The organism is Thermodesulfobacteriota bacterium (genome assembly GCA_040758155.1).
GTDB lineage: Bacteria > Desulfobacterota > Deferrimicrobia > Deferrimicrobiales > Deferrimicrobiaceae > UBA2219.
This window is the reverse complement of record JBFLWB010000101.1, coordinates 1-55,620: the sequence shown is the minus strand read 5'-3', so window position 1 is coordinate 55,620 and position 55,620 is coordinate 1. Positions and strand designations below refer to the sequence as shown.

Here is a 55,620-nt window from a genome sequence, read left to right as displayed (position 1 = left end):
GATGTACGCGAAGAGGCCGAAGAACCCCGTCCGGAACAGCTCCTGGAAAGCCACCATGATGAATGCGCCGACGGTCGGCCCGTAGATCGTGCCCACCCCTCCGACGATGGCGACCAGGATCGCCATGACGGAGTAGTCGTGGAGGGAGAAGACGACGTGCGGGTCGATGAATCCCATGTAGTTCATGTAGAGCGCCCCCGCCATCCCGGTCCAGAAGGCGGAGACCGCCAGGGAGATGTTCTTGTACAGCGTCGTGTCGATTCCGAGGCTCGCGGCGGCGTCCTGGTCCTCCCGGATGGACACGAAGTAGTATCCGGGCTTGGACCGCATGATGGCCTGGATGCTCAGAACGGTCAGGAACGCCAGTCCGAGCGTGATGTAGTAGTAGGGAACCTTGGAGACGAACGTGGGCATGATCATGATCCCCACCATGCCGCCGGTGAACGCCTCCGCGATCGTCGCGATGTGCCGGATCCCCTCCCCCAGGGCCAGCGACGCCAGGGCGAAGTACGCGCCTCTCAGCGGGAAGCAAATGGCGCCAAACGGGAGGCCGATCAGGAACGCAAGGATCCCCCCGAACGCCATCCCCCACCACGGAGAGACCTGAAGGTGATGGAAGAGCAGCCCCGCGGTGTAGGCCCCCACCCCGAAGAATGCGGCGTGGCCGAAGGAGACCTGCCCGGTGAAGCCCGCCAGGAGGTTCCACGCGGAGCCGATGACGACCCACAGCAGGAACAGGATCATCAGGTGAAGGAAGTAGTTGCTCTGAAGGACAAGCGGAAGCGCGGCCAGGACCGCCAGAAGGAGCAGGGGGACGAGGTGCTTTTTCATCGGGCGCTCCCGGTCATCAGACTTTCGTCAGCCGCTTGAAGCCGCCGGGCAGGAACAGCAGCACGAGGATGAAGATGGTGAGGCCGACGATGTCCTCGAACTCCATCCCGAAATAGGTCGCCCCGAGGCTCTCCGCCAGCCCGAGCGTCACGCCGCCGAAGATGGCGCCCACGGTCGATCCCAGCCCCCCCAGGATCGTGATGATGAACGCCTTCGCGGTGAAAGGCCCGCCGATGTCCGGAAAGATGTAGTAGACCGGCGCGAGCAGGCAGCCTGCGGCCGCGACCAGAGCTGCGCCGATCCCGAAGGTGATCACCGTGATCCGCGCGGTGTTCACCCCCATCAGGGTCGCCGCGTCCTTGTCCTGGGCCGTCGCGCGGATCGACCGCCCCAGGTCGGTCTTGAGGAGGAACCAGAACATGGCGGCGGTGAAGACGAGGGCGATCCCGAAGGCGATCGTCAGCGCCACGCTGAAGGAGACGTTCCCGAGGGAGAAGGTCCGGTTGGCGTACTCCGTCGTGACGTACTTGTAGTCCGAGGTGAAGGTGAACCTGGCGATCTCGGTCATCGCCATCCCGATCCCCACCGTCATGAGGACCTGGTTCTCCGGGAGGATCGTCTCGACCTTGATGAGCGGGTTCAGCAGGAACTTCTGGATCGTCACGCCCAGGAGGAACAGGAGCGGCATGGCGACCAGGAGCGAGACGTACGGATCGACCCCCATCGTGTTCAGGACGAAGGTGATATACATCGCCAGCATCATCAGCTGCCCGTGGGCGAGGTTGATGATCCCCATGACTCCCATGATGAGGGTCATCCCGATGCCGATCAGCGCGTACAGCCCGCCCTTCAGGAGGCCCGCCACGAGGGTCTGAAGGAAAACATCCATACGATCTCCCGTTTCGACGGCCGCCGGGGCCGATGAATGGATCCGCCGGGCGGCGGGGAATCACCGCCCGGCGGTCGCGTCAGGTACGCTCTACGGACGGCTTTACTTGCGGCTGCTCCAGGGCGGAGTCGGGTAGATGTACTTCTTCGTGGCCACCTTCGTGGGCCACACCGCCTCCAGCTCCCCTTTCTGCCACTGCACGAGATAGGTGTCGAGCTTGTTCTGCTGCGTCTTCTTCCCGTAGGAGACGAACTTGACCGGGCCGAAGGCGGTCATCATGTCGGTGGTCGTCAGGGCGTCCCGCACGGCCTGGGGCGTCACGTTCGGGGAGCCCTTGGCGCGCTTCAGCGCGTCGGCGACGACGTACATCGTCGCGTACGCTTCCGCGCCGTGGTACTCGGTCTCGGAGCCGTACTTCTTCATGAACTTGTTGAAATATTCCTTCGCGCCCGGGAACGGCAGCGTCTCCACCCACAACGTGGCGGAGTAGACGTAATCCGCCGCGCTCCCCGCGCTCTTGGCGAATTCGGGAAGGGTGAATCCCGCCCCGCCGCCGACGAACATCTTCGGGTTGATCCCCAGCTCCTTCGACTGGCGCATCAGCAGGGAGGCGTCCATGACATAGGAGACCATGTAGATCATGTCGGGGTTCGCCGCCTTGACCTTCGTGAGGATCGGCTTGAAGTCGATCGCGCCCGCCTGGTACCCCTCCTTCACCAGGATGTTCAGGCCCGCGGCCTTGGCGTCGGCCTCGAACGACTTCGAGCTGGACTGCCCGAAGGCGCTGTTTTCATACAGGAGCGCCACGGATTTCACGTCCTTGGCCACTTCCTTCAGGAAGGACTCCACCGCCGCGGGATATTCGCTGGCCGGCGGGTTGACGCGGAACACGTATTCGTAGCCCTTCTCCGTGATGTCGTCGGCCGAGCCCGTGCAGATGACGAAGGGGACCTTGAACTGCTGCGCGACCGGCGTGGCCGCCGCCGTGACGGAGCTGGAATACCCTCCGGTGAGGACGGGGACCTTGTCGCGGGAGATCAGCTTCTCGACCCCGGACCGCCCGACGTCGGGCTTGCCGGTATCGTCCTCGAAGATCAGCTCGATCATCGCGCCGTTGACGCCGCCCTTGCCGTTGATCTCCTCGACGGCCATCTCGTACGAGCGCTTTTCGATCTCGCCGAACTTCGCCTGCGATCCGGTAAGGGGGAGAAGGACGCCCACCTTTATCTTCTCCGCGGCGGAAGCGCCGCCCGCGACGATCAGGGACAGCGCCGCGGCCAATACCAGGCATTTTCCGATTTTCATGGTCGTGGTCCTCCTGAGTCTGAATTGTTGATGAACACGAGGCGGCGAAACGCCGTTTCATCCGTTGCGCGTGTCGTTGAAGTTTATCATGAATCCGCAGGGGAGTTTACAAACTTTCCCCCCCGCGCGTTGACTTCTCGCTCCCGGTATATTACCGTCAATTCCCATGCCGAGATCGCTTCGCGCTTCGATTCCCCGGACGGTCCTGCTCCTCTTCCTGTTCCTGTTCTCCGCCGGATGCTCCGAGAAGCTGTCCCGCCAGGCCGGCCTCACGGACGCCGGCCTGTATGCCCGGGGACAGCAGAGGGCGGACCGGGGGAAGCACGAGGAAGCCGCCGAAGCGTTCCAGCTTCTCATCGAGAGATTTCCCACCTCCCCCCTGGCGCCGCGGGCGCAGTTCGGCCTGGCGTCGAGCCGCATGGCGAACAAGGAGAAGATCGAGGCGGAGGTGGCGTTCGACGATTACCTGCGCCTGTACCCCGGCGACTCCCGGGTCCCCGACGCGCTCTTCCTGAAGGGGGACCTGCTGTTCGGCCAGATCCTGGCGCCGGGCCGTTCCCAGGACCGGACGCGAGAGGCCATCGAAAGCTACCGGAAGTTCCTCGAGAAGGAACCGGGCACGGAGCGGTCCGCGACGGCCGCCGCCCGGATCCGGGAGCTTCGCGGCCGGCTGGCCCTCCACGAGAAGCTGGTGGTCGTGCACTACCTCAAGCGGAAGCTGTACCTCAGCGCCGAGCTGCGGGCGCAACGGGCGGTCGCCGAATATCCCGACACGGCCGCCGCGCCCGGGCTGTATTCCCTGCTCGCCGAAGCGATGGAAAAGCAGGGGAAGAAGGAGGAGGCGTCCCGGGTCCTCAGGACCCTCGAGGAAAAATACCCGCAGCACGGGGGCGGAAAACGGTGAGCCGCAAGCTGGCAGGGCTGATCCGGCTGGGGAAGGACGCCTTCATGAAGATGGATTACGCGAGGGCGGAGAGGCACTTTCGGGAGGCTCTCGAGGGAGGCGCGGAATATCCCGACATCCACTACACGCTCGGCCTGATCGATCACCAGAAGGGCAACTACCGCCAGGCCGCGGACCGGTTCGAGAAGGCGATCTCCCTCCATCCCGAGTACACGGAGGCGCTGCTCTCGCTGTCGATCACCCTGAACGACATGGGCCTTTACGAGGACGCGCGGAGAGCGTACGACCGGGCGTCGATCGTCCTTTCGCGGCACGGCGTCCCGCCGGAGAGGAACATGGTCCGCGGGCGCGTCGCGAACCTGCACAAGGAGCTCGGGGAGCTGTACCTCGCCCTGGGGCAGTTCGACGAGGCCATCTTCGAGTTCCGGAAGGCGCTCGCGGCGGCGCCGCGGTATCCCGATCTGCGGGTGCGGCTCGTGACGGCGCTCCGGGAGGCGGGCCGGGCGGAACAGGCGATGGCCGAGGTGGACGCCTTCCTGTCAGAGGCGCCGGGCAACCCCGCGGCGCTGGTGCAGAAGGGGATCCTCCTGTACACGGCAGGCAACCGCGCGAAAGCGCGGGCCGCCTGGGAAGAGGCGCTTTACCGGGACCCGCTCAACAAGGTCGTGCAGCTCTACCTGAATACGCTCAACCGCGAGCAGTCCGAGGGATAGCCCCTCACCACCCCGAAAGGGTGGCCAGCGCGTCGGGCAGCTTCTCGACGGCCGGGCCGCCCGCCTGGGCCATGTCCTTGCGCCCTCCCCCGCCGCCGCCCACCGCCGCGGCCGCCTTCTTCACGATCTCGGACGCGGAGTATTTCGACGTCAGGTCGGAAGTGACGCCCGCGACGAGGTGGCACCGTTCCCCTTCCCTGGCGCCCAGCAGCAGCAGCCCGCTCCCGAGCTTCCCCTTGACGCTGTCGGCCAGCTCCCGCAGCGCCGCGGGATCCATCGGCTCCACTTCGGCCGCGACCCTCCGGACGCCCCCGCGCTCTTCCGCCTTGGCCAGGATCTCTCCCACGAGGTCGCGCGCCGAGCGCCGGCGCGCCTCCTGGAGCGCCTTTTCCAGCGTCTTGATCTGCGCGGCGAGCTTGCGGACGCGCTCCGGGACCTCGGCGCCCCCGACCTTCAGCTCGCGCGCGACGCCGTGGAGCGTCTCTGCCTCCTGCCGCAGCTGCCGCCAGGCGGGCAGCCCGGTCACCGCCTCGATCCGGCGGACCCCCGCGGCAAGCGCCCCTTCCGACAGCAGGCGGAACAGGCCGATCTCCGCTGTGTTCCGGACGTGGGTCCCGCCGCACAGCTCCTTGCTCACTCCCTCGACCGTCACCATGCGGACGACGTCGGCGTATTTCTCGCCGAAAAACGCCATCGCTCCCGCGGCGACCGCTTCCTCGTACGGAAGCTGCTCCCACCGGACGGGGCGCGCCGCGAAGACCGCCTCGTTGACCGCTTCCTCTACGGAGGCCAGCGCCTCCGGGGAGAGCCCCTCGAAGTGGCTGAAGTCGAACCGGAGCTTGTCGGGTCCCACGTAGGACCCCGCCTGCTTGACGTGCGTCCCCAGGACCTTGCGCAGCGCCGCCTGCAGCAGGTGCGTCGCCGTGTGGTTCCCCTGCGTGACCCTTCTTTTCCCGCCGTCCACCGACAGATGCGCGATCCGGCCTTCCCGCACCGCGCCTTCGACGACCTTCGCGCGGTGAATGACGATCTCCGGGGAGGGGCGGCGGGTGTCCGTGACCTGGAGGGAGAACCCGTCGCCGGAGATCGTCCCCGTGTCGCCCACCTGGCCGCCGGACTCGCCGTAGAACGGCGTCTGGTCCGTGACGACGTCCACCTCTTCCCCCCGGTCCGCGGAGGCGACCCGCACGCCGGCCAGGAAGAGCGCCTCGATGCGCGCGTCCGCCTCCTGCCGCTCGTAGCCGACGAAGACCGATCCGGCGCCGGACCGCGCGAGCTCGGACGCCACGGGATCGTGGGCGCCGATCTCGCCGCCCTTCCACGAGACCCTCGACTGGGCCCGCTGCTTCTCCATCTCCGCCTCGAAGCCGGCCGCGTCGAGGGTCACCCCCCGCTCCCGGCACAGGTCGGCGGTCAGGTCGACGGGGAAGCCGTAAGTATCGTAGAGCTTGAACGCCGCGCCTCCCGGAAACACGCCGGCGCCCGCCCCTTTCATCCGCGCGAACTCGTCCTCGACCATCCGCAGCCCCGCGTCCAGCGTCTCGAGGAAGCGGCGCTCCTCCTGGAACGCCACCGTGTCGATGAAGGAGGCGCTGTTCGTCAGCTCGGGGTAGGCCGGCGAGAATTCACGGACCACGGAACCGGCCACCTTGTGGAGGAACGGCCCCTCGAATCCCAGCTTCTTCCCGTGCCGCAGGGCGCGGCGCATGACGCGGCGAAGGACATAACCCCGCCCCTCGTTGGAGGGCATGACGCCGTCCGCGATGAGGAAAGCGACGGCGCGCGCGTGGTCGGCGATAACGCGCATCGGCGCGTCGAGCTCGGGCCCGCTCCCGTAGCGCTTCCCGCAGAGGCGGGAGATCTCCGACAGGATCGGCCGGAACAGGTCGGTGTCGTAGTTGCTCGGGACCCCCTGGACCACCGCCGCGAGCCGCTCGAGCCCCATGCCGGTGTCGATGCTGGGCCGGGGCAGCGGCGCCTTCGTCCCGCTCTCGTCCTGGTTGAACTGCATGAACACCAGGTTCCAGATCTCGAGGAAGCGGTCGCAGTCGCAACCGACGGCGCACCCGGGCCGCCCGCAGCCGGTCCCCTCCCCCTGGTCGTAGATGATCTCGGAGCACGGCCCGCAGGGGCCCGTCGGCCCCATCGCCCAGAAGTTGTCCTTCTCGTCGAACCGGACGATCTGCGACGCCGGAAGCCCCATCGTCTTGTGCCAGATATCGTACGCCTCGTCGTCCTCCCGGAACACGGAGGCGGTCATCCGCTTCCCGTCGAGGCCGATCTCCCGCGTGAGGAACTCCCACGCAAAATGGATCGCATCCTTCTTGAAGTAGTCGCCGAAGGAGAAGTTCCCCAGCATCTCGAACAGGGTGTGGTGGCGGGCCGTGTAGCCGACGTTCTCCAGGTCGTTGTGCTTGCCGCTCACGCGCAGGCACCGCTGGGCCGTCGTCGCCCGCTTCCACTGGGTCGCGGCGAGGTCGAGGAACACCTCCTTGAACTGGACCATCCCCGCGTTGGTGAACAGCAGCGTCGGGTCGTTCCCGGGGACGAGCGAGGCGCTCGGCAGGATCTTGTGCCCGTTCCGCTCGAAATACGAAAGGAAAGCGGAGCGAAGCTCCGCGCCCGTCTTCGACATCTATCCGTCTCCTTCCTCGTTCACGGCGATTCGCCGGCCGACGGCCTTCCGGCAGGCGTCCGGGGGGAAGCCGCGCCCGGCGAGGAACCGGTACGCCTTCGCGGCGCCCTCCCTCCCGGCGGGGATACCCCCGCGAAACTTTTTCTTGAGCGCCCGCGCGGCCGCCTCCTCGACGTCCGCCGCGGGGCACTCCTCCCGGAGCGCCTCCTCGATGATGTGCCGCGGGAAGAGGCGCACGGAAAGCTTCCCGGCGATCTTCGCGGGGCCGTACATGCGCCCCTCCCGCCAGGAGCGGACGAGCTGCCGGCAAAGGGCCGCGTCGTCGAGCAGCCGCAGCTCGCGCAACCGGGCGAGGACCGGCGGGACGTCGGATTCCGCGTGCCCCTTCCGCGCCAGCCGGAACGCCACCTCCCCCTCGCTCAAGGGGCGGCGCGCCAGCATTCCCATGGCAAGCTCCAGGGGATTTCCCGGGGCGGGGGAGCCGCCGTCCTTACGTTCCCTTCTTTTCGGGGCCATCCTTGTCGAAGTCGTCCCAGGTCAGGTCCGACGTAGAGGAGACGCCCCGGACCCGCAGCGAGAAGTCGTCGGGATTGCTGGCCTGCCGCAGCGCCTCGTCGAGCGTGATGAGGTTCTCCTTGAGCAGCCCCATCAGCGACTGGTCGAACGTCTGCATCCCGTAGCTCACGAACCCCTGCTGGATCGCTTCCCGGATCTTGCGGGTCTTGTCCTTGTCCTCGATGTACTCCCGGACGCGGGCGGTGTTCAGAAGAACCTCCACCGCCGGGACGCGCCCCTGCCCGTCCGCGCGGGGCACGAGCCGCTGGGAGATGACGGCCTTGAGGACCGAGGCGAGCTGCAGCCGTATCTGCTTCTGCTGGAAAGGGGGGAAGGACGCGACGACCCGGTTGATCGTCTCCCCGGCGTCGAGGGTGTGCAGCGTGGAAAAGACCAGGTGCCCCGTCTCCGCGGCGGTGATCGCGGTCTCGATCGTCTCGAGGTCGCGCATCTCGCCGACGAGGATCACGTCGGGGTCCTGGCGCAGGGCGCTCTTGAGGGCGTCGGCGAACGAGGAGGTGTCCACGCCGAGCTCCCGCTGGTTGATGATGCTCTTGTTGTCCCGCAGGAGGAACTCGATGGGGTCCTCGATCGTCATGATGTGGCAGCTTCGGTTCGTGTTGATGAACTGCACCATGGAGGCCAGCGTGGTGGACTTGCCGCACCCGGTGGTCCCCGTGCACAGGACCAGGCCGCGCTCCTCGAGCGCGATCTTCTCCATCACCTTGGGGAGGTGCAGCTCCTCGAAGGGCTTCACTCCGACCGGGACGAGCCGCAGGACGATGCCCATCGTCCCGCGCTGCTGGAAGATGTTCACGCGGAACCGCCCCAGCCCCTGGACGCTGTAGGCGCAGTCGAGCTCGTGGTGCTTCTCGAACCGGCTCTTCTGGTCCTCGCGGAAGATCATGCCGCTCATCGCGACGAGGTCGTCCGCCTTCAGCGGCTCGGGCGCCTTGAGGGGGATGAGCTTCCCGTTGATCCTCAGGACGGGCGGAAGCCCTACCTTGAGGTGGACGTCCGATGCGCCGTGCTTCGCCGCCGCGCGGAGGATGTCGTTCAGATCCAAGGCGTCACGCTCCTTCCGCCGAAGATTTCGCGCCCTCCCCGATCCCATGGTGGGCCAGGATCTTCTTCGACAGCTCACCGGCCATCTCCGGGTGCTCCCTCAGGAAGATCCGGGCGTTCTCCCGCCCCTGGCCGATCCGCTCCCCGCCGACGGAGTACCACGCCCCGCTCTTCTCCACGATGTCGAGATCCGAACCCAGGTCGAGGATGTCCCCCTCCCGGGAGATGCCTTCGCCGTACAGGATGTCGAACTCCGCCTCGCGGAACGGCGGGGCGAGCTTGTTCTTCACCACCTTGACGCGCGTCCGGCCGCCGATGACGTCATCCTCCCGCTTGATCTGGGAGATCCGGCGGATGTCCATCCGCACGGAGGCGTAGAACTTGAGGGCGTTCCCGCCGGTGGTCGTCTCGGGGTTGCCGAACATGACGCCGATCTTCTGGCGGATCTGGTTGATGAAGATCACCGAGGTCTGCGACTTGCTGATCGTCCCCGTGAGCTTGCGCAGCGCCTGGGACATCAGGCGCGCCTGGAGCCCCATGTGGGCGTCGCCCATCTCCCCCTCGATCTCGGCCTTGGGGACCAGCGCCGCCACGGAGTCGACCACCAGCACGTCGAGGGCGCCGCTGCGGACGAGCAGCTCGGCGATCTCCAGCGCCTGCTCCCCCGTGTCGGGCTGGGAGATGAGCAGGTCCTCCGTGGAGATGCCCAGCTTCCTCGCGTAGGAGAGGTCGAGGGCGTGCTCCGCGTCGATGAAGCCCGCGACGCCGCCGCCCTTCTGCGCCTCGGCGATGATGTGCAGCGCGAGCGTGGTCTTCCCCGAGGATTCCGGCCCGAAGATCTCCGTCACCCGGCCGCGGGGGATCCCGCCGATGCCCAGCGCCACGTCGAGCGAGATCGCTCCGGTGGAGATGACGGGGATGTCCTTCGCCGGAACGTCGGCGCCCAGCCGCATGATGGCGCCCTTGCCGTAATTCTTCTCGATGGCGGCGACCGCCATGTCGAGCGCCTTGCGGCGGTTCGGATCCTGACTCATCTTGCGTTCTCCTTCCCCAGGGGGAATTCCCGGACCACGGAATAGATCGCGCCTCCCGGAGCGAGGCGGCTTTCATACAGCACGATCGACGATACGGGCACGATTCCGAAGTCCCGGCCGGACAGCCCCTGGACGAACCGTTCGCCCCATGCGGCAGGAAGGGCCCCGCGGACACGCCCGACGGTGATGTGCGGGTGGAACGGACGATCCTCGCGGGGAAACCCGGCCCCCGAAAGCGCGTTTTCAATATTCTGTTGCAACTTCCCGACCAATTCAAGCGGTTCCCGGAGACCGGCCCAGAGAACCCTCGGGTTCCTCGCGGAAGGGAACGTTCCTCCGCCGGACGCCTCGAGGGAGAACGGCGATGCCTCTCCCGCGGCCCCGGAGACCGCCTCCCCTACGTCGGGAATCCGCTCCGGGCGGATTTCGCCGAGGAACTTCAAGGTGATATGCAGGTTCCCCTTCGCGACCCAGGACACGTCGCCCCGGGTCCCGCGGAACGGCAGGATCGCCGCCTCGACGGCGTCCCGGACGGACGGCGGCAGGGCGATGCCGAGAAAGCACCTCATGCGGACGATCCTTGCTTTCCGGTCAGCAGCCCCGACGCGGCGGCGATCGCGGCGCGGACCGTATCCCGGCGGACCTTTCCGCGGTCCCCGCGGAACCGGAACCGGTGCGAGTACCGTACACCGCCGCGGAGGGCGACGGCCACCCAGACCGTCCCGACCGGCTTCCCCCGGCTCCCTCCGCCCGGCCCCGCGACACCCGTCGTGGCGATCGATACGTCCGCGGGAAACCGGTCGAGAACCCCCTCCGCCATCGCCGAAGCGACCTCCGCGCTGACCGCCCCGCGGGAATCGATCAGCCCGGGCGGGACCCCGAGGGCGGCGGTCTTCACGCCGTTGTGATACGCGACCACCCCGCCCAGGAAATAATCGGAGCTGCCGGGCACGGCGGTGATCGCCCCCGCCAGCAGCCCCCCGGTGCACGATTCCGCCACGGCGAGCTTCTTTCCCGACTCCCGGAGGAGCTTCCCCAGGCGCGCGGAGGCGGCGTCGGTCACCCGATAAGCCATGCGATCCCCCGGTATGCGACGGCCGCGTAGACCCCCGCGGCCAGGTCGTCCGCCACCACGTACAGCGCACCTTCCCTCGCGTCGAGCCAGGCGGCGGGACCGAACTTGAACACATCGAACGCCCGGAACAGAAGGAAGAGCAGGAGGGCGTTCCGCCACCCCCAGGGAATCCCCGTCGACGCAAGGAGCATCCCGGCGATCTCGTCGATCACCACCCGCGGCGGATCCTTTTCCCGGGCGGCCGCCAGCCCCTCCCGGGCGGCGGGAACGGAGACCAGCAGGACCGCTCCCAGCAACAGGTAATGGCCGACGCCCGTCCCGCCCGTCAGATACCAAAGGGGAAGGCAGGCGAGCGTCCCCGCGGTCCCGGGCGCCACGGGGGCAAACCCGGCCCCGAACCCCGAGGCGACGGCGCGCAACCCCCCGCGCACCCACGGGTTTCCCCGAAAACGATTGACTTGGGCGGTCTCCATGGCGGATATTTACTACTGTATGTCAACCATTCCCCTTTTTCCATGACCGGAATGACGGAACCGCCGGAAATTTCCGCCGAATTGTACCTGCACCGCGTTACGCAAGCCGTCTCCGAGCTCGCCAAGGGGATGAAGAGCGTAAGTTTCTACCCCGACGATCATCCCCTCCTGATCCAGGCGGTCACGAAGATCCTCGCGCGGTTCGAGGAGATCCCGCTGCCGGAAGAAGGGCTGGAGATCGGGATCACAAAGAACGCCCTGCTTTACAAGGACATTCGGCTCCCCGGCAGCGGGAGCGGCAAGGCGCTGGTCGACCTCAACCGGGAGCTGTACCTCCGGAGGGCCGCCCGCATCATCTTCCTGCCGAACCTGAGGGCGGACGAGATCGTCTCGTTCCTGAAAGTGGTCGTCCGCGACGCCGAGCAGGTCGCGGACGCCGGAGGGCTGGAACAGGCGCTGTTGGGCGAGAAGGTGTCCCACATCTGGGCGAACAAGGTCGATTACGACCGGCTCACGGAGCTGCTCAAGGAGGATGCCGGACTGCCCGAGGTCGAGCCCGAGGAGCTGCCGCCCGACATGATCGGCGACATGCTCCCGGGAACGGAGATCGTCGCGGCTCCCGACGGGACGGGAGAGGTCGTCACGATCGAGACGCTTCTCGCCCGGATCGAAAAGGAGAACGATCCCCCGGCATACCGGGGGCACATCGTCGAATTCTCCCGTTTCCTCCTGTCGGAGCTGCCCGAAAGGAAGCTCGGGTACGCCACCCGCGCCATGACGATCTTCGCCCGGCACATCGAGTTCCCGCCGGGAGGGAGCCGGGAGATCGCCGGGCTCGCCGCGGTCGGGATCAAGGAGCTGGCGAGCGACGAGCTGATCGACCACTACATCGCGCTGCTGAAGAAGCCGGGGCTGCGCGGGCGGCGGGAGACCGAGACCGTCCTCGCGGCGCTCGGAGAGAAAGCCGTCAACCCGCTGCTGCAGACGCTCGCGGAGGAGAAGGACCTGCTGGTCCGGAAGACGATCGTCTCGATCGTCGTGCGGATCGGCCGCATCGCCGTCCCCGTCCTCCTCGAAAACCTCGATGACCCTCGCTGGTACATGGTCCGCAACATGGTGACGATCCTGGGCAGCCTCGACATGCCCGACCTCGCCCCGAGCATCGCGGCCACGCTGTCCCACAAGGACCTCCGGGTGAAGAAGGAAGCGATCAAGGCGCTCGCCCGCATCGAGCATCCCATCGCCGTGACCACTCTCTGCGACCTCTGCTTCTTCCCGGAGGAGACGGTGGCGCTTTCGGCGACGGCGGCCCTGTCGCTGAAGAAGGACGCACAGTCTGTGGTGGCCCTTTTCCGGCGCGCGACGGCCCGGAAGTACATCTACCCGAACTACCGGCTCGCCCACGAAGCGATCGACTCCCTGCGCTCGATCGGGACCGACGACGCGGTCACCGCGCTGGAGGAGATCCTTTCCATGGATACCTTCTGGAAAACGGAAAGGTTCCGGTCGATGAAATCGCACGCGCTGCGGAGCATCTCAATGATCAAGGGGGAGCGGGCCGCCGGCGTCCTGCAGAAAGCGATCCGGTCGGGCGACCGGTTCATGCGCATGGAGGCCGAGCGGATCCTGAAAAGAAGACCGCTGCAGGGAGGCGCGCCATAGACAGAAGGCAGACGGAAACCACGATCGCGGGAATCGTGCGGCTCCTGGGCACGTCGCTGAAGAACCGGGGACTGTACCCCGCCTCCCACCCCCTGGTGCGGACACCCATCGAGAAGTGCCGCGCCGAGATCGAGCCGCTGTTCGCCGACCGGGAGGAGCTCGCGCTGACGGTGGCCGACGGCACCCTCGTGTTCGAAGGCGTCCCCATCTTCCACCTCACCTCCTCGCTCGAGCTGTTCCTCGCGCGCCTCGGCAGCATCGGAGTGCCGGCCGTCATCATCGAGCGGGGGGTCGCCACGGAGGACATCGAGCGGTTCGTCCTGTTCCTGCACGAGACGAAGGAGCAGGACCTGAGCGTCCGCGCCATCCAGGAGCGGCTCCGCCGGGCCGGCGTGCGGCACATCCGGGTGACCTCCTCCGACGATGACCGGGAGGACTTCTCCATCGCCAGGGAGATCTACGGCAACGCCATCGACGTGGTGGTACAGGCGCTGAAGGACGTCCGCAGCGGGAAGACCCCCGACGGCCAGAGCTGCGAGAACACCGTGCGCGAGATGAACGGGATGATCTCGCGGAACCGGGACGCCATGCTCGCCCTCACGCTGATCAAGAACTTCGACGAATACACGTACAACCACTCCGTGAACGTCTCCATCCTCTGCCTGGCCGTCGCCGACAGCCTCGCCCTCGCCGAGCAGCCCCGGATCAACGTGGGCGTCGCGGGACTGCTCCACGACGTCGGCAAGACGCAGCTCGCCCTCGACCTGATCCGGAAGCCGGGCACCCTGACGGTGAACGAGTACGAGGAGATCAAGAAGCATCCGCTGGAGGGTTTCGCCATCCTGGGCAAGATGACGAACATCCAGGAGGAGACCCGGAACATGGTACGGGAGCACCACATGCGGTACGACCGGGCGGGCTACCCGCGGCCCGAGCCGGAGCTGAAGATCCATCCCCATTCCCAGGTCATCGCGGTCGCGGACTGCTACGACGCGCTGACCAGCATGCGCTCCTACCAGAAGGCGCGCACGCCGCAGGGGGCGATGGAGATCATGCGGAAGTTGTCGGGGAAATCGCTCGATCCGGCACTCGTCCTGCTGCTCGAGCGCTCCCTGGGGGCGTACCCCGTCGGGACGCTGCTGCGCCTGAACACAATGGAGGTCGGGATCGTCACCAGCGTCCCCGAGGAAGGGAAGGGGCTGCCGGGCATGGCGATCCTCTACGACCGGGCGGGGAACCCCCTCGGCGCGCCGGAGGCGGTGAACCTGGCGGAAGTCGACCCGGTCACGGGGAAGCCGCGCCGGACCGTCCTCGGCACGGTGAACCCGCTGCTGCTGCCGCCCGTTTCGCTGGACGCCGTCCTGGCGCAGGCGTCCGTCTGAAGGGAGACGCCGCTACCCGCGGGAGGAGGTCCAGTTCCCAAGCCCTTCCGCGACCGCGGCGCGCACCTGCTCGTCCGGGTCGCCCCGCATCGCCAGGATCTTCTCCCAGCCCGATCCCTCGGTGAGCCGGGAGGTCGCGACGACCGCCTTGGCGCGGACTTCCGGGTCCGGATGCGCGAGGTACTTCTCCACGTGGGGGCCGAGCTCCTTCCTCCCGGAGGCGCCCAGCGCCTCGACGAGGTTCGCGAGCACCACTCCCTTCGACTTCGGAAGCATTTCCCAGAGCGCCTTGAGCACGGCCGGCGTCGGGAAGCGGGAAAGCGCCGTCGCGGCCGCTCCCTTCACCTCGTCGCTGCCGTCGGAAAGCGCGTCGAGGAGGAGCGAGACCCCTTCCGCCCCGCCGATCTCCTCGGCGGTGTAGATCGTCCGGATCTTCTCTTCCGGACTCCCCTCCCGGAGCCGCCGCCGGAACGTTTCGAGCGAGCGCTTCGCCCGCGTCCGGTCCAGCGCCCCGGAAGCCGCTTCCCGCACCCCCTGCGCGGGGTCCGACATCAGCGACGTCAACGCCTCCTCGATCCGATCGATCATGGCCTCTCCTCCCGGCTCCCCTTCCGTTCCGCGGCGGCGGGCACTTCCGCCGTCCCCGTTGCGCTCCGCACACCGTCCAGGATCGACGCCTCGAGGGCGCGCGTCCCGAGCGCCGCTACCTGGAGGACGTTTCCGCGCCGCCCCGACGTCCCCGTGGAGACGGCCACGACGACATCCCCGTCCACGGGCGTGTGGACCGGCCGGATCGTCCGGCAGAAGGCCGCGTGGGCCATCCGCGCCACGGTCCAGAGCTCCTCCCGCGACAGCAGGTCCGCCGTGGCGACGACCCCCAGGGTGGTGTTCCCTTCGACGAACGGTTCCCGGCGGAACCCCGACCGGAAGAGCGACTCGGTGTCCGCCGCATCGTCCGAATCCGCCGCGCGGGCTCCGGCGATCCACTCCCCGGTCGCGGGATCCACGACGTCACCGAAAGCGTTCACCACGGCGCACGCTCCCGCGACCGTCCCCCCCCCGGATTCGGACGCCGTGCCGAACCCCCCCTTCATCGCCCGCTCCATCCCCAGCGCCTTTCCGACCGTGGCTCCCGTCCCGGCGCCCGCCGATCCCCGTGCCGGAGGACGGGAAGCCGCCGCGGCCGCGGCGCGGTAACCCATCTCCGCATCCGGGCGGCGCCTTCCGCGCGCGTACGCGAGATCGTACAGGATCGCGGTCGGGACGATGGGGACGGTCCCGCCGGAAGTCGGAAATCCGACTCCCCGTTCCTCGAGGTATCGCACCACCCCCGTGGCCGCGTCGAGCCCGAATGCGCTCCCTCCGGCGAAGACGAGGGCGTCCAGCCGCCGCGCAGGGTGGCGCCGGACCAGGGAGTCCATCTGCCGGGTGCCGGCCGCCTCTCCGCGGATGTCGGCCCCCGCCGTCGCGCCGTGGGGAAAGAGGAGGACCGTTACGCCGGTTACACGCGCCTCGTCCTGCGCGTGCCCCACGAGGATCCCGTCGATATCTGTGATCGCGCCCGCCATTCCCGCTCTCCCCGGTCTATAGTCATACCGAAGCCGGAAAGGTTCGTCAATCCGACCGGTTGACGATGGCGCCGGGCTGAAAGTACACTCGTAATGATGACAGACGTTCCTGAAGGACGGATCCTGGGGCTCGATTACGGGAGCCGGCGCATCGGGGCGGCGGTATCCGATCCTCTCGGCATGACGGCGCAGCCGCTTCCGCCCATCGAGAGGGAGGGGGACCGGAAGGATCTCGCCCGCATCGGCCGGCTGGCCGCGGAGCTGGGGGCGAGCTCGGTGGTCCTGGGCCTCCCGCTGCTGCTGAACGGCGACGAGGGCCCCGCGGCGGCCCGCGCGCGGGAGTTCGGCGCGAAGATCGAGGGGGAGCTTTCCCTGCCCGTGACGATGTGGGACGAGCGGATGACCACGATCCAGTCGGAACGCCACCTCATCGACTCCGGGGTGCGACGGGAGCGGCGGAAGGAGCTTCGGGACAGCCTCTCCGCCATGTTCCTCCTCCAGAGCGCGCTGGACCTGCGGAACCGGAAATGATCCCCCCCCGCATCGAGAAGCGCACGGGGCGGATCTTCCGGGCGGCCGCCCTGGCCCTTGTGTCCATCCTGCTCGTTTCGACGTTTCTCCTGTTCGACTCGTATCCCGGCAGGGAGTGGCAGGGGAAGAAGGTCTCCATCCCCAAGGGGAGCTCCCTTTCGGAGATCGCCGCCATCTTCGCCGACGAGAAGGCGCTGCCGCACCCCGCCGCGTTCCGCGGCCTCGTCCTGCTCACCCGGACCGGCCGGCAGCTCCATTACGGCGAATACACCTTCCCGACCCCCCCGTCGGCCTACGCGGCATGGAAAAAACTGGTCGAGGGGGACGTCGTCAAGTATCCCGTGATCGTCCGGCCGGGCGCGAACCTCCATGACGTGGCGGCGGTGCTGGGGGCCTACCTGCTCGCGGACCCGCAGGAGTTCCTCAGTGCGGCGGTCTCGGCTCCGCTCCTCGCCCGGATGGGGATCGCGGGGGACAGCGCGGAAGGGTACCTGGTCCCCGACACCTACAACCTCGTCAAGGGGATGGACCCCGAGGTGATCCTGGAGATCATGATCCGGCCGTTCCGGGCGAAGTTCACGCCCGAGATGGAGAAGCAGGCCGCGGCGGCGGGGCTGTCGGTGCACGAGGTCGTGACGATCGCCTCGATCATCGAAAAGGAGACGGGCGTCGCCGAGGAGAAGCCGCTGGTCTCGTCGGTCATCCGCAGGAGGCTGGCGCTGGGGATGCCTCTCCAGATGGACCCGACCGTGATCTACGGGGTGAAGCGGTTCGACGGGACGGTGACGCGGAAGGACCTGCAGGCGCCCGGGCCCTACAACACCTACCTGAACCGCGGGCTCCCCCCGGGGCCGATCGCCAACCCGGGAACCGCCGCGATCCGGGCGGCTCTGAATCCCGCGAAATCGGAATACCTGTATTTCGTTTCGAACAACGACGGGACCCACACTTTTTCCAGGACGTTGCCCGAACACGCGCGGGCGGTGGAAAACCTCCGGAAGGCGCAGCGGAAAACGGAGGAAGGGAAAACCCCGTTGGCGGGACCGGCCTCCCCTACTCCTCCACCTCTCCCATCGGGACCTTCCTGATCCCCTCTTCCGGCTCCTCGCGGGTATACTTCTCCTCGCGCTCGTTCTTCTCCTGGCATTCGACGCAGAACTTCGCGAAAGGCAGGACCTTGAGGCGCGCCTTGGGAATCTTCGCCCCGCATTCCTCGCACTGGCCGTAGGTGTTGTCGTCGATCCGGTCCAGCGCGTCGTCGATCTGAAGCAGTTTCCGCTTTTCCCGGTCCGTGAGGATCATGTCGAGCTCGCGGGTCCTCTCCTCGGAAACGGAATCGAGGATGTCGCCTATATCCTGTGCGCCCGGCTCCGTCGTTGCCTTCGAGCGGCGCGCGATCTCGTGGACCAGGTCTTCCCTCATCTTGAGAAGCATGTCCTTGATCGGTTTCATCATTACCGCCCTTTGGAAAGTGAAAATTATGTAAGTATACCCGCGGATCCCCGGCTGTCAATCGGTTTCGGCCCGAAGATCCCACTCCTTCGCCCCGGTCACCCGGACGCGTAAGATGTCGCCCGGCCTCCCCCGGTAGCGCGCCAGCCGCACGGAGCCGTCCACCTCCGGCGCCTGACCCCGGTGGCGGCCGACGGCGCCCCCCCGGGGGGCCGCCCTTTCCACGAGGACCTCGACCGCGCTGCCGACCAGCGATGCGTTTCGCGCGGCGAGGATGTCGGCCTGGACGTCCCGGAGCAGCCGCGCGCGCTCCTCCCGCACCCGCTCCGGCAGCTGCCGGGCCATCGCTCCCGCGGGGGTCCCCTCCTCCCGGGAATACGGGAAGACGCCCAGGTAGTCCCACCGCGTTTCGTGAACGAACCGCAGCAGCGTCTCGAACGCCTGCCGCGTCTCCCCGGGGAAGCCGGCGATCAGGGAGGTCCGCAGGAAGATCCCCGGGACGGCCGCGCGCAGCCGCTCCAGCATGCGGTAGACATCGGAAGGGTCGTATTTCCGTCCCATCGCCCGGAGGATCCCCGCGTCGATGTGCTGCACCGGGATGTCGAGGTAGCGGCAGACCTTCTCCTCGGAGCGGAGCAGCTCCACGATCCCCTCGTCGACGCGCCCCGGGTACAGGTACAGGAGGCGGATCCACCGGACGCCGCGCACCCTGCACAGCGCGCGCACGAGGGAGACGAGTCCGCCGCGCTCCCCTCGGTCGGAACCGTACGCGGTGATGTCCTGGCCGATGAGGTTGATCTCCTTCGCCCCGCGGCGGACGAGCATCCGCGCCTCCGCCAGGAGCGACTCCCGGCCGCGGCTGCGCAGCGGCCCCCTGATCGCCGGGATCGCGCAATAGGAGCAGCGGTTGTCGCAACCTTCGAGGATCTTGAGGAAGGCGGAGCCGCCGGCGGCGGAAGGAATCCGGTGTCCGTACGCTTCGTCGGAAAGGGCGCCCTCCCCGATGAGGGCGCGCGGCGCCCCGCCGCCCCCCTCTCCCCGAAGCATCTTCCCCAGGAGATCCGGGAGCGCGGGGATGTCGCCCGGCCCGAGGAACAGGTCCACCTCGGGAAGCAGCCCCGGAAGCTCGTCCCGGTACCTGCGCGGCAGGCACCCCGCGACGACGAGGATCCGGATCCGCCCCCGCCGCTTCTCCCGGGCGAGCGAGAGGATCTCCTCGATCGACTCTTCCTTGGCCGCCTTCACGAAGCCGCACGTATTGAGCACCGCGACGTCCGCCCGCCCGCCGGGAACGAGCGCGAATCCGCGCTCCGAGAGCAGCCCCCCCATCACCTCGGCGTCGACCGCGTTCTTGCCGCAGCCGAGCGTATGGATCCGGATCTTCGCCGTCAACCGTCCACCACGTTGACGCCCTGGGGCTTGCGGAAGCGGAAATGATCCGAAGGCAGCGGGGGGTCGATCTCGATGTCGGTCAGGTACAGGTGGTTCGCCCCCCCGAGGCGGTCGAAAAGGTGGATCTCCCGCACGATCGCGTCCTTCGTCCCGGCCACGAGGTCGATCCTCCGGACGTCCGGGGCGCCGTCGCCCTTCGGGACGAGCCGGAGAACCGTGGTTTTCCCGCCTTCCAGCGCGGTCGCCTCCTCCACGCGGAACATGTCGGAAATGGCCCCGTTCCCGAACAGCAGCAGGAGCGGGATCTTCCCTCCCAGGCTGTCCCGGTCGATCTTCCTGCGGATCACCTCGGGAGATCCCGCCGGGCGGAAATAGAAGTGCTCGCCGTCCGCCAGGAAAAGCTGCTCCTCGGGCGCCCGGTAGTCCCACCGCATCTTCAGGGGGCGGCCGAAGTAGACCTTCCCCGACGCCTTCCGGACGACCCCCACGTTCTGGAGAGGGATCTCCTGCCGGAATGTGGCCGACAGGGCGCGTGCTGCGGCGTACCGCTCGCCGACCTTTTTCAGGAGGGCGTCCCCTCCGGCGGGCGGCCCTTCGGCGCCTGCCCCCGCCGGGACGATCAGCGCGGCGGCGAACACGAGCGCGAGCAACACGGGAAGGGACGGAATCCCCGGCGTCCGGCGCATACTCTTCATTCCTCCCTCCTCGGCATGAACACCTCGCGCTGCTTCCCCCCCTCGGCGGGGCCGACGATCCCCTGCTTCTCCATCTCCTCGACGATCCGGGCCGCCCGGTTGAAGCCGATCTTCAGGCGCCGCTGAAGGAAGGAAACGGAGGCGCGCCCCGCCCGGCTGACTTCCTCGACCGCCGCGTCGAACATCTCGTCCCGCGAGGGATCGGGCTCCTCCGAAGTCGGCGGCGCGGTGATCGCGGAGTCGTAGACCGGCGCCCCCTGCGACTTCAGGTGCTCCGCGACGCGCTGGATCTCCCCTTCGGTAACGTACGGGCCGTGCACCCGGAGGATTCCCACCACGCCCGGCTGGAGGAACAGCATGTCGCCGAACCCGAGCAGCGTTTCCGCCCCGCCCTGGTCCAGGATGGTCCGGGAGTCGACCTGCGACGTCACCTTGAAGGAGACCCTCGACGGGAAGTTCGCCTTGATGACGCCCGTCAGGACGTCGACGGACGGCCGCTGCGTCGCGAACACGAGGTGGATCCCCGCCGCCCGCGCCATCTGCGTGAGCTGCGTTATGCTGTCCTCGACCTCGCGCCGGGAAGCGCTGGTCATCATCAGGTCCGCGAGCTCGTCGATGACGATGACGATGTAGGGGATCTTCGACAGGTCTTCCCCCTCCGCAGCGCCCCTCGTCCGTCCGGCGGCGCGCTGCCGCTTCTCGACGAACTGGTTGAAGGCGTCGATGTGGCGAACGCCGTTCTCCATCATGAGCTGGTACCGCCCCCGCATCTCGCCGACCGCCCACTTCAGGACGTGCGCGGCCTCGCGCGGCTGCGTGACGACGGGGTGATAGAGATGGGGTATCCCCTCGTACAGGGAAAGCTCCAGCATCTTCGGATCGACGAGGATCAGCCGCACCTCCTCGGGAGTGGCGCGGAAGAGGATCGACAGGATCATGGTGTGCAGCGCGACGCTTTTCCCCGAGCCGGTGGCGCCGGCGATCAGCAGGTGGGGCATCTTCCCGAGGTCCCGGACGACCGGCTCGCCGAAGATGTCCTTCCCCACCGCGAGCGTCAACACGGAAGGGGCGGAGGAGTAGGCCGGGCATCCGAGCATCTCCCTCAGGACGATGGGGGAGCGCCGGGCGTTGGGGATCTCGAACCCCATGACCCCCTTTCCCGGGATGTTGGGGATCACGCGGACCGATCCGCAGCGCATGGCGAGCGCCAGATCGCCGGCCATCGCCGACACCCGGTTCGCCTTGATGCCCGGGGCGGGCCGGAACTCGTACATCGTGACCAGCGGGCCGGGGTGGACCTCGGTGATCGCGCCGTCGATGTCGTGCTCCTTCAGCTTCGAGAGGAGCGACTGCGCGTTCTCCTGCAGCGCCGCCGCGTCGATGCCGGCCTCCTGTCCCTTTCCCGGCTCGAGCAGGTCGAGCGGCGGGAGGACGAACGCCTTCCCGGAGGGCCTCGGCGGCGACGACTCGGCGTCCGCGGGGCGCGGGGGGACGACCCGCGGCGCGGCGGCCTCCCGCGGCGGCTCCCTCCGCGGGGCTGCGTCGTCATCTTCGTCCCATGCCTCCTTCGGCGCGAGCTTCTCCTTCACCATCGCCCGGACCTTTTCGGACGGCTTCTCGCGGCGCCATAGCGTCGGAAGGCCGCTCAACGGGAGTCCCGTGACCAGCATCAGGGAAAACAGCAGCAGGGCGCCCAGGAAGAGCACGCCCCCGCCGGTGCTGAGCAGCTTTCCGAGGAAATGCTTCCCGAGGAGGTCGCCGGCGATCCCCGGAAGGAAGACGTCCTGCCCGAGGATCGAGACGTGCCCGGTGAAGAAGCTGAGGATCCCGAGGGTGGAGCAGACGGCGAGCAGCCCCCCCGCGGCCCGCCCCCACTTTTCGAGGATCCCCTCCCCGCGGTAGGTCCAGTACGCGAGCAGCAGGCAGAGCAGGGGGAACCCGACGGCGCCGATCCCGAAAAGCTGGAGCATAAGATCGGAGACGATCGCTCCGATCCACCCGCCCCAGTTGCGGGCCGGCGCTTCCGGTACGCTCGCGGCGGAGAGCGACGGATCGTGCTGGTGGAACGATACGAGCGCGAGGGCGAGGTAAAGGCCCGCCGTGAGGAAGGCGATCGCCAGGGCGTCCCGCCGGATCTGCAGCGGATCTCTCAACGCCTAAAGCTCCATGAGGACGGGGACGACCATCGGTTTCCGCTCCAGCCGCCTGTTGAAGTACCTTCTGAGCACGCGCCGGATCTCCGTCTGCATCTCCGAGAAGTCGGTCCGGGCATCCGTCCCGGATTCCTCGAGGACCCGCAGCACCTCGGCCCGGGCGCCATCGAGCAGCTCCTCCTCGCCGTATTCCGTCAGGACGCCCCGCGTGACGATATCGGGTCCGTACAGGATCTCGCCGGTGGCCGAGGAGAGAGCGAGGGCGACCATCACCAGACCGACCTGGGAAAGGTGGTACCGATCCTTGAGCACCAGACTCTCGACGGCCCCGATCCCCTTTCCGTCCACGAACAGGTGCCCCACCTCCGCCTTTCCGGCCCGGGACATCCGCCCGTCCGAGAACTCCAGGACCTCCCCGTTCAACGCCATCTCCGCGGTCGGCACCCCCATGTCCATCGCCAGCTTCCGGTGCCGGACGAGCAGCCGGGGCTCGCCGTGGACGGGGATGAAATTCGCCGGCCGCACCGCATCGATCATCGCCTCCAGCTCCGCCCGGCTCCCGTGCCCGGACACGTGGACCTCGGATATTTTCTCATACAGGACGTCCGCCCCCGCGAGGAAAAGGCGGTTGATCATGCTGGCGATCGCCCGCTCGTTGCCCGGGATGAACTTGGAGGATAGCACCGCGGTGTCCCCCGGGCGGACCTTGAGGTGCTTGTGGTCTCCCAGCGCCATGAGCATCAGGGCGGACCGGGGCTCGCCCTGGGTCCCCGTGGTCACCACCGCGACCTCCCGGTCCGGGAGGGCGGATACGTCCTCCAGCGGGATCAGGATGTCGGGCCTCGGAAGCGTGAGGTACCCGAGGTCGATCGCCGTTTCCACGTTGCGCAGCATGCTCTTTCCGGAAAGCGCCACCCTGCGGCCGCACCGCCCCGCCGCCCGGATCGCCTCCTGGATCCGGTGCAGGTTCGAGGAGAACATGGCCACGATGACCCGGCCGGGCGCCTCCCAGAAAATCTCCGAGAGCGCCTCCCCGACGAAACGCTCGGGGAGGCTGTTTCCGTCGCGCTCGACGTTCGTGGAGTCCGAGAACAGAGCCGTCACGCCTTCCTTGCGGGAGATCTCCCGGAGCCGCGCGATGGCGGTCGGCACGCCGTCGAGCGGGTCGGGGTCGATCTTGAAGTCGCCCGTGTGGACGAAGACCCCGTCGGCGCAACGCAGGACGTACCCCACGGCGTCGGGGATGCTGTGGCACACGGGGAACGCCTCCACGTCGAACCCGCCGATGCGGAACCGGGCGTCCCTGTCGATCGGGATGAGCCGCGCCCCCTCCAGCCCGTGCTCCGCCAGGCGGTGGCGGAGCAGCCCGAGCGTCAGCCGCGTACCGTACACGGGCAGCTCCGTCTCCCGGAGCAGAAACGGGATCGCCCCGATGTGGTCCTCGTGCCCGTGCGTCAACAGCAGCGCGGAAAGGCGGGGTGCCGCTTCCTTCAGGGCGGAGAAGTCGGGGACCACGTAGTCGATCCCTAACATCGTGTCGTCGGGGAACATCAGGCCGGCGTCGAGGAGGATCGCCGTGCCGCCCTCGTCGAACAGCATGGAGTTCATCCCGATCTCCCCCAGCCCTCCCATCGACACCACCCGCAGCGTCATCCGCGTCCCTCCCCCGCCTCCGCGGAAGCCGCGGCGACGATCCGCTCCCGCGCGATCCGCGCGACCCGCTCCTTCACGTCCCCCGTCATCTCCCCGTCGGAAAGCGGCGGCAGGACGCGGACGAGGAGCCGCGCCGGGCGGAACCGCAACGCCCCTTTCGGCATCGCCCGGTAGCCGCCGTCGATGTATGCCGGGACGACCTGCGCGCCCGCCTCCCGGGCGAGCCGGAACGCGCCGGTCTTGAACGGGCCGATCGAGCCGTCGCGGGTGCGCCTCCCCTCGGGGAAGACGCTGATGAGCTGCCCGTCCGCGATCCGCACGGCGGCCTCCCGGAACATCCGGGAGGCATCGCGCGGGTCCTTCCGGTCGACGAACAGGTTCCCCGACATCGCCATCGCCTTCCCGAAAAGGGGGATCCTCCCCAGCTCGCTCTTGGCGACGAACCGGACGGGGCGGGGAAACGCGGTGAGCAGGAGCGGAATGTCCACGAGGCTCTGGTGGTTGGACACCAGGACGGCCCCCCCGGCGGGGAGATTCTCCATCCCTTCCACGCGCACGTCCCACCCTCCCATCCGGACGAAGGCCCTCCCCCACCAGCACATGATGCGCGAGGCCGCCGCCTCGCCCGATACAAGGCGTCCCGCGATATACGCCGCCGCGGAGCTCGCGATCGTCAGGAGCAGGATGGCCAAGGTCCGCAGAATGCCGGAGATCACCAGTCGCCCTCCTCCCGAAAGCTGAAGAACGCGCCGTCCCCCAGGATCACGTGATCGACCACCGGGATCCCCAGGATCCCGCCGGCGGACCGGAGCCGCCGGGTCACCTCCCGGTCCTGTTCGCTCGGCGCGGGATCGCCGCTCGGGTGGTTGTGGACCAGGATGACTCCCGCGGCCCGCTCCCGGACCGCCGCGACGAACACCTCCCGCGGGTGGACGAGGCTCCCGTCGAGGATCCCCGCGGAGACCCGCGCCTCCCCCAAGGGGCGATGCTTCACGTCGAGGAGCACGGCCAGGAACATCTCCACCGGCGCGTCCGCGAGCAGGTACCGGTACCTGGCGAAGACGTCCGCGCCGGACCGGAACGGCTCAGGCCGCGGCAACGGGGCGGAAAGCGCCCTGCGGGCCAGCTCCACTGCGGCCTCCCAGCGCAAGGCCAGTTCGGGTTCGACAGGCGGATCTCCGCGGGCCGCCCGCCGCATCCCTTCCCCGTCCCCCGGAAACGCCAGCCGGAACAGCTCCCCTTCCCCCGCGCCTTCCAGGCGCCGTCCGTCCCTGCCGGGCATGGTCCGCATGCCGCCTCCCGCAGCGAAATGCGGAAAATCCATTCAAATACCATTCCCGCAATTTTGTCAAAGATCCGCCCCTTGGGAGATAATGAGCTGATGGGCGGAACGTTGTCATCGGACTCCCTTTCGCGGTTTCGGGCCAACGTCGAGTCGGTCCTCCTGGGGAAACGGGAAGCGGTCGACCTGGCGATGGCCTCTTTCCTGGCGGGAGGGCATATCCTCCTGGAAGACGTTCCCGGCACGGGGAAGACCACGCTGGCGCGGGCGCTCTCGGCGGGGATCTCCGGAACGTTCCGGCGCGTCCAGTTCACGGGCGACCTCCTCCCGCAGGACGTCATCGGCGTGCATATCCTCGGGGAGGATCGGAAATCGTTCGTCTTTTCCCCCGGCCCCCTGTTCGCGAACATCGTCCTCGCGGACGAGATCAACCGGGGGAACCCCCGGGCCCAGAGCGCCCTGCTCGAAGCGATGAGCGAGCGCCAGGTCACGGTCGACAACCGGACATACCGGCTCCCGGACCCGTTCCTGGTGATCGCGACGCAGAACCCGTTCGAGCAGCACGGGACGTATCCGCTGCCCGAATCGCAGCTTGACCGGTTCAACCTCCGGCTGCGGCTCGACTACCCGGATCGGGATTCGGAGACCCGGCTCATCCGGGAGAACAGCCTCCTGACGATGCGCAACGGCATCCCTTCCGCCCTGCTGCCGGAGCAGGTGCGCTCGCTCCGCGCCGAGGTGGACCGCGTGGCGGTCCACGACTCCGTGATCGACTATATCCAGCGGATCGTCGCGGCGACGCGGGTCCACCCCGCCGTCCGGCTGGGCGCCTCCCCCCGGGGCGCGATCGGGCTGAAGAGCACCGCCCAGGCGCTGGCCCGTCTCGAGGAAAGGGACCACGTCACGCCGGGCGATATCCGGCGCGCGGCCCCGGCGGTCCTGGCCCACCGCGTGTTCCCGAAGGGCGGCTCGCCGGGAACGGAGCCCGCCCTGGCCATCCTCGAGGAGATCCTGTCGACCGTTCCCGCGCCGCTGTGAGACCGGGAGCCGGCGGTCTCCGCCGCAGGTTCCGCCTCCCCCGCCGGCTGCGGGCCACCTTCGAGGGGAAGGCATTCCTGCTGATCACCCTCGGCGTCGGAATCGCCGCGATCAACACGGGGAACAACCTCCTCTACCTCGCGCTGAGCATGAACCTTGCGCTGGTCGTCGTCTCCGGCTTCCTGTCGGAATGGGCGCTGCGGCGGGTCTCCCTCTCGGCGCGCGGCGCCTCGGAGGCCTTCGCGGGGCAGGAGGCGTTCCTCGCGGTGGCGTGCTCCGCCTTCGGGAAACGGTTCCCCTCCGTCTCCCTCACCGCCCGGTTCCGGATCGGGGACGAGACCTTGACGGTACGGTTCCCGGACATCGCCCCGCGCGGGACCGCCACCCGCGTCGTCCCGTACCTTCCCGCCCGGCGAGGCCGGCTGTCGCCGGCGGCGGGGACGCTCTCCACGCGCTTTCCCTTCTCGCTCTTCGAAAAGACGATGGACGTGCCGATCCCCGCGGACCTCCTGGTGTACCCCCGGCCGGCGGCCCCGGACTCGAGGGACATCGGGAAACCGAAGGCCGGCCTCTCCGAGAATCCCATGCACGCGGGGCGGTCCGGGGCGTTCCCTCGCGGCGCGAGGGAACTGCTCCCGATGGATCCCGTCCGGAACATCCACTGGAAGGCGACCGCCCGGATGGGCCGGTGGATGGTGAAGGAGCGGGAGGCGGAGATCGCCCCCGCCGTCGAGCTCCGCGTCCCGGTCCCCTGCCCGCCCGGGGAATTCGAGGCGCGGCTGTCCGCGGCGTGCGGGGCGGTGCTCGACCTGGATCGCCGCGGCATCCCGTACCGCCTGTGGATCGGCGACCGGCTGTGCGCCGACGCCCGGGACACGGGGGGGCGCTCTTCGGCGCTCGCGGCGCTGGCGACGGCGCAGCCATGAACCCCCGCGCCGCCGGACGGTTCCTGTGGTGGGTCCTTCGCGCCCACTGGCTCCTCGGCATCCTCGCCCTCGCGGTCTATACGGAGACATCGCCGGGACTCCTTGCGGTTGTCGCCGTCGCGTGGGCGGCGGGCGCCCGGATGGACCGCGCCGGCGCTCCGAGGGAGACGCTTTCCCGCCTCGACACGCCGCTCGTCGGGCTGTTTCTCGCCGCGGCGACGGCGGACCTGCTGCTCCTGCGGAAGGACCTCCTCGCCTCCGCCTCGCTGCTCGTGGTCGGGATCCAGTCGATCAAGCTCGTGCTGCCGAAGCGCACCCGCGACGGGTGGCAGCTCTGCGCCTTCTCCCTCCTCGAATTTCTCGTGGGAGCGGCGGTCGCCGACGGATTGTCCTTCGCCGTCTTCTTCTTCCTGTTCCTGGCCGCATCGGCGGGCGCGATGTGGGCGCTGCACGACCGGGAGGCGGAGGAGCTGGGCCGCCCGCCGGGAGGGTTCCGCCCCTCCCCCCGGCATGCCGCCTGGGCGCTCCTCCTCGTGGGAGCCGCGGGTTTCCTGTCGGCCGCGCTGCTCTTCGCGGTCGTCCCCCGGCTGGAGTTCCGCCGGGGGTTCCAGCGTCTGGCCCGCGGTCAGGGCGTGGCGGGATTCTCGGAATCGATCACGCTCCGCGAAGTCACCGGGATCAAGTCGGACGGCCGCATCGTGGCGCGGGTGGAATTCCCGTTCCTCGGCAGGACGCCCGACTTCGGCGGGCTCTACCTGCGGGGCGCCGTGTATCCCCGATACGAGGACGGCGGGTGGCGGATCGCGAAAAGCCCGGTTTCGACGGTCCCCCGGTCGGGATTCCACTACATCGTCTCCGAGGCGCCGTCCGGCCCCGTCTCCGTCGCCGACATCCTCCTCGAGCCGGCGGACCATCCACGGCTGTTCACGTACGGAAGCCCGGTGCTGATCGAGGGGTCGTTCCAGCCGCTGCTCGCCGACGCGGAGGGAAACCTGTTCCTGCAGCAGCCGGCGCACGGCACGATGCAGTACCGCCTCCGGTTCGCGGAGGATCCGTCGGGGCGCTCCGGGCGGACGGCGGGCCCCGGCGACATGTACCTCGAGTTTCCCGAGGGATACGACGACGTGCGCGCGTTGGGGATCGAGGCGGCGGGAAGCGGCGGGACCGACGCGGAACGGGCCGCGCGCATCCTCGGCTTCTTCCGCGAGGGATTCCGCTACACGCTCGAGGACCCCGCTCCCGACCTCCGCAGCTTCCTCTTCTGGAAGAAGGCCGGATATTGCGAGCACTACGCCACGGGGCTCGCGCTCCTGCTGCGCGCCGCGGAAATTCCCTCCCGGGTGGCCGCGGGGTACCTGGGAGGAGAGTGGAACGGGCTGGGACAGTACGTGATCGTGCGCCAATCGGACGCCCACGCCTGGGTCGAGGCATGGATCGGCGGGCGCTGGGTGACGATGGACGCGACCCCGCCGCAGGGGGAGGCGTCGCCCTTCTTCCGGAAGACGGGGCTCCTGGGCCTTTCGGTGGACTGGCTGAGCCAGCGGTGGGACAAGTACGTGGTGAACTACTCCCAGCGGATGCAGGCCGAGGCCTTTTTCGCCGGATGGAGAGGCGTGCGGCGGACGGGGGCGTACTTCGGGCTCGGACGGGGGCTCCCGGGCGCGCCGCCGAAGTCGCGCGCCGCGGCCGTAGCCGTCCTGATCGCCTGCGCGGCGCTTTTCCTTCTTTACCGGTGGCGGCGCGACGTCCGCAGGCGGGCGGGACAGCCGGAGGCGCCGCGGCTTCCGGCACCGTACGAACGGCTGCTGCGCCGCATCGAGCGGTCGGGCTTCCGGCGATCCCCGGGCGTTCCCATGGAGGAGATGGTGGCGGCCGCCGTCCGTTCGCGCCCGGAGCTGGCGGGGGAAGCCGCCCGATTCCTCGCCCTGTATCACCGGGACCGGTTCGGCGCCACACCGCTTTCCCCCGCGCAGCGGTCGGAGGCTTACCGCAGGGCGGACGGCCTGAAGAAACGCCTCTCCGCATAAAGGAGCTCCACGCGCCCCGGCACGGGGGTTGCTCCGGCACGGGCCAGGCGTTTTCCGAAACCATCCCGCTCCGGAGGCCCGCCCGCCATGCTCGTTCGCGCCCTTTCCTTCGCCGTGCTGGGGATCGACGCCGTACCCGTGGAAGTGGAGGCGGACATCGCGCAGGGTCTCCCGGCGTACACCGTGGTCGGTCTCCCCGGGATCGCGGTCCGGGAAAGCGACGACCGGATCCGCGCGGCCATAAGGAATTCCGGACTGCCGTTCCCGGGCCGCAAAGTCACCGTCAACCTGGCGCCCGCGGACCTCCGCAAGGACGGCTCGCTGCTGGATCTGCCCATCGCCTTGTCGGTGCTTTGCGCCGAGGGGATCCTGCCGGGCGAATCCCTCAAGGATTGGATCGTCGCGGGGGAACTCTCCCTCGACGGATGCGTGCGACCGATCCGCGGTGCCCTCTCGCAGTCGCTGCTTGCGCGGGATCTCGGGGTGCCCGGCGTCATCACGCCCGCCGACAACGCGGAGGAGGCGCGGCTCGTGCCGGGGGTTCGCGTCGCCGCCGTCCGCTCCCTCGGAGAAGCCGCGCGAATCCTATCGGGAGAGGTCCTCCCCTCTTCCGAAGAGCTCGGCGTCACCGTTGCGGGGAGCCGCCTTGGTGACGGTTCCGGCGGGCGCGACGCCGCCCGGCCGCCGGACCTTTCCGACATCGTCGGCCAGCCGGTGGGTCGCCGGGCGCTGGAGATCGCCGCGGCGGGGTGCCACGCAATGCTGATGGTGGGCCCGCCCGGCGCCGGGAAAACGATGCTGGCGGAGCGGGTGCCGGGGATCCTGCCTCCCCTCTCTTCTCCGGAAGCGCTGGAGACCACCCGGATCTACGGCGCGGCGGGCGAGCCGCCGTGGCCGCGCCCCGTCCTCCTCCGCCCGTTCCGCGCCCCGCACTCCTCGATTCCGCCGGCGGCGCTCCTCGGCGGAGGGAACCCGCCGCGTCCTGGAGAAGTGTCGTTCGCCAACGGCGGCGTCCTGTTCCTCGACGAGTTCGCCGAGTTCCGCCCCGAATCGAGGGAAGCGCTCCGCGCGCCGATCGAGGCGGGCGAGATCCTTCTCTCCCGGGCGGGACGCCGGTACCGCTTCCCATGCCGCTTCCTGCTGCTGGCGGCGTCCAATCCGTGCCCTTGCGGGTATCGCGGGCACCCCCGGGGGATCTGCCGCTGCCCGCCTTCCGCCATCGAGCGGTTCTCCAGGAGGTTCTCCGGCCCGCTCCTCGACCGGTTCGACCTGTGGGTTTCCGTACACCCGCCCTCGCCCGGCGCATGGGCCGGCGGGACCCCGGGAGAATCCTCCGCGGAAGTCCGGAACCGGGTCGCGGCGTGCCGGGCCCGGCAGGAGGAGCGCTACGCGGGACGCCTCCAACGGGCGAACGGCACCGTACGGGCCTCGACGGCGGAGCTGCTGCGGGAGCTGGCCCCCGGGGGGCGCGGACTCCTCCTTCGGGCCGCGGAGCGGCTCTCCCTGTCGGGACGGGCCATCGGGCGGACCTGCCGCGTGGCGCGGACGATCGCGGACCTGGCGGAGGAGGCGCGCGTCGGGCAACCCCACGTCGCGGAGGCGCTCCAGTACCGGAAACCGCTGTTCGGGCCGGACGGGAACGGAGGAACGGTGTAGAATGAGGCTTTCCGGAGGGAGCGCCCGGCGGCTTTTCGTTGTTGACACGGGAAACCTCTTTCCTTATAGTTATTTGTTCTTATTGAACGGGATGGAGGAACATGCCATGTATGCCGTGGTCCGCACGGGCGGGAAACAGCTCCGCGTTTCCCCGGGCGACGTGATCCAGGTGGAGAAGCTGGGCGTGGAGCCGGGCGACTCCGTGGAGCTCAACGAGGTCCTGATGGTCTCCAACGACCAGGGGACGACCGTTGGCACCCCCACCGTCGGCGGGGCCGCCGTGGTCTGCAAGGCGGTGCGCCAGGGGAAAGGCAAGAAGATTGTGATATACAAGTACAAGCGGCGCAAGGGGTTCGCCCGCAAGCAGGGGCACCGCCAGCCGTTCACCATGCTTTCCGTAACCGATATCCGGCTCGGGTGACCCGGGGACAAGGAGCAAGAGGCCATGGCCCATAAAAAAGGCGTCGGCAGTTCGAGAAACGGGCGGGACAGCCAGAGCAAGCGGCTCGGCGTGAAGACGTTCGGCGGCCAGACCGTCAGCGCCGGCGCGATCATCGTCCGCCAGCGGGGGACCGCGATCCACCCCGGGGACAACGTGGGGATGGGGAGGGACCACACCCTGTTCGCGCTGATCGACGGCGTGGTCACCTTCAACCGCGTGGGGAAAGACCGCAAGAGGGTTTCCGTCCTCGCCGCTTCGTAGCCCCTCCGCTCCACGATGCAATTCATCGACGAGGCCACGATCACCGTCCGTTCCGGGGACGGTGGTCGGGGTTGCGTCAGCTTCCGGCGCGAGAAGTTCGTCCCCCGGGGAGGACCCGACGGGGGAGCCGGAGGCGACGGAGGCAGCGTCCTTCTCGTGGTGAGCCCCCACCTGTCCACCCTCCTCGACTTCCGGTACCGCAACCTCCACAAGGCGAAGCGCGGGCAGCACGGCAAGGGAAAGAACATGAACGGGAAGAACGGCCCCGACCTCCTGATCTCCGTTCCTCCCGGGACGATCGTCCACGACGACGACACCGGGGAGATGCTGGCAGATCTCGTCCGCTCGGGGGAAAGCTGCCTCGTCGCCGCGGGTGGCCGGGGGGGGCGCGGCAACTGGTCGTTCGCGACCTCCGTGAACCAGGCGCCCGACTCCGCGGAGCCGGGCGAGCCGGGGAGGGAGCGGCGGCTGCGGCTCGAGCTCAAGGTCCTCGCCAACTTCGGCCTCATCGGGCTCCCGAACGCCGGGAAGTCCACGCTGCTCTCCCGGATCTCGCGGGCCCGCCCCAAGGTCGCGGACTACCCTTTCACCACTCTCTCTCCCGTCCTCGGCGTGGTGTCGCACCGCGACGAGGAGTTCGTGGTGGCGGACCTCCCGGGGCTGATCGAGGGGGCGCATCGTGGGGCGGGGCTGGGGCACCGGTTCCTGAAGCACGTCGAGCGGACGGAGGGGCTCGTCCACGTGGTCGACGCGGGGCGGGAGCCGGGGGAGATCGCCGAGGCGTACCGGACCATTTGCGACGAGATGGAGCGGTTCCGGCCGGGGCTCCTTTCCCGGCCCGCGATCCTCGTCTTCAACAAGATGGACCTGACCGGGGCGCGGGAGAACGCGGCGCGGGCGCTGCCGGAGACGGGGCATCCCCCCGGGGACTCCTGCTTCGTGTCCGCCGCGACCGGCGAGGGGCTCGGCTCCCTCCTCGACATGCTTCTTGCCATCAGAAGGAGGCAAAGGGATGATTCCTGAGGATTCCGCCGGGAAGCGCCGGAGGGCGGGGCTCTCCTTCCCCGGCATCCGGCGGATCGTGATCAAGCTGGGCAGCGGCACGGTCGCCGACCCGCAGGAGGGGCTTCGGGATTCGACGATCCGGGCGCTGGCCGCGCAGGTCTCCGCGTGCTGGACGGAAGGCGGGGTCGAGTCGATCGTCGTCACGTCCGGCGCCGTCGCCGCGGGAAGGAAGAAGCTGGGGATGACGAAGCGCCCGCGGACGGTGGCGCTGAAGCAGGCGGCGGCGGCGGTGGGGCAGACCACCCTCATGCGCGCCTACGAAAGGGCCTTCGAGAAGCACGGGCGGCACGTCGCGCAGCTCCTGCTCACGCACGAGGACTTCGAGAAGCGGGAGCGCTACGTCAACGCACAGACCACGCTGGCGACGCTCCTTTCCCGGGGGATCGTCCCGATCGTCAACGAGAACGACACGGTGGCCACCGAGGAGATCCGCCTGGAGGGCGACGAGCGGGGGGCCAACGACCACCTCGCCGCGCTGGTCACGCAGATGATCGGCGCCGACCTCCTGATCCTGCTCACCGACAGCGACGGGCTTTTCACGAAGGACCCGCACCGGTATCCCGACGCGCAGCGCATCCCCCTCGTGGAGAATCCCTTCGACGAGGCGATCCGGGACGCCATCGGGCTGGGGACATCCGCTTCGGGCACCGGCGGGATGAGCTCCAAGATCCATGCGGCGCGGGTGCTCTCCGCCTCGGGGATCCCGGTGGTCATCGCCTCCGGCCTCGCGCGGAGGCCGATCCTGGACACGCTCGAGGGAAAGGACGCGGGGACGCTGATCCTCCCCCGGAACACGGGAAAGCTGTCGACCCGCAAGATGTGGATCGCCTACGCGCAGCATCCGCGCGGGACGGTCCTGGTGGACGACGGCGCGAAGAAGGTGCTGCAGGAAGGGGGAAAGAGTCTGCTGCCCGCCGGGGTGACCGGCGCGCAGGGCGACTTCGCCCGGGGCGAGGCGGTGGCCATCGCCGACCAGCGCGGGCGCGTGTTCGCCCGGGGAATCGCGCGGTGGAGCCGGGAGCAGGTGGAGCGCGGCATGGGGAAGCGCAGCGAGGAGGTCCGGCGCATCCTCGGCCCGGACACCCCGGCCGAGGTCGTGCACCGCGACGACCTGACGATCCTCCCCTCCCCGAAACCGCCGGAACCGAGGAAAGGGACCCCATGAAGACGAACGAGAGCGGATCGACCGCAACGCTGGTGGCGAACGTCTGCCGCGCCGCGAAGGAGGCGGCGCCCGCGCTGGCGCGCGCCGGGACGCTGGCGAAGAACGCCGCGCTCAAGGCGATGTCCGAGGGGCTGCTCGCCCGGGCGGCGTTCCTCAAGGAGGAGAATGCCGACGACCTGGAGGCCGGGAAGGCGCGGGGGCTCTCCGCGGCGATGCTGGACCGGCTGCTGCTGAACGACGCCCGGATCCGCCAGATGTCCGACGGCATCCTTGAGGTGGCCGCCCTCCCCGATCCCGTCGGCGGGATCGGGAGGATGGAGCGCCGCCCCAACGGGCTGCTCGTCGGGCGGATGCGGATCCCGCTCGGCGTGATCGGGATCATCTACGAGTCGCGCCCCAACGTGACCGCGGACGCCGCGGCGCTGTGCGTGAAGTCCGGCAACGCCGTTGTCCTGCGGGGCGGCTCCGAGGCGATCCGGTCGAACGCCGCCATCGTGGAGATCCTGCGCGAGGCCATGTCCCGGGCGGGGCTTCCCGTGGACGCCGTCTCCTTCATCCCCGTGACGGACCGCACGGCGATCGACGTGATGCTGGAGCAGGAGGACAGCATCGACCTCATCATTCCCCGGGGCGGCGAGGGGCTCATCCGCAGCGTCGCGGAGAAGTCGCGCATCCCCGTGATCAAGCACTACAAGGGGGTCTGCCACATCTTCGTGGACGAGAGCGCGGACATCGAGCCGTCCGTGAAGGTGTGCGTCAACGCCAAGGCGCAGCGCCCCGGCGTCTGCAACGCGATGGAGACGCTCCTCGTGCACGAGGCGATCGCGCCGGAGTTCCTGCCGACGCTGGCGAAGGCGATGGCCGGCGCGGGGGTCGAGCTGCGCGGCTGCCCCGAGACGGTGCGGCTGCTCCCCGGGACCCGCCCCGCGGCGGAGTCCGACTGGGGGACGGAGTACCTCGACCTGATCCTTGCGGTCCGCGTGGTCCCCTCGATGGAAGCGGCGATGGAGCACATCCGCCGCCACGGGTCGCTCCACACCGAGGCCATCCTGACCCGCGACCACGGCCGCGCGATGCGCTTCCTGCGCGAGGTGGACTCCTCCCTGGTGCTGGTGAACGCGTCGACCCGCTTCAACGACGGCTTCCAGCTCGGCCTCGGCGCGGAGATCGGGATCAGCACCACGAAGATCCACGCCTTCGGCCCGATGGGGCTGGAGGAGCTGACGACCTCCAAGTTCGTCGCGTTCGGGGACGGGCAGGTCCGGCAGTGACGCCGCCGGCGCGCGGGGACATCGCCGTCTACGGCGGCACGTTCGACCCCTTCCACAACGGCCACCTGCGGATGGCGGTCGAGGTGATGGAGGCGTTCGGCCTCCCGCGCGTCCTCCTGGTCCCCTCGGCCCGCCCGCCGCACAAGCCGGGACGCCCCGTGGCGTCCGCGGAGGACCGCCTCGCGATGGCGCGCGCCGCCGTCGCAGCCGTCGAGGGGCTCGAGGTGCTCGACCTCGAGCTGCGGAGGGAGGGCCCCTCCTACTCCCTGCGGACGGTCCTCGACCTGCGGGAGGCCCATTCGGGCGCAGGGGTCCTGTTCCTCATCGGGGCCGACGCGTTCTCCGAGATCACGACATGGCACCGGCACGAGGAGCTGCTCGATGCGTGCGACTTCCTGCTCCTCCCCCGGCCCGGCACGCCTCCGGAAGCCGCGTTCCCGCCGGGGCTGCGCCTTGAACGGGAGGAGAACCGTTGTTATAGTTTACCGGGGCGCACCTTCCTCCTTCCCGGCGGACGGAGGGTGCTGTGCCCCGCTCTCCCGGTCCTGGACATCTCGTCGCGCTCCATCCGGGAAAAAGTCCGGCAAGGCCGGTCCGTCCGCGGCCTCGTTCCGCCGGAGGTGGAACGGTACATCGCGGAGCGCGGGCTCTACCGGGGGGAATAGGAGGATTGCCGGCCATCACCACGATCGAAACGCTGATCCGCAGCGCCCTGCTGGCCCGGGACAAGAAGGGGCTGGACATCCGCGCGCTGGACGTTCGGGAGATCGCGGGCTACGCCGACTACTTCCTGCTCTGCTCCGGAAGCTCCGACCGGCACGTCGCGGCGCTCGCGCAGCACATCGAGGAAACGCTGAAGAAGGAGCTCGGGGTCCGGCCGCTCGGGGTCGAAGGGCTCCGGGAAGGGCGCTGGGCGCTGATCGACTACGGCGACATCGTGGTCCACGTGTTCCTGGAGAGCGTCCGCGAGTTCTACAATTTCGACCGGCTGTGGGGAGCGGCGCCCGAGGTGCCCCTCCCGGAGGAATAGCATGGCGGTCCGGCTCCTCTTCCTGATGTTCGTCGTCGTCCTGATCGCGTTCTACTACATCTCCGTCCTGAACGACCTGCGCGTGCCCTTCTTCTATTCCCCCACCCTGAAGGTCGAGCTGGCGGTCTACCAGATGATCATCCTCTCCTTCATCGTGGGAGCGGCCATGGTCGTCCTCGGGACGATGGCCAACGACGTCACTTCCGCCCAGCGGAACTGGCGGGAGCGCCGGGAGCGGCAACGCCGCAAGACCGCGCGGGAGCGGGCGGAGAAGGCGTCGGAGCTGGTCCAGCGGGGGATGCTCAAGGAAGCCGTCGAGGAGCTCACCCGCAGCCTCTCGGTGAATCCGGAGGACCGCGAGGCGCTTTTGCTCCTTGCGTCCGCGCAGGAGGAGGTGGGGAATCCTCTCGAGGCCGTGAAGGCGCTCGCGCGGGTGAAGCAGATCGATCCATCCGATCTCTCCGTCTACTTCCGGCTCGCGGCCCTGTACCGGCGGATGAACGACTCCGAGGCGGCGCTCTCGGCCCTCAAGGCCGTCGAGGCGACGGAAGGCGATCATCCCCGCGCGTGGGAAGGGATCCGGGACATCCACATCTCGCGGGGGGAGATGGTCCCCGCCTACGCCGAGCAGAAGAAGCTCATGCGCCACAAGGGGAAGGACGCCTCCCCCGCGGACCACGCCCTGTTCACCGCGCTCCGGTACGAGAAGGCCATGGTCCGGCTGTCGCAGGGGAAGGCCGACGACGCGGAGCGGCGGCTGCGCGACCTCGTCAAGGAGGAGCCCGCCTTCTGCGCCTCCTACGTCGCCCTCTCCGACTATTTGCGCCCCCGCAGCCTCGCGGATGCCACGGAGATCCTCCTCGACGGCTTCCGCGCCACGCGGAACCCCGTCTTCCTCATCAAGCTGGAGGACCTGAACATCGAGACGGAGCGGCCCCAGGCGATGATCCGGATCTATTCCCGGCTCCAGCAGGAGTTCCCGTCCGACTTCGACGTGAACCTGTTCATGGGGAAATTCTTCCTGCGGCTCGAGATGATCGACGAGGGGCTGGAACAGTTGTTGAAGGCCGAAACGCTGGAGCCCGAGCGGGAATCGCTGCACATCCTGCTCGCCGAGGCGCTCCGGCGGAGGAACCGCTTTGAGTCGGCCTGCCAGCACTACCAGCGCGCCTATGGATACAAGCGGCGCTACCTCATCCCGTTCCGTTGCGCCTCGTGCGATTCCTCCACCATCAAGTGGACCCCGCGATGCCCGGACTGCGGCGCCTGGAACGGGTACGCCATCGACCACGGAAGCCGGGAGTACGCGGTCGGCGCGACCGCGCGCTGAACCCGCCCGGCGCCTCCTCCGCGCTGTGCGGGAGCGCGCCTTATCCCTGCACCGGGCGATCTCCCGGGAAGTCCCGTCCCTTGGGGACTTCCTCCCCTCCGCCGCGCCGGAAAGCTCCCCCGGGGCGGTCGCACTCTGGCCCAAGGCCGGGATCCCGGTCGTCCCCTGCCGCGCCTGCGCCGGCGCGACGCCCCCCTTCGACGCCGCGCGCTCCCTCTTCGCGTACGCCGGCGGGGCGCGCGCGGCCATCGTTGCGGCGAAATATTCCGGACGACCGTTCCCGGTGGACGCGGCGGCGGAACGGCTTCGGGACGCGCTGGTCGGGGAGTGGAGCGACCTGTTTCCGGACGGCGCGCCCCCCGCGATCGTACCGGTTCCCGCACACCCCTGGAAATATTTCCGGCGGGGGTTCAACCTTCCCGCGCTGATCGGCGTTTCTCTCGGCCGCCGGCTCGGCTGGCCGTTCGACCCGCTGCTCCTCGCCCGCGGCCGGGAAGGGATCCCGCAGGCGGGGCTCCGGCTCGCGGAGCGGCTGCGGAACGCGGAGGGCGCCTTTCGCGTCCCGCGGGGAAAGGCCGTCCCCCCCCGCGTCCTTCTGCTGGACGACGTGCTCACCTCCGGCGCCACCGCGCGCGCGGCGGCGGCCGCCTTGAAAACCGCCGGCGCGGACCATATAGTGGTCGTTACGCTGGCGCGCGCCGCCTCCTGAATCCCGAAACCGCAACGGAGCCCCGATGCCCGTCTCCCCGTTCGATGCAGCGGCAATTCAGTTCCGGATCGACGTCGGCGACGTCCCCGCGAACCGGAACCGCGCCGCCGCCTGGATTGTCGAGGCCGCCCGGCGGGGGGCGCGGCTGTGCGTCCTGCCGGAGATGTGGAGCACGGGCTTCGCGGAAGAGCGGCTGCCCGGCCTCTGCCGGACGACGCCCGGCATCCTCCACGAGCTGCGGACGCTGGCCTCCGACCATCGGCTCGTGATCGCCGGCTCCCTTCCCGAGCGGGTCGGCCGGGGCGTCTTCAACACGATGTACGTGATCAACGCCACGGGGGTCGTCACCGGCGAATACCGCAAGGCGCACCTGTTCACCCCTTCGGGCGAGGACAAGTGGTTCCGACGCGGGATGGCGGCCGGCACGATCCCGACGGACGCGGGCCCCGTGGGGCCGCTGATCTGCTATGACCTGAGGTTCCCTGAGCTTGCGCGGAAATATTTCCTCGAGGGAGCGTCGCTGCTCTGCGTGTCGGCCCAGTGGCCTTCGGTCCGCTCCCGCCATTGGGACGTCCTGACGGTCGCCCGCGCGGTGGAGGGGCAGTCCTGGCTCGTCGCCGCGAACGCGGTCGGGCCGTCGGGCCCGTTCCGTTATTCCGGGGGTTCGGTCATCGTGTCGCCCGAGGGGGAACGGCCGGCGGCCCTGGGCGAGGAGGAAGGGATCGCGCTGGCGACGATCGATCCGGCCGCCGCCGAAGACATCCGAAGGAGGATCCCGTGCCTGCAGGACAGGAACCCAAGGGCGTACCGGGCGACCCGGCGGTCCGGGTGATCCCGCGCCGGAAGGTGAAGGCGCTCTTCTCCCGGCTCCGGCGGCTGGGGAAGCGGATCGTCTTCACCAACGGCTGCTTCGACATCCTCCACGCCGGCCACGCGCAATACCTGCGGCGCGCCGCCTCCCTGGGCGACGTGCTGGTGGTGGGGTTGAACGGCGACGCCTCCGTCCGGCGCCTGAAGGGGGAGGGAAGGCCGGTCCAGAAGGCGGCCGACCGGGCCTACCTGCTCGCCTCGCTCTCCTGCGTGTCGTATGTGGCGGTCTTCACGGAGGACACGCCGCTGAAGCTCATCCGCGACGTCCTGCCCCACGTGCTGGTCAAGGGAGGAGACTGGAAAGGGAAGGAGATCGTGGGGGCCGACGTCGTGCGGGCGAACGGGGGGACGGTGAAGACGATCCGCTTCCTCCCGGGCCGGTCGACCACTTCGATCCTTGCCCGGGCGAAAGGCGTTTAGCTGTCTCCCCGGTGCGCCTTGTTGCGCACGACCTTCGCGCGCGCCTTCGGCGCCTGCGCGGCGCCTTCCGGCAGGACCAGCCGTTTCCCCGCCTGTACCCGGGCGTCCGCCTGCAAACCGTTCTCCGCGGCCAGCGCTTCCACGGAGACGCCGTGCTCCTTCGCGATCAGGAAGAGGGTGTCCCCCTTGCGCACGCGAACCGTCTTCTTCGCTTCGGCGACGACGACCTTCCTCGTTGTGCCGGCCTTCGCCTTGCGCCGCCCTTCCTCCACCCGCATGTGCGCCATGGTGAGCTGCTCGGGAGCGATCTCCTTCCCGGGAGCGGTCTCCTCGGCGGCGAGGCCGGTCACCGGGATGATGAGCCGGGAGACGCGCCGCAACGATTCGCCCTTCAGGCCGTTCAGCTCCCGGAGGATCGCGGTGGAGGTCCCGTACTTCGCCGCGAGGCCGTCCAGCGTCTCCTTCTTCCGGACGTTGTGCTGCAGGAAGGTGACCTTCGCCTGCGTGCGGATCGCTTCCATCCGCTCCTCTGCCCGGGAAGCCGCTTCGGCGGACAGCCGCAGCTCGTAGTCGGCCTGGGTGGGCGGAGTGCAGAAGCGGCGAAGCTCGGGGTTCCAGTCGCGGAGGTCCTCGTGGTCGACTTCGAGGATCCGCGCCGTCTCCATGAGGTCCGTCCCGCCCGGAACGACCACCTTCTTCAGGTCCAGCGGCGCCTCGTACACCACGTCGGAGAAGCCGTACTTCTCGGGCTCCTTCGCGATGGCCAGGGCGGCGAGCATCTTCGGGACGTAGTCCTTCGTCTCCTGCTTGAGGTACCTGTACCGGATGAGCTCCGCGAAGTCGTCGGACTTGTACCGATTGACCGCCTTGATGATCTTCCCCTCGCCGGCGTTGTACGCCGCGGCCGCCAGCGGCCACGATTCGAACATCCCGTAGAGGTCCTTCAGGTAGGAGGCCGCCGCGTGGGTCGATTTCTCGGCGTCGCGGCGCTCGTCGGTCCACCAGTCGATCCGCAGCCCGTATCTCCTGCCCGTCGCGGAGATGAACTGCCAGGGGCCGGCCGCCTTCGCGGAGGAGTACGCCTTCGGGGAGAAGCCGCTCTCGATGAGGGCCAGGTAGATCAGGTCCTCCGGCAATCCGTACTTCGACAGGATCCCCCGCATCATGTCGCCGTACTTGCCGGAGCGGGCCAGGTACGTCTCGAACCGCTTCCTTCCCCTGTTGGTGAAGTAGCGGATGAACTTCTCGATCGGGTTCGTCAGCCGCGCGAAGTCGCCTTCCCGCCCCTTCTCCACCTCTTCGGAAGCGGTGTCGAAGAAACCGTCCCGCACCCCTTCCTCCGGCCCATCCAGCCCGGAGGCGCTCAGGCGGCGGTCCACTTCCTCGGCCGAGACGACCGTGTCGGAGACCTTCCCGGCGGGCGGTGCGACCAGCGAGGCCGTTTTGACGGGCGCAAGGGGGTAGAGAACCGGCTGCTGCGAGGCGGCAGCCTGGGTGGACGAAGCAGCCGGGGAAAAAATGAGCCACTGGGAGAAAACCGGGCTTTTCAGGGAGGGATCCCCGGAAGCGGAGCGGGCGGCCTGCGCGCCGGCGAGGCTCGTCCCGGCCGGACAGGCGGCCAGGAGCGCCAGCAGAAACGCGCAGATCCGGACGAATCCAGCCCCTGCTTCCAATCCTCTCCTCCGTCGAATAATGAATGCAAACTGTTCTATTTTATACTGAAACTTCCGTTGTCAACGATCGAATCCCGCCCCGTGGGAAAAATTTTTCCCTTGCACGGAGCGCCTCCGGCAATCTGTTGTCTTATCGGCGGGAACGAGGGAAAACTTGATCCGAAAATACGGCCTCGGCGTCTCCTCCGCCTGAGGATTTACTATACTGGAGACCATGATCCGGAAAGGTCCCGTTCCCCTCTCGGCCGACCTGGAACGCGCCCTCGCGTCGCTGGATATCCCCCAGGTGACGCTCCTCGTCACCCTGCTCCGTTCCTGGCCGGACATCGCGGGCCCTCTCGTTTCGGCCAAGGCGGTCCCGTCGAAGCTCCGCAACGGCGTCCTGACGATTGCCGCCCGCAACCATGCCTGGGCGCAGGAGCTCCAGATGTGCAAGCCGGCACTGCTCTCGAAGATCGTCGCGGCGACCGGGCCGAAGAGCCCCGTTACCGACCTCCGGTTCATGGTGGGGCCCGTCCCTTCGCCGGAAAGCGCGCCGGAGGAACCGCAGGACGACGCCCCCTCCCCCCCCGGCCCTGAGCCGGAAGGGCTTTCGGCGGTCGCCGACCCGGAGATGAGGGAGTCCCTCCGGGCGATCTCGAAACATCTCCGTCCCCGATAGAGGGGGATATACTTCGCTTCATACGCGGGATGAAGGGGAAGTGTGTCCCCCGCCAGCTACCAGGCTGGCTGCCTCCCGGCCCGGAAGAGGCGGCAGATGCGCTCGATCTCGGGGCAGTACTTCTCTTCCTCCCCGTGGAGGTACAGCGGGGGCAGATCCTCGGGAGAGCCGCACGATTCGAGGGAGAAAGCGCACAGGACCCGGGAAGGCGGCATCCCCTCGCGGGGATGAACGAGCCGGAAGGCCCTGCCGGACATCCGCTCCCGCCGGGCGCATTCCGCGATCTCCGGCATCCGCTCCGCCGGGAGGATCAGCGCGAACCGCCCCCGGGGCGCCATGAACCGGCGGGCGGCGGCGAAAAGCTCCGGGAGGGAGCAGGCCACCTCGTGCCGGGCCGCCTCCTTCCCCGGGTCCGGATTGCGGCGCCCCTTCCCGACCCGCCCGTACGGAGGATTGGAAACCACCAGGCCGAACGACGCCGGGACGACGCCGGGGAGCTCCCCCCGGAAATCGCCCGTTTCGACGCGCAGCTTGCCGTCGAGCCCGTTGGCCCGGAAATTCTCCCGGGCGCACTCCAGCAGCTCCTCCTGGAGCTCCACGCCGACGCCGGACGCCATCTCCGTCGAAAGCCGCGACAAAAGCAGCAGCAGGATCCCCGAGCCCGTTCCCAGGTCGAGGGCGGCGCCGCGGCAGAAGGGAGCGGCGAAACCGGCCAGCACGACGGAGTCGATCGAGAAGCGGTATCCGCGCTCCGGCTGCCGGATCGACAGCATGGCGCGCCTACCCCGGCACCCGGTCCTGCGGACCCACGGGGAAGATGAGCAGCCCCGTACCGATCTTCGGGTAGAAGAACGTCGTCTTCTGCGGAAGGACATGACCCGAGAGCGACACGTCGCGGAACTCCGGGATCGTCACCGCATTCATGAAGAAGGCCGCCTGGATCGCCCCGGAGGAAAGTTCCTTCGCCGCCTTCGAGGGATCCTTGTAGTACCTGACGAACTGCCCGTGGGTGACCGCCTCGGGGGAGATGCCGAGCAGCCGCTCGAACAGGAAGCCGTGGAGCAGCACCACGTCGAGCGATCGAAGCTGCGGCGGATGATTCGCCATGTGCGCCTCGCAGAACCGCTCCGGTTCCGGAAAAGTGACCAGGTGGTACCGCCCGTCGCCGGCGGACCAGCCGATGACCTTGCCGTTCCGGCCGGTCTCCTCCACCGCCCGCATCGCGTCCTCGGGCGATCCCTGCCGGCTCTCCACCGGCAGGAACTCCCGGACCCGGGAGAGGAACCGCTCCTCCGAGAAATCCGGCAGGGAGTGCAGCCCCCGGTGGGTCGGAAGGATGACGATCCCCTCGTCGTCCATGTTGCACAGGAACATCAGCACGTGCTCGTAGGCGGCGTCGGGGTTCGCGCCGTGCTTCGCGCGCATCTCGTCGCGAAACGCCAGCGCCGTCTCGTACCGATGGTGGCCGTCCGCGATGAAGACGCCCTTGCCGGACATCCACGCGACGACGCGCCGGATCTTTTTCGGGTCGGAGACCCTCCACACGCGGTGCATCACGCCGAGATCGTCGGTCGCGGCCAGCTCCGGGGCGGGGGGCATCCCGTCGCGCAGGATCGACGCGACCTCGTTGCCGGGGTCGGAGAACAGCCCGAAGATGGGGCTCATGTGCGCGTCCGTCGCCCGCATCAGGAGGAGGCGGTCCACTTTCGGCCCGGAGTGCGTCCGCTCGTGGGGGAACACCACGCCCTCGCCGAAGGGCGACAGCTTCAGCGCCCCCAGGAACCCCTTCCGCACGAACGTCCCCTTGCCGGGGATCGTGAACTCCTGCTCGTAGTAATAGAGGGAGGGATCGGGATCGCGGACCAGCGTCCCGTCGGCCAGCCACTCGCGGAACCAGCCGGCCGCGCGGCTGTACTTGTCCGAGCCGGGACGGTCGCCTTCCATCTCCCTGCCGAAATCGATCCGGACGATGTTGCGCTCGTGGCGCCGGTGCAGCGCCTCCTGCTCCTCCGGCGAGATGACGTCGTAGGGCGGCGTCACCACGAGGGTCAGGTCGCCCACGCGGCCCGAATCGTAATGGATCCCGCGGAACGGCTTCACGTCGGCCATCGGGCGTTCATCCTTTCTCCAGGTATTCAAGGACGACGCGGAAGGGGATGGCCCCCTCCCGCAGCAGCGACGGGCGCTCGTCCGTCGCCCGGACGACGGTCGATCCCGGCCCCGGGCCCGAAGCGCCGGACCACAGGATCCAGTCCGCCTCCCCCGAGAACTCCCGGACCAGCTCCTCGGGAGACTTCCAGTCGCCGGGCTCGCCTCCCCGGTTCGCGGAGGTCCCGGTCACGGCCCCCCCGATGCCCCGCGCCAGCTCCCTTGGGACGGGATGGTCGGGGACGCGAAGCCCCACCGTGTCGCCGCCGCCGGTTACCGCCGGGTGGATGCCGGGAGCCGCGGGGAGCACCAGCGTGAGCGCACCCGGCCAGAAGCGCCGCATGAGGCGGGTGGCCGCGTTCGGAACTTCGCGCGCCCAGCGCGCGGCCTCCTCCGGGCCGGAGAGCAGCAGCGGGATCGGCTTCCCCCGGTCGCGGCTCTTGGCGGCGACCAGCCGGGCGACGGCCGCCGCGCTGCGCGGGTCCACCGCGATGCCGTACAGGGTGTCCGTCGGGCAGATCACCATCCCGCCCTCCCGGAGGGAGGCGATCACCTCCGGCGGGAGGCCCGTCCGCGGGCCCTCGTCCAGCCGGAGCAGCCCGGTCATTCCGCGTGCCCGCCGAGCGCGTCGAGGAGGAGGTATTCCCCTTCCGGCCGCCCCACGGCCCGGGAAACGACCGGGCACTTGCACCGGAGGAGGTAATACGCGTTCGGAACCTGTCCCACCAGCGTCTCGAAGTTCCCCTGCCCCTTGGAAAGGATCATCCCGGAGGCGGCGATCCGCTCCCGGAACGGCTCCGCGCAGAGTTCGAGGATGGTGCCCACGCCGCGGTTCCCGTTCGACACGACCTCGCCGAAGGCGGACAGCCCCAGCCGCCCCGCGTCTTCCCACGTCAGGTCGTCGTAGACCGGGCCGCCCTTCACTCCGATCCAGACCTTCCTCCCGTTGGAGGAAAGGAGCGAGAGGAGCGGCAGGTCGAAGGCGGCCTCCCCCGCATTATCGAGAAGCACCCCGACGCTTTCCGCGGACAGCAGCCGCTCCCGGAAGCGGGGGGGGAGGCGGTACTCCCGGACCTCCGGGGAGATCGAGGCCAATTCCTGCTCCATCGCCCCCGGCTCGACGATGCCGGAATCGAGGATGTTGCCGAACGCGGACAGGCGGACGGCCGCGGCCCACGGGTCCGGCGCCCCCTTCACGAGCCGCGCGGCCCGCTCCGACATCTCCCCAAAGCGGGACAGGATCCGCTCCTTCATCGGGCCGAACGGATCGTCCGTTCCCAACCGGTCGCGGAGAAGTTCCTGCACCCGCGTGGCGGTCACGGCGGGGATCTCGTTCCGGGAAGGCAGGTCCCGCATCATCGCGCAGATCGCCGCGGCGATCGCGATCCGCGTTTCCCCGGTCGCCTGCCGGGCGCGCGCCGCGACGTCGGCCTGGCGCAGCAGGCAGGGGAAACATTCGGGCGAAAGGAAGATCATGAAAGGCCCTTCGCGGCCTCCTCGAGGGCATCCGCCAGCGCCTTCCGGTGGGCGCGGATCTTCTCGCGGATCTCCGGGGAGGCCACGGAGAGGATCTGCGCCGCGAGGTGGCCGGCGTTCTGCGCCCCGGCCTTGCCGATGGCCACAGTCGCCACCGGTACGCCCGCGGGCATCTGCACCGTCGAAAGGAGCGCGTCGAAGCCGTACAAGGCCGAGCCGGACAGCGGCACGCCGATCACGGGGAGGACCGATTCCGCGGCCACGACCCCCGCAAGGTGCGCCGCGGCTCCCGCCCCCGCGATGATCACGCTGTACCCTTCGTTCTCCGCGTTGCGCACCAGGTTCCGCGTCCGCTCCGGGGTGCGGTGCGCCGATGCGACCGTCATGCGATAGGGGATGCCGTACTTGTCGAGGACATCCGCCGCTCCCCGCATCGTGTCGACGTCGGAAGCGCTCCCCATCAGGATCAGCACTTTTCCCTGCATCACGCACCCCTCTTGAGCAGCGCCTTCTTCCCGATGTCGCTGCGGTAATAGGCCCCTTCCCATTGGATCCGGTCGACGGCCCGGTAAGCGCGGTCGATCGCATCCTTCAGGGTGCCGCCGATCGCCGTGACGCCGAGCACCCGGCCGCCGCTGTTCACCAGGCGCCCGTCGGAAAGCGACGTCCCCGCGTGGAACACGACCACGCCGTCCTCCCTCTCCGCCTCCTCGATGCCGTCGATCCGGTGCCCCTTCGTGTAATTCCCGGGGTAGCCGCCCGAAGCCATCACGACGCACACCGCAGGGCGCGGATCGATCTCCATCTTCGCGTCGGCGATCTCCCCCCGGGCGCACTGGAGCAGCAGCGGGACGAGGTCGCTCGACAGCCGCAGGAACAGCGGCTGCGCTTCCGGGTCTCCGAATCGGACGTTGAACTCGAGGACGCGCGGCGCCCCGTTCTCGATCATCAGCCCCGCGTAGAGGATGCCGCGGTACACGATCCCCTCCGCGCGAAGCCCCGCCAGCAGCGGCTCGAAGACCTCCTTGAGGACCCGCTCCTCGACCTGCGGCGTGACCACGGGGGCCGGGGAGTACGCCCCCATCCCGCCAGTGTTGGGGCCCTGGTCGTTGTCGCCGATCCGCTTGTGGTCCTGGGAGGAGGGCAGCGGCACCACCCGGCGGCCGTCGGTGAATACGATGTACGAAGCCTCCTCGCCCGCGAGGCACTCCTCGATCACCACCCGGTCGCCGGCCTCGCCGAAGGCGCGCTTCTCCATCACCTCGCGGAGGAACGACAGCGCCTCCTCGTAGGTTTGCACCACGGCGACGCCCTTCCCCGCCGCCAGGCCGTCCGCCTTGATCACCAGGGGAAGCCGCCGGGACAGGACGTACCCCGCGGCCTCGTCGTGATCGTCGAACACCCGGAAAGCGGCGGTGGGGATCCCGTACTTCTGCAGGATGGTCTTCATGAAGACCTTCGACCCTTCCAGCCGGGCGCCCGAACGGCCCGGGCCGCAAACCGGAAGGCCCTCCTCCGCCAGCAGGTCGGCGAGCCCCGCCGCCAGCGGCGCCTCCGGCCCCACCACGGTCAGGTCGATCTTCTTCGAGACCGCGAAGTCGCGCAGCCCCTTCACGTCGTCGGCGGCCAGCGGGACGCACTCCGCGTACCGAGCGATGCCGGGGTTCCCCGGAGCGGCATAGATCTTCGAGACGAGCGGGCTCTGCGCGATCTTCCAGGCCAGGGCATGCTCCCTGCCGCCTCCCCCCACCACCAGGACCGAGATTCCCATATCGCCCCCCGAACGCTTCCGGATCCTAATGCCGGAAGTGGCGCACGCCCGTGAACACCATCGCGATCCCGTGTTCGTCCGCCGCCTGGATAACCTCGGTGTCCCGCACCGAGCCGCCCGGCTGGATCACCGCCGTGGCGCCCGCCTTCGCGGCGACGTCGAGCCCGTCCCGGAAGGGGAAGAAGGCGTCCGAGGCGGCCACCGTCCCCTGCGTGGGGTGCTGCGCCTTCATCACGGCGATCTTCGCGGAGTCGACGCGGCTCATCTGCCCTGCGCCCACGCCCACCGTCCGGTCCTTCATGGCGTACACGATGGCGTTGGACTTGACGTGCTTGCAGACCTTCCAGGCGAACTGGAGCGCCTCGAGCTCGCCCGCGGTGGGCTTGCGCTTCGTCACCGCCTTGAGCTCCTTCGGGTCGAGCACGTGCCGGTCGCTCGACTGCACGAGCAGGCCGCCGCTCACTTTTTTAAGGTCCCAGACGCGCTCCTCCGTCCGCCGGAACGCCGCGCCCGTCTCCAGCAGGCGGAGGTTCGCCTTGGCGGAGAGGACCTTCCGCGCCTCCTTGTCGAAGGACGGGGCGACGATCGCCTCGAAGAAGGTCTTGGCGATCTCCTGCGCCGTCTCCTTGTTCACCGTGCGGTTGAAGCCGAGCACGCCGCCGAAGGCGGACACGGGGTCGCATTCCCGCGCCTTATTGAAGGCGTCCACAAGGCGCCGCTTCGAGGTGCCCACCCCGGAGGGATTGGTGTGCTTGATGATGACCGCGACCGGCTCGGAGAACTCGAGGGCGAGCTGAAGCGCCGCGTCGATGTCGACGATGTTGTTGTAGGAGAGCTCCTTCCCCTGGAGCTGGACCGCGCCCCCCAGCGTGGGCTCGTCGGGCAGCGCGGAGTCGGCATAGAAGGCCGCGGACTGGTGCGGATTCTCCCCGTAGCGGAGGGACTGCAGCCGCCGCCACTGCCGGGTGAGGGTGGCCGGGAACGGGTCCTTGCCGCCTTCCCCGGCGCCCAGGTAGTCGGAGATCGCGGCGTCGTACCGGGCGGTGAGCGCGAAGGCCTTCCGCCCGAGCTCCGCGAGCGTCTCCCCGTCGAGGTTCCCCGCGCCCTTCTTCATCTTCGCAAGAATGTCGCCGTAGTCCGCGGGGTCGCACACGACCGCGACCGACTGGCAGTTCTTCGCCGCCGAGCGCAGCATCGACGGCCCGCCGATGTCGATGTTCTCGATCGCCTCCTCCCGGCTGCAGCCCGGGCGCGCCACCGTCGCCTCGAAGGGATAGAGGTTGACCACCACCATGTCGAACGGGACGATCCCGTGCGCCGAGATGGTCTTCATGTGCGCGGGATTCCCGCGCAGCGCGAGGAGCCCTCCGTGGATCTTCGGGTTGAGCGTCTTCACCCGCCCGTCGAGCATCTCGGGGAAGCCCGTGTACTCCTCGATGAGGCGCACCGGGACCTTCTTCTCACGGAGCAGCTTCGCCGTCCCGCCGGAGGCGTACAGCTCGACCCCAAGCCGGGAGAGCGCCCTGCAGAACTCCGCGACGCCGGTCTTGTCGGAAACGCTTACGATCGCGCGGTGGATCCTCGCCATGGCCTGACCCTTCTTTTATGGTTTGATCGGGACGGCCCCGATGACGGTCTTGATGTCCTCGTCCGCGAACTTGATGCCGAAACCGAGGAACAGCGTCCGGAGCTCCCGCTCGTTCGCGAGGACGTCGTCGACGCCGCCCGTGACGAAGAGGTTCTTGACGATATCGTAGTTGCCGTACACCTTCAAGTGGGGCGGCAGGTCCTTCCGGGAGAAGTCGAAGATCTCCGCCCCCACCGTGGCGCGGTCCTTGACCAGGTCGTAATCCAGCCCGAAGCCTCCGCTGGACTCGATCACGCCGCCCTTCACCGTCAGGCCGTAGAACCGCTTCGCGATCAGGGCGGAGAACTTCAGCTTGTCGTCGAAGCTTTCGTCCTCGGTCGTGATCGTGCTGCCGGGGGGAGTCGTCGTGATGGTCGAGGAGACGGTCTTGCGCCTCCCACGCGGGTCGTCGACCAGCCCGATCTGGTAGTACTTGTCCGAGGTCGGCTGCAGCCGGAGGTTGACATAATGCTTGTAGTCCGAGGGGCGCGCCAGCCACTCGAGCCGGTAGTCGATGAAGGCCTTGAGCTGCTCGGTCTTGCGGACGAAGCGGTTGATCCCGTCGAGCGTGTCCGTGAGGGAGTTGTGGGCGGTGTTGTCGTTGACGAGCTTGCCGAGCGATCCCTCTCCCCGGTCGATCTTCGCCATGACCTTCCCGGCGGCTTCCAGCGTGTTGTCGAGCCGGGCGGAGGCCGCCTTCAGGTTGGCGATGCTCTCCTTGAGGTTCTCCCGGTTCTCCCCCACCACGCCGGAAACGCCGTCGCTCATCTTTTCCAGCTTGGCGATCAGCGCGGGCGCCTCTTCCTTGAGCGTCGCGGAGAAGGCGCGCAGATTGGCGATGGTGGCGCGGACGTCCTCCTTGCTCCCGGACGACATGTCGGCGAGGTCGTTGGACAGCCGGTCGATATTGGCGAGGATCCGCTTGAGCTGCTGCTTCCCCTCCTCCGTCCCGAACGATTCGGAGATGCTCGTGGTGACCTTCTTGATGTCGTCCCCGATCGAGTCCAGCTTCTTCACGAGGGCGTCCATGTCCGTCGGCGTCTCGGTGCGGGTCACCTGCCCTCCGTCGGCGAGGAACCGCGAGGTGTCCTGCCCGGGGATCAGCTCCACGTAGCGCTCCCCGAGGAAACCCTGCGACTGGATCGACCCGACGGAATCGATGGGGACCTGGACGTCGGGGCGGATCCTCAGCACCAGGCGCGCGCGGTTCCCGACGAGCTTGATCTCCTCGACCTTCCCGATCGAGACCCCCGCCATCTTCACGTCGGACTTGGGATCGAGCCCCGCCGCCGAGGGGAAATCGACGGTGACCCGGTACCCCTGCTCCGTGATCAGCCCCCACTTGCTCACGCGGAACGTGAAATACGTGAGGATCAACAGGCCGAGCAGGACGAAGATCCCGACCCGGGCTTCCCTTGACATCGACGGCACCTCCCTGTGTCCTTCGGACCGTCCGGCCGGAAGGCCGGAAATACTATAACACCCCGCCCCGCGTCATTCCGACCCGGCCGCCCCGCCCTGCCCGCGGACGAAGCGTCGGAACTCCTCGCTCTCGTCGGTGATGGGGCCGCGGGCGCGCCCCTCCACGAACTGGGCGACCACCGGGTTCGAGGTGTTCCGGATCTCCTCCGGCGTCCCCACCTCGACGATCCTCCCCTTGTAAAGCATGGCGATCTGGTCCGCGATCTTGTAGGCGGAGGCCATGTCGTGCGTGATGGTGATCGAGGTCACCCCCAGCCGCTCCCGCAGCGAGACGATCAGGTCGTTGATGACGTCGGCCATTATGGGGTCCAGCCCCGTCGTGGGCTCGTCGTAAAGCAGGATGTCCGGCTCGTAGGCGATCGCGCGGGCGAGCCCCACCCGCTTCTTCATCCCGCCGGAGAGCTCGGCCGGCATCAGCCGCTGGATCTCCCTCAAGCCCACCATCGACAGCTTCTCCTCCACCGCGTCGCCGATCCGCTCCTCGGGGATCTTCTCCATGCGGCGCAGCGCGAAGGCCACGTTGTCCCCAACGTCCAGGGAGTCGAACAGCGCCGCGCCCTGGAAGAGCATCCCGAACTTCTTCCGCACGCGGACGAGCTCCTTCTCCTCCATCCGCGTGATGTCCTCGCCGTCGATGAGGATCTCCCCCGCGTCCGGCCGCAGCAGCCCCACCACGCACTTGATCAGCACCGACTTTCCTGTCCCGCTGCCGCCGATGACGACGGTGTTCTTCCCGCGCGGCACCGTGAGGTCGACGCCGTCGAGGACCACCTTCTTCCCGAACCGCTTGGAGAGGCCGCGGATCTCGATCACTTGGGATCCCTGTTCCCTTCCCGTCAGAACAGCAGCGAGGTCATGAAATAGTCCGAGATCAGCACCATCATCGAGGAGGTCACCACCGCCCGGGTCGTCGCGCGCCCGACCCCTTCCGCGCCGCCCTCCGCGATGAACCCGTGGTGGCACGAGATGAGGGAGATCAGCATGCCGAAGACGCCGGCCTTGAGCAGCCCCGAGTAGATGTCCTTGAACTCGAGGAACTGGTACGTCTTCGAGATGTAGACGTACGGGTTCGCCCCCATCAGGTAGACCGATACGAAGTAACCGCCCAAAATCCCGACGAGATCCGCGAACACCACCAGGATGGGCAGGACGATCGTGGCGGCCACGACGCGCGGGACGACCAGGTACTTCACCGGGTTGGTGGCCAGCGTGACGAGGGCGTCGATCTGCTCGGTGACCTTCATCGTCCCGAGCTCCGCCGCCATCGATGCGCCCACGCGCCCGGAGACCATCAATCCCGCGAAGACCGGCCCCAGCTCCCGGGTGAGGGAGAGCGCCACCACCGTCCCGACGAGGCTGGTGGCTCCGAACCGCTCGAAGCCCGAATAGCTTTGGAGGGCGAGCACCATGCCCGTGAAGGTGGCGGTCACGAGGACGACCGGCATCGACCGGACGCCCACCTCTTCCATCTGCTTGACGATGCTCCGGATCTCGTACGGGGGGCGAACCGCCCAGGACAGCGTCTGCAGAAAGAGGGTGAAGGTGGCCCCGAGGTCCTGGACCATCCCGTAGACGCGCTCCCCGACCGCCTCCGCGCCGACCCGGACGCCGCTCAAGATGCGCTCAGTCAACGAACTTCCTCGGGACCCGTGAGCCGACGCCCGTGAGGATCTCGTAGGGGATCGTGCCGCAGAGGCGCGCGATCTCCCCCGCGGTCATCGACGCCTCCCCCATCACCTCGACCTCCGATCCGACCTGCGCCCCGGGGAGGTCCGTGACGTCGATCATCGTGAGGTCCATGCAGACCGTCCCCGCGACCCCGGCGACTCCGCCCGCCACCGCCATCCGACCCCGGTTCGTCAGCTCCCGGCGGTAGCCGTCCGCGTAGCCGATCGGCACCACGGCGATCCGCCGCGTCCCCCGGCATCGGAACCTCCGGTTGTAGCTGATCGGGTGGCCGTCGGGGAACTCCTTCAGGGATACGATCCGCGACACGATGCGCATCACGGGCTTCAGGGATACCGGCGTCGCCTCGGGCGGCAGCGGGGAGTACCCGTAGAGCGCGATCCCCGGGCGGACGGCGTCGAACGTCTCCTCCAGGCGGGAAAGGATCCCGGAGCTGTTCAGCGCGTGCACGGTCACGGATCCGAACGCCTTGCGCATCCACGTCACGCCCTGGGAAAAGAAGGACAGCTGCGACGCCGTGAACGCCCGGTCCTCCTCCGAGAGGCCGTCCGCGGAAGACAGGTGCGTCATGCACCCCTCGAGCCTGAGATCCGGCATCGTCCTGAGCTCGCCGAGGAACTCCATCGCCGCCCCCGAGAGGAAGCCCAGCCGCCCCATGCCGGTGTCCACCTTGAGGTGCACCGGGAAGGGACGCCCCGCCGCGCGCGCCACGCGGGCGAACGTCTCCGCCTGCCTGCGTTCGAACAGGACGGCGGAGAGGGTGTTCGCGTGCGCCTCCTCCGCCTGCTCCGCGTCCACGTCGCCGAACACGAGGACGGGCACACGGGCCCCGCCCCGGCGCAGCTCGATCCCCTCCTCGACCGTCGCCACCGCCAGCATCTTCGCCCCTTCCGCCTCGAGGGCAAGCGCCGCGGGTACCGCCCCGTGGCCGTACGCGTTCGCCTTCACGACGGCGACGATCCCCGTCCGCACGGGGAGGAGGGAGCGCAGTGCGTGGAAATTGCGGCGGAGGGCCGAAAGGGAAACCTCCGCCACCGTGGGTCGGGCCAAGGTGAAAACCTCATGGAAAAAACAGGTTTTTGACTCCGGAAAGTCTACCTCACCCCCCCTTCCGAGTAAAGGCGGCGCCCCCTTTCCGAGGGGATTTTCCGCGGGTTGACAAGGGGTTGCCCCGTACTGTATCCTTTCAGGTAACGCTAGGGGTGCTTTCGCTGAGAGCCCGCTTACCAGAAGCGGGCAACCCATCGAACCTGATCCGGGTAATACCGGCGCAGGGAGCGTGGAACTCTTCGAACCGTGCCATTCCCGGCACGGTTTTTTTGTTTTTTACCCTTGGACCGAAGGACGGGACGCGGAACATGGAAGACACCCCGATCAAGATCGTCGTGAACGGGCGCACCAGGGACATCGCGCCGGGGACGACCGTGTCGAAGCTTCTTCAGGCGCTTTCCGTGCCGGCGACCCGCGTGGCCGTCGAGCACAACAACGAGATCATCCGGAGGCCGGCGTTCGAGACCGTCGAGCTCGCGGCGGGCGACCGCCTCGAGATCGTCACGCTGGTGGGCGGGGGCTGAGGCGTTGGTCGATTTCCGCCTGTACCTGATCACGGACCGGCGCCTTGCGTCCGGCGGGGAGCTGTCGTCGGCCGTGGAACGGGCGCTCCGCGGGGGAGTGCGCGCGGTGCAGCTCCGGGAGAAGGACCTCGGCGGCCGGGAGCTGCTGGAGCTGGCGCGGACGCTGCGGGAGATCACGTCCCGGCACGGCGCGAAGCTCCTGGTCAATGACCGGATCGACGTCGCCCTGGCGGCAGGAGCCGACGGGGTGCACCTGGGAGCGGAGTCGATCCCGCCGCAGGAGGCGAGACGCCTGCTGGGACCCGGCAGGCTGATCGGCTGCTCGGTCCACGGTGCGGAGCAGCTCGCGGCGGCGGAAGGCGCGGGGGCCGATTTCGCCGTCTTCGGGCCGGTGTACTACACCCCATCGAAAGCCGCCTACGGACCGCCGCTCGGCGTCGGCGCGCTGCGCGGGGCCTGCGCCGCGGCGCGCATCCCGGTCTTCGCGCTGGGAGGGGTCGGCGAACGGAACATCGACGAAGTGGTCGCGGCGGGCGCTGACGGGATCGCGCTGATCTCGGCGATCCTCGCCGCGGAGGACCCGGAACGGGCAGCATCGCAAATCCAAAACAGACTGGAATATGCCGTCTCGAGGCATGGAAAGGGACAGGAGGTAGCATCATGACGCTCATGTACCGCGCCAGACAGGGAGAGATCACTCCGGAGATCGCCCGGGCGGCGAAGGACGAACGGGTCGACCCCGGGAAGCTCCGCGCGCAGATCGCGGCCGGAAAGGCCGTCATCTGCAGGAATAAAAAGCGCCGTGCGATCCGCCCCGTGGCCGTCGGGGAAGGACTCACCGTCAAGGTGAACGCCAACTTCGGATCCTCCCGGGACCGTGCGGACGTCGCGCTGGAGCTCGAGAAGATGCGCGTCGCCGTCGAGGCGGGCGCCGACGCGGTGATGGACCTTTCCACCGGCGGGCCGATCGACGAGATCCGGCGGGCGGTGCTGGCGGAGTGCGACGTCCCCCTCGGCACGGTGCCCATCTACCAGGCGGCGGCGGAGGGCTACCTGGCCGGCAAATCGTGGGTCGAGCTCACCGCCGAGGACTTCTTCCGGGGGATCGTGAAGCAGGCCGAGGACGGCGTCGACTTCATGACGGTCCACTGCGGCGTGACCCGCTCGACGCTCGAGAAGCTGATGCGCGAAGGGCGCCGGCTCGACATCGTCAGCCGCGGCGGCTCGCTGCTGGCCGAGTGGATGGAATACCACAACAAGGAGAACCCGTTCTTCGAGCAGTACGACCGGCTGATGGACATCTGCCGCGACTACGACATCACGATCTCCCTGGGCGACGGGCTGCGCCCCGGCTGCCTGGCCGACGCGACCGACCGGGCGCAGGTCCACGAGCTGATGATCCTGGGAGAGCTCACCGAGCGGGCGTGGGACCGCGACGTCCAGGTGATGATCGAGGGGCCCGGACACGTCCCCATGCACCAGATCGCCGCGAACATGATCCTGCAGAAGCGGCTGTGCCACGGCGCCCCCTTCTACGTCCTCGGCCCGCTGGTCACCGACATCGCGCCGGGATACGACCACATCACCGCCGCGATCGGCGGGGCGATCGCGGCCTGGAGCGGCGCCGACTTTTTGTGCTACGTCACCCCCTCCGAGCACCTTCGGCTGCCGCCGGTGGAGGACGTGCGGGAAGGCGTCATCGCCACGAAGATCGCCGGCCACGCCGCCGACATCGCCCGCGGCATCCCCGGGGCGATGGACCGCGACAACATCATGGCCGACGCCCGCCGCAACTTCGACTGGAAGACGCAGATCGCTATCACGATCGACCCGCAGCGGGCCCGCGAGTGGCGCGGCGGGAGCATGCCGACGGCGGACGAGAACACCTGTACGATGTGCGCGGACCTGTGCGCCATCAAGAACTCGCAGAAGGCGCTGCGCAGGGTGAAGTGAGGTACGGCCCGCGGGCCGGTGCCTAATAACTGAGGAATTGACCCCCGGGCGGCCGCGGCTCGGCCCCCCGGCACGTTTTGCGGGCCCGGTGGGGGGAGCGGTACCGGAGC

55 protein-coding genes, 1 pseudogene and 1 riboswitch (1 of these 57 only partly in view) are annotated in these 55,620 nt (G+C 68.8%); of the genes and pseudogenes, 25 read left to right on the top strand and 31 right to left on the bottom strand.

Annotated elements, in window-relative coordinates; all coding sequences use genetic code 11:
• The 3 genes from AB1346_06305 to AB1346_06295 form a co-directional block, all read right to left on the bottom strand.
• Positions 1 to 831: the 5' portion of a branched-chain amino acid ABC transporter permease gene (locus AB1346_06305; GenBank protein MEW6720042.1), read on the bottom strand. The gene continues 174 nt to the left of window position 1, outside the view; 831 of the gene's 1,005 nt are visible here — the first part of the coding sequence; it begins with the start codon at positions 829 to 831; its stop codon lies off the left edge, out of view.
• Positions 832 to 847: 16 nt separating this feature from the next.
• Positions 848 to 1,720 carry a branched-chain amino acid ABC transporter permease gene (locus tag AB1346_06300; GenBank protein ID MEW6720041.1) on the bottom strand — a complete coding sequence of 291 codons (873 nt, stop codon included), beginning with the start codon at positions 1,718 to 1,720 and terminating at the stop codon, positions 848 to 850.
• A gap of 102 nt (positions 1,721 to 1,822) precedes the next feature.
• Positions 1,823 to 3,025: an ABC transporter substrate-binding protein gene (locus AB1346_06295; protein MEW6720040.1), complete on the bottom strand. Its 1,203-nt coding sequence runs from the start codon at positions 3,023 to 3,025 to the stop codon at positions 1,823 to 1,825.
• 166 nt (positions 3,026 to 3,191) lie between these two features.
• Between AB1346_06295 and bamD the strand changes: the two genes are divergently transcribed.
• Together bamD and AB1346_06285 are read left to right on the top strand one after the other, a co-directional pair.
• Positions 3,192 to 3,929, top strand: coding sequence for an outer membrane protein assembly factor BamD (gene bamD / locus AB1346_06290; GenBank protein ID MEW6720039.1), 738 nt, complete (start codon positions 3,192 to 3,194; stop codon positions 3,927 to 3,929).
• Entirely contained in the window at positions 3,926 to 4,642 is a 717-nt protein-coding gene (locus AB1346_06285) for a tetratricopeptide repeat protein (GenBank protein MEW6720038.1), read from the top strand. Before bamD ends, AB1346_06285 begins: the two co-directional genes overlap by 4 nt.
• Positions 4,643 to 4,646: 4 nt before the next feature.
• Here the strand turns inward: AB1346_06285 and alaS are convergent, their stop codons facing one another.
• From alaS to AB1346_06250, 7 genes are read right to left on the bottom strand one after another with little or no spacing between them, the layout of a single operon-like run.
• Positions 4,647 to 7,277 carry an alanine--tRNA ligase gene (gene alaS / locus AB1346_06280; GenBank protein MEW6720037.1) on the bottom strand — a complete coding sequence of 877 codons (2,631 nt, stop codon included), beginning with the start codon at positions 7,275 to 7,277 and terminating at the stop codon, positions 4,647 to 4,649.
• Positions 7,278 to 7,724 (bottom strand): RecX family transcriptional regulator, encoded by a 447-nt coding sequence (locus tag AB1346_06275; protein MEW6720036.1) that lies wholly within the window; start codon positions 7,722 to 7,724, stop codon positions 7,278 to 7,280. It abuts the gene before it with no gap.
• Between the two features lie 43 nt (positions 7,725 to 7,767).
• A complete protein-coding gene (locus AB1346_06270; protein ID MEW6720035.1) occupies positions 7,768 to 8,898 on the bottom strand; it encodes a type IV pilus twitching motility protein PilT in 1,131 nt (376 codons plus the stop codon).
• A 4-nt stretch (positions 8,899 to 8,902) separates the two neighbouring features.
• On the bottom strand, positions 8,903 to 9,931 hold the full coding sequence (recA, locus tag AB1346_06265; protein MEW6720034.1) for a recombinase RecA: 1,029 nt from the start codon (positions 9,929 to 9,931) through the stop codon (positions 8,903 to 8,905).
• Positions 9,928 to 10,500, bottom strand: a complete 573-nt coding sequence (gene thpR / locus AB1346_06260; GenBank protein ID MEW6720033.1) for an RNA 2',3'-cyclic phosphodiesterase — start codon at positions 10,498 to 10,500, stop codon at positions 9,928 to 9,930. Before thpR ends, recA begins: the two co-directional genes overlap by 4 nt.
• Positions 10,497 to 11,006 (bottom strand): nicotinamide-nucleotide amidohydrolase family protein, encoded by a 510-nt coding sequence (locus AB1346_06255; protein MEW6720032.1) that lies wholly within the window; start codon positions 11,004 to 11,006, stop codon positions 10,497 to 10,499. Before AB1346_06255 ends, thpR begins: the two co-directional genes overlap by 4 nt.
• Positions 10,991 to 11,437 carry a phosphatidylglycerophosphatase A gene (locus AB1346_06250; GenBank protein MEW6720031.1) on the bottom strand — a complete coding sequence of 149 codons (447 nt, stop codon included), beginning with the start codon at positions 11,435 to 11,437 and terminating at the stop codon, positions 10,991 to 10,993. The genes AB1346_06255 and AB1346_06250 overlap by 16 nt, the downstream gene beginning before the upstream one ends.
• Before the next feature lie 123 nt (positions 11,438 to 11,560).
• On the opposite strand from AB1346_06250, the gene AB1346_06245 reads away from it, so the two are divergent.
• Both AB1346_06245 and AB1346_06240 read left to right on the top strand, forming a co-directional pair.
• Positions 11,561 to 13,141 (top strand): HEAT repeat domain-containing protein, encoded by a 1,581-nt coding sequence (locus AB1346_06245; protein ID MEW6720030.1) that lies wholly within the window; start codon positions 11,561 to 11,563, stop codon positions 13,139 to 13,141.
• Between the two features lie 35 nt (positions 13,142 to 13,176).
• The gene (locus tag AB1346_06240; protein MEW6720029.1) at positions 13,177 to 14,523 is read left to right on the top strand and encodes an HD-GYP domain-containing protein; all 1,347 of its coding nucleotides are present in this window, start codon (positions 13,177 to 13,179) and stop codon (positions 14,521 to 14,523) included.
• A gap of 12 nt (positions 14,524 to 14,535) precedes the next feature.
• Here the strand turns inward: AB1346_06240 and AB1346_06235 are convergent, their stop codons facing one another.
• Together AB1346_06235 and AB1346_06230 are read right to left on the bottom strand one after the other, a co-directional pair.
• On the bottom strand, positions 14,536 to 15,111 hold the full coding sequence (locus AB1346_06235) for a HEAT repeat domain-containing protein (protein ID MEW6720028.1): 576 nt from the start codon (positions 15,109 to 15,111) through the stop codon (positions 14,536 to 14,538).
• Positions 15,108 to 16,091 carry a P1 family peptidase gene (locus tag AB1346_06230; GenBank protein ID MEW6720027.1) on the bottom strand — a complete coding sequence of 328 codons (984 nt, stop codon included), beginning with the start codon at positions 16,089 to 16,091 and terminating at the stop codon, positions 15,108 to 15,110. The genes AB1346_06235 and AB1346_06230 overlap by 4 nt, the downstream gene beginning before the upstream one ends.
• Positions 16,092 to 16,184: 93 nt before the next feature.
• On the opposite strand from AB1346_06230, the gene ruvX reads away from it, so the two are divergent.
• Entirely contained in the window at positions 16,185 to 16,622 is a 438-nt protein-coding gene (ruvX, locus tag AB1346_06225) for a Holliday junction resolvase RuvX (protein MEW6720026.1), read from the top strand.
• Positions 16,619 to 17,710, top strand: coding sequence for an endolytic transglycosylase MltG (mltG, locus tag AB1346_06220; protein ID MEW6720025.1), 1,092 nt, complete (start codon positions 16,619 to 16,621; stop codon positions 17,708 to 17,710). Before ruvX ends, mltG begins: the two co-directional genes overlap by 4 nt.
• Here the strand turns inward: mltG and AB1346_06215 are convergent.
• Genes AB1346_06215 through AB1346_06185 form a run of 7 tightly spaced genes read right to left on the bottom strand, consistent with a single transcriptional unit; the run spans position 17,676 to position 25,165 of the window.
• Positions 17,676 to 18,074, bottom strand: a complete 399-nt coding sequence (locus AB1346_06215; GenBank protein MEW6720024.1) for a TraR/DksA family transcriptional regulator — start codon at positions 18,072 to 18,074, stop codon at positions 17,676 to 17,678. The genes mltG and AB1346_06215 overlap by 35 nt on opposite strands.
• A gap of 57 nt (positions 18,075 to 18,131) precedes the next feature.
• A complete protein-coding gene (gene rimO, locus AB1346_06210; protein MEW6720023.1) occupies positions 18,132 to 19,466 on the bottom strand; it encodes a 30S ribosomal protein S12 methylthiotransferase RimO in 1,335 nt (444 codons plus the stop codon).
• Positions 19,463 to 20,161 carry an outer membrane lipoprotein carrier protein LolA gene (locus AB1346_06205; GenBank protein MEW6720022.1) on the bottom strand — a complete coding sequence of 233 codons (699 nt, stop codon included), beginning with the start codon at positions 20,159 to 20,161 and terminating at the stop codon, positions 19,463 to 19,465. The genes rimO and AB1346_06205 overlap by 4 nt, the downstream gene beginning before the upstream one ends.
• Positions 20,158 to 22,314, bottom strand: coding sequence for a DNA translocase FtsK 4TM domain-containing protein (locus tag AB1346_06200; protein ID MEW6720021.1), 2,157 nt, complete (start codon positions 22,312 to 22,314; stop codon positions 20,158 to 20,160). Before AB1346_06200 ends, AB1346_06205 begins: the two co-directional genes overlap by 4 nt.
• 3 nt (positions 22,315 to 22,317) lie before the next feature.
• Entirely contained in the window at positions 22,318 to 23,967 is a 1,650-nt protein-coding gene (locus AB1346_06195) for a ribonuclease J (protein ID MEW6720020.1), read from the bottom strand.
• A complete protein-coding gene (locus AB1346_06190; GenBank protein MEW6720019.1) occupies positions 23,964 to 24,683 on the bottom strand; it encodes a lysophospholipid acyltransferase family protein in 720 nt (239 codons plus the stop codon). Before AB1346_06190 ends, AB1346_06195 begins: the two co-directional genes overlap by 4 nt.
• Positions 24,680 to 25,165, bottom strand: coding sequence for a JAB domain-containing protein (locus AB1346_06185; GenBank protein ID MEW6720018.1), 486 nt, complete (start codon positions 25,163 to 25,165; stop codon positions 24,680 to 24,682). Before AB1346_06185 ends, AB1346_06190 begins: the two co-directional genes overlap by 4 nt.
• A 183-nt stretch (positions 25,166 to 25,348) precedes the next feature.
• Between AB1346_06185 and AB1346_06180 the strand changes: the two genes are divergently transcribed.
• From AB1346_06180 to rfaE2, 15 genes and pseudogenes are all read left to right on the top strand, one after another.
• Entirely contained in the window at positions 25,349 to 26,287 is a 939-nt protein-coding gene (locus AB1346_06180; protein MEW6720017.1) for a MoxR family ATPase, read from the top strand.
• Positions 26,284 to 27,213, top strand: a complete 930-nt coding sequence (locus AB1346_06175) for a DUF58 domain-containing protein (protein MEW6720016.1) — start codon at positions 26,284 to 26,286, stop codon at positions 27,211 to 27,213. Before AB1346_06180 ends, AB1346_06175 begins: the two co-directional genes overlap by 4 nt.
• Positions 27,210 to 29,240 carry a transglutaminaseTgpA domain-containing protein gene (locus AB1346_06170; GenBank protein MEW6720015.1) on the top strand — a complete coding sequence of 677 codons (2,031 nt, stop codon included), beginning with the start codon at positions 27,210 to 27,212 and terminating at the stop codon, positions 29,238 to 29,240. Before AB1346_06175 ends, AB1346_06170 begins: the two co-directional genes overlap by 4 nt.
• An 87-nt stretch (positions 29,241 to 29,327) precedes the next feature.
• Positions 29,328 to 30,896 (top strand): YifB family Mg chelatase-like AAA ATPase, encoded by a 1,569-nt coding sequence (locus AB1346_06165; protein ID MEW6720014.1) that lies wholly within the window; start codon positions 29,328 to 29,330, stop codon positions 30,894 to 30,896.
• A gap of 106 nt (positions 30,897 to 31,002) precedes the next feature.
• Positions 31,003 to 31,317: a 50S ribosomal protein L21 gene (gene rplU, locus AB1346_06160; protein ID MEW6720013.1), complete on the top strand. Its 315-nt coding sequence runs from the start codon at positions 31,003 to 31,005 to the stop codon at positions 31,315 to 31,317.
• Between the two features lie 24 nt (positions 31,318 to 31,341).
• Entirely contained in the window at positions 31,342 to 31,599 is a 258-nt protein-coding gene (gene rpmA / locus AB1346_06155) for a 50S ribosomal protein L27 (protein ID MEW6720012.1), read from the top strand.
• A 15-nt stretch (positions 31,600 to 31,614) separates the two neighbouring features.
• Positions 31,615 to 32,622: a GTPase ObgE gene (obgE, locus tag AB1346_06150; protein ID MEW6720011.1), complete on the top strand. Its 1,008-nt coding sequence runs from the start codon at positions 31,615 to 31,617 to the stop codon at positions 32,620 to 32,622.
• On the top strand, positions 32,612 to 33,829 hold the full coding sequence (gene proB / locus AB1346_06145) for a glutamate 5-kinase (protein ID MEW6720010.1): 1,218 nt from the start codon (positions 32,612 to 32,614) through the stop codon (positions 33,827 to 33,829). The genes obgE and proB overlap by 11 nt, the downstream gene beginning before the upstream one ends.
• Positions 33,826 to 35,100, top strand: coding sequence for a glutamate-5-semialdehyde dehydrogenase (locus AB1346_06140; protein MEW6720009.1), 1,275 nt, complete (start codon positions 33,826 to 33,828; stop codon positions 35,098 to 35,100). Before proB ends, AB1346_06140 begins: the two co-directional genes overlap by 4 nt.
• Complete coding sequence (nadD, locus tag AB1346_06135) at positions 35,097 to 35,765, top strand: nicotinate-nucleotide adenylyltransferase (protein MEW6720008.1); 669 nt, start codon at positions 35,097 to 35,099, stop codon at positions 35,763 to 35,765. The genes AB1346_06140 and nadD overlap by 4 nt, the downstream gene beginning before the upstream one ends.
• A gap of 5 nt (positions 35,766 to 35,770) precedes the next feature.
• The gene (gene rsfS, locus AB1346_06130; GenBank protein MEW6720007.1) at positions 35,771 to 36,130 is read left to right on the top strand and encodes a ribosome silencing factor; all 360 of its coding nucleotides are present in this window, start codon (positions 35,771 to 35,773) and stop codon (positions 36,128 to 36,130) included.
• Between the two features lies 1 nt (position 36,131).
• Positions 36,132 to 37,460 (top strand): tetratricopeptide repeat protein, encoded by a 1,329-nt coding sequence (locus tag AB1346_06125; GenBank protein ID MEW6720006.1) that lies wholly within the window; start codon positions 36,132 to 36,134, stop codon positions 37,458 to 37,460.
• A gap of 25 nt (positions 37,461 to 37,485) precedes the next feature.
• On the top strand, positions 37,486 to 38,169 hold the full coding sequence (locus tag AB1346_06120) for a hypothetical protein (GenBank protein MEW6720005.1): 684 nt from the start codon (positions 37,486 to 37,488) through the stop codon (positions 38,167 to 38,169).
• A 25-nt stretch (positions 38,170 to 38,194) separates the two neighbouring features.
• Positions 38,195 to 39,001 carry a nitrilase-related carbon-nitrogen hydrolase gene (locus AB1346_06115; protein MEW6720004.1) on the top strand — a complete coding sequence of 269 codons (807 nt, stop codon included), beginning with the start codon at positions 38,195 to 38,197 and terminating at the stop codon, positions 38,999 to 39,001.
• A 35-nt stretch (positions 39,002 to 39,036) separates the two neighbouring features.
• Positions 39,037 to 39,459 (top strand): annotated as a pseudogene (gene rfaE2, locus AB1346_06110) (D-glycero-beta-D-manno-heptose 1-phosphate adenylyltransferase).
• Here the strand turns inward: rfaE2 and AB1346_06105 are convergent.
• Positions 39,456 to 41,132 carry a transglycosylase SLT domain-containing protein gene (locus AB1346_06105; GenBank protein MEW6720003.1) on the bottom strand — a complete coding sequence of 559 codons (1,677 nt, stop codon included), beginning with the start codon at positions 41,130 to 41,132 and terminating at the stop codon, positions 39,456 to 39,458. The pseudogene rfaE2 and the gene AB1346_06105 overlap by 4 nt on opposite strands.
• Before the next feature lie 214 nt (positions 41,133 to 41,346).
• On the opposite strand from AB1346_06105, the gene AB1346_06100 reads away from it, so the two are divergent.
• Positions 41,347 to 41,793 (top strand): DUF721 domain-containing protein, encoded by a 447-nt coding sequence (locus AB1346_06100; GenBank protein ID MEW6720002.1) that lies wholly within the window; start codon positions 41,347 to 41,349, stop codon positions 41,791 to 41,793.
• A 56-nt stretch (positions 41,794 to 41,849) separates the two neighbouring features.
• On the opposite strand, the gene AB1346_06095 is transcribed toward AB1346_06100, so the two are convergent.
• From AB1346_06095 to alr, 11 genes are all read right to left on the bottom strand, one after another.
• Entirely contained in the window at positions 41,850 to 42,566 is a 717-nt protein-coding gene (locus tag AB1346_06095) for a methyltransferase domain-containing protein (protein ID MEW6720001.1), read from the bottom strand.
• A gap of 7 nt (positions 42,567 to 42,573) precedes the next feature.
• Positions 42,574 to 43,902, bottom strand: coding sequence for a DUF1015 domain-containing protein (locus AB1346_06090; protein MEW6720000.1), 1,329 nt, complete (start codon positions 43,900 to 43,902; stop codon positions 42,574 to 42,576).
• Between the two features lie 7 nt (positions 43,903 to 43,909).
• Positions 43,910 to 44,548 carry an L-threonylcarbamoyladenylate synthase gene (locus tag AB1346_06085; GenBank protein MEW6719999.1) on the bottom strand — a complete coding sequence of 213 codons (639 nt, stop codon included), beginning with the start codon at positions 44,546 to 44,548 and terminating at the stop codon, positions 43,910 to 43,912.
• Entirely contained in the window at positions 44,545 to 45,417 is an 873-nt protein-coding gene (locus tag AB1346_06080; GenBank protein ID MEW6719998.1) for an ARMT1-like domain-containing protein, read from the bottom strand. Before AB1346_06080 ends, AB1346_06085 begins: the two co-directional genes overlap by 4 nt.
• Positions 45,414 to 45,902, bottom strand: a complete 489-nt coding sequence (gene purE / locus AB1346_06075; GenBank protein ID MEW6719997.1) for a 5-(carboxyamino)imidazole ribonucleotide mutase — start codon at positions 45,900 to 45,902, stop codon at positions 45,414 to 45,416. Before purE ends, AB1346_06080 begins: the two co-directional genes overlap by 4 nt.
• Positions 45,902 to 47,188 carry a phosphoribosylamine--glycine ligase gene (gene purD, locus AB1346_06070; GenBank protein MEW6719996.1) on the bottom strand — a complete coding sequence of 429 codons (1,287 nt, stop codon included), beginning with the start codon at positions 47,186 to 47,188 and terminating at the stop codon, positions 45,902 to 45,904. The genes purE and purD overlap by 1 nt, the downstream gene beginning before the upstream one ends.
• 25 nt (positions 47,189 to 47,213) lie before the next feature.
• A complete protein-coding gene (purH, locus tag AB1346_06065; protein ID MEW6719995.1) occupies positions 47,214 to 48,776 on the bottom strand; it encodes a bifunctional phosphoribosylaminoimidazolecarboxamide formyltransferase/IMP cyclohydrolase in 1,563 nt (520 codons plus the stop codon).
• 15 nt (positions 48,777 to 48,791) lie between these two features.
• Complete coding sequence (locus AB1346_06060; protein MEW6719994.1) at positions 48,792 to 50,237, bottom strand: MlaD family protein; 1,446 nt, start codon at positions 50,235 to 50,237, stop codon at positions 48,792 to 48,794.
• Positions 50,238 to 50,309: 72 nt separating this feature from the next.
• Positions 50,310 to 51,110: an ABC transporter ATP-binding protein gene (locus AB1346_06055; GenBank protein MEW6719993.1), complete on the bottom strand. Its 801-nt coding sequence runs from the start codon at positions 51,108 to 51,110 to the stop codon at positions 50,310 to 50,312.
• Positions 51,111 to 51,133: 23 nt separating this feature from the next.
• Positions 51,134 to 51,928, bottom strand: a complete 795-nt coding sequence (locus tag AB1346_06050; protein ID MEW6719992.1) for an ABC transporter permease — start codon at positions 51,926 to 51,928, stop codon at positions 51,134 to 51,136.
• Positions 51,921 to 53,033 (bottom strand): alanine racemase, encoded by a 1,113-nt coding sequence (gene alr, locus AB1346_06045; GenBank protein MEW6719991.1) that lies wholly within the window; start codon positions 53,031 to 53,033, stop codon positions 51,921 to 51,923. The genes AB1346_06050 and alr overlap by 8 nt, the downstream gene beginning before the upstream one ends.
• 138 nt (positions 53,034 to 53,171) lie before the next feature.
• Positions 53,172 to 53,276, top strand: a riboswitch (TPP riboswitch).
• Between the two features lie 65 nt (positions 53,277 to 53,341).
• Here alr and thiS point away from each other — a divergent pair.
• From thiS to thiC, 3 genes are read left to right on the top strand one after another with little or no spacing between them, the layout of a single operon-like run.
• The gene (thiS, locus tag AB1346_06040) at positions 53,342 to 53,557 is read left to right on the top strand and encodes a sulfur carrier protein ThiS (GenBank protein MEW6719990.1); all 216 of its coding nucleotides are present in this window, start codon (positions 53,342 to 53,344) and stop codon (positions 53,555 to 53,557) included.
• A 4-nt stretch (positions 53,558 to 53,561) separates the two neighbouring features.
• Entirely contained in the window at positions 53,562 to 54,221 is a 660-nt protein-coding gene (thiE, locus tag AB1346_06035) for a thiamine phosphate synthase (protein MEW6719989.1), read from the top strand.
• Positions 54,218 to 55,510 (top strand): phosphomethylpyrimidine synthase ThiC, encoded by a 1,293-nt coding sequence (gene thiC / locus AB1346_06030; protein ID MEW6719988.1) that lies wholly within the window; start codon positions 54,218 to 54,220, stop codon positions 55,508 to 55,510. The genes thiE and thiC overlap by 4 nt, the downstream gene beginning before the upstream one ends.
• Positions 55,511 to 55,620 lie beyond the last annotated feature (110 nt).

What these genes read in the sequence shown, in the direction of transcription:
- AB1346_06300 (MEW6720041.1), bottom strand. Translation starts at nt 1,720, where the DNA reads ATGGATGTTTTCCTTCAGACCCTCGTGGCGGGCCTCCTGAAGGGCGGG.
- AB1346_06295 (MEW6720040.1), bottom strand. Translation starts at nt 3,025, where the DNA reads ATGAAAATCGGAAAATGCCTGGTATTGGCCGCGGCGCTGTCCCTGATC.
- bamD (MEW6720039.1), top strand. Translation starts at nt 3,192, where the DNA reads ATGCCGAGATCGCTTCGCGCTTCGATTCCCCGGACGGTCCTGCTCCTC.
- alaS (MEW6720037.1), bottom strand. Translation starts at nt 7,277, where the DNA reads ATGTCGAAGACGGGCGCGGAGCTTCGCTCCGCTTTCCTTTCGTATTTC.
- AB1346_06275 (MEW6720036.1), bottom strand. Translation starts at nt 7,724, where the DNA reads ATGGGAATGCTGGCGCGCCGCCCCTTGAGCGAGGGGGAGGTGGCGTTC.
- recA (MEW6720034.1), bottom strand. Translation starts at nt 9,931, where the DNA reads ATGAGTCAGGATCCGAACCGCCGCAAGGCGCTCGACATGGCGGTCGCC.
- thpR (MEW6720033.1), bottom strand. Translation starts at nt 10,500, where the DNA reads ATGAGGTGCTTTCTCGGCATCGCCCTGCCGCCGTCCGTCCGGGACGCC.
- AB1346_06255 (MEW6720032.1), bottom strand. Translation starts at nt 11,006, where the DNA reads ATGGCTTATCGGGTGACCGACGCCGCCTCCGCGCGCCTGGGGAAGCTC.
- AB1346_06235 (MEW6720028.1), bottom strand. Translation starts at nt 15,111, where the DNA reads ATGATCGATCGGATCGAGGAGGCGTTGACGTCGCTGATGTCGGACCCC.
- AB1346_06230 (MEW6720027.1), bottom strand. Translation starts at nt 16,091, where the DNA reads ATGGCGGGCGCGATCACAGATATCGACGGGATCCTCGTGGGGCACGCG.
- ruvX (MEW6720026.1), top strand. Translation starts at nt 16,185, where the DNA reads ATGATGACAGACGTTCCTGAAGGACGGATCCTGGGGCTCGATTACGGG.
- mltG (MEW6720025.1), top strand. Translation starts at nt 16,619, where the DNA reads ATGATCCCCCCCCGCATCGAGAAGCGCACGGGGCGGATCTTCCGGGCG.
- AB1346_06215 (MEW6720024.1), bottom strand. Translation starts at nt 18,074, where the DNA reads ATGAAACCGATCAAGGACATGCTTCTCAAGATGAGGGAAGACCTGGTC.
- AB1346_06205 (MEW6720022.1), bottom strand. Translation starts at nt 20,161, where the DNA reads ATGAAGAGTATGCGCCGGACGCCGGGGATTCCGTCCCTTCCCGTGTTG.
- AB1346_06195 (MEW6720020.1), bottom strand. Translation starts at nt 23,967, where the DNA reads ATGACGCTGCGGGTGGTGTCGATGGGAGGGCTGGGGGAGATCGGGATG.
- AB1346_06185 (MEW6720018.1), bottom strand. Translation starts at nt 25,165, where the DNA reads ATGCGGCGGGCGGCCCGCGGAGATCCGCCTGTCGAACCCGAACTGGCC.
- AB1346_06180 (MEW6720017.1), top strand. Translation starts at nt 25,349, where the DNA reads ATGGGCGGAACGTTGTCATCGGACTCCCTTTCGCGGTTTCGGGCCAAC.
- AB1346_06170 (MEW6720015.1), top strand. Translation starts at nt 27,210, where the DNA reads ATGAACCCCCGCGCCGCCGGACGGTTCCTGTGGTGGGTCCTTCGCGCC.
- AB1346_06165 (MEW6720014.1), top strand. Translation starts at nt 29,328, where the DNA reads ATGCTCGTTCGCGCCCTTTCCTTCGCCGTGCTGGGGATCGACGCCGTA.
- rplU (MEW6720013.1), top strand. Translation starts at nt 31,003, where the DNA reads ATGTATGCCGTGGTCCGCACGGGCGGGAAACAGCTCCGCGTTTCCCCG.
- rpmA (MEW6720012.1), top strand. Translation starts at nt 31,342, where the DNA reads ATGGCCCATAAAAAAGGCGTCGGCAGTTCGAGAAACGGGCGGGACAGC.
- obgE (MEW6720011.1), top strand. Translation starts at nt 31,615, where the DNA reads ATGCAATTCATCGACGAGGCCACGATCACCGTCCGTTCCGGGGACGGT.
- proB (MEW6720010.1), top strand. Translation starts at nt 32,612, where the DNA reads ATGATTCCTGAGGATTCCGCCGGGAAGCGCCGGAGGGCGGGGCTCTCC.
- AB1346_06140 (MEW6720009.1), top strand. Translation starts at nt 33,826, where the DNA reads ATGAAGACGAACGAGAGCGGATCGACCGCAACGCTGGTGGCGAACGTC.
- AB1346_06125 (MEW6720006.1), top strand. Translation starts at nt 36,132, where the DNA reads ATGGCGGTCCGGCTCCTCTTCCTGATGTTCGTCGTCGTCCTGATCGCG.
- AB1346_06115 (MEW6720004.1), top strand. Translation starts at nt 38,195, where the DNA reads ATGCCCGTCTCCCCGTTCGATGCAGCGGCAATTCAGTTCCGGATCGAC.
- AB1346_06100 (MEW6720002.1), top strand. Translation starts at nt 41,347, where the DNA reads ATGATCCGGAAAGGTCCCGTTCCCCTCTCGGCCGACCTGGAACGCGCC.
- AB1346_06095 (MEW6720001.1), bottom strand. Translation starts at nt 42,566, where the DNA reads ATGCTGTCGATCCGGCAGCCGGAGCGCGGATACCGCTTCTCGATCGAC.
- AB1346_06090 (MEW6720000.1), bottom strand. Translation starts at nt 43,902, where the DNA reads ATGGCCGACGTGAAGCCGTTCCGCGGGATCCATTACGATTCGGGCCGC.
- AB1346_06085 (MEW6719999.1), bottom strand. Translation starts at nt 44,548, where the DNA reads ATGACCGGGCTGCTCCGGCTGGACGAGGGCCCGCGGACGGGCCTCCCG.
- AB1346_06080 (MEW6719998.1), bottom strand. Translation starts at nt 45,417, where the DNA reads ATGATCTTCCTTTCGCCCGAATGTTTCCCCTGCCTGCTGCGCCAGGCC.
- purE (MEW6719997.1), bottom strand. Translation starts at nt 45,902, where the DNA reads ATGCAGGGAAAAGTGCTGATCCTGATGGGGAGCGCTTCCGACGTCGAC.
- purD (MEW6719996.1), bottom strand. Translation starts at nt 47,188, where the DNA reads ATGGGAATCTCGGTCCTGGTGGTGGGGGGAGGCGGCAGGGAGCATGCC.
- purH (MEW6719995.1), bottom strand. Translation starts at nt 48,776, where the DNA reads ATGGCGAGGATCCACCGCGCGATCGTAAGCGTTTCCGACAAGACCGGC.
- AB1346_06060 (MEW6719994.1), bottom strand. Translation starts at nt 50,237, where the DNA reads ATGTCAAGGGAAGCCCGGGTCGGGATCTTCGTCCTGCTCGGCCTGTTG.
- thiS (MEW6719990.1), top strand. Translation starts at nt 53,342, where the DNA reads ATGGAAGACACCCCGATCAAGATCGTCGTGAACGGGCGCACCAGGGAC.
- thiC (MEW6719988.1), top strand. Translation starts at nt 54,218, where the DNA reads ATGACGCTCATGTACCGCGCCAGACAGGGAGAGATCACTCCGGAGATC.